This window comes from Microcoleus sp. PH2017_24_DOB_U_A (genome assembly GCF_020738205.1).
In the GTDB taxonomy this organism is placed as follows: Bacteria; Cyanobacteriota; Cyanobacteriia; order Cyanobacteriales; family Microcoleaceae; genus Microcoleus.
This window is the reverse complement of sequence record NZ_JAEQCT010000030.1, coordinates 1-51144: the sequence shown is the minus strand read 5'-3', so window position 1 is coordinate 51144 and position 51144 is coordinate 1. Positions and strand designations below refer to the sequence as shown.

The following is a 51144-nucleotide window of genomic DNA, read 5'->3' as shown; positions in this document are numbered from 1 at the left end:
GGCGTAAGCCAAGAACATCGGGAGCCGGATGCGGTGAAAATCGCACGTCCGGTTCTAACTGAGAGGGGCGGGGAATAATATCCCCCCTCGACTCAACCAATCTCAAATCTAAAATCTCAAATCTAAAATCCAAATGAGGAGGAGCAAGCCGTGACCGTAGTAACTGATGTATTGAGGCAATCTGTTGTGGTATTTTCTCAAAATTACCTACCGATGAGCCGTGTCAACATCAAACGGGCGATCGTACTTTTGGTAACAGGCAAGGCTGAACCTCTGGATTTTAGCATCGGCAATGGCTATCTAGTGCGATCGCCCAGCACCAGCATCCACGTACCCGAACAAATCCGCTTAACTTTTGGCAACAGGGAGCGTGTTTGGAAAGTACCACCGGTCAATCGCCGGGAAGTGTTGCGCCGAGATGCCCATGCTTGCCAATACTGTGGCAACAACAGGCATTTGACGCTGGATCACGTGATGCCTCGATCGAAGGGCGGGCCGCATACTTGGGACAACGTAGTGACGGCTTGCGAACGGTGCAACTCTCGTAAGGGCGACAGAACTCCCATAGAAGCTGGAATGTCTCTGCGAACCAAGCCGAAGGCTCCCATTCACCCCACTGTTGCTTTTGCCGAAATGTTTTGGCACGAATACCAAATTGGGGAATAGGGAATGGGGCATGGGGAATGGGGCATGGGGAATAGGGCATGGGGCATGGGGCATGGGTAATAGTTAGTGGTTTTTCTAATAACCAATTCCCTATTTGACCAATTCCCAATTCCCAATTCCCAATTCCCAATTCCCAATTCCCAATTCCCAATTCCCGATTCCCAATTCCCGATTCCCAATGCCCAATTCCCAATTCCCAATTTTCAATTTTCAATTCCAAATTTAAGGCTGTCAATATGCTGAAGTTGACTTACACTGAAACGGGCTTTAACCTAGAGCGTTTGGCTCAATCTCCCGAACAGTTAGTGGCGCTGCGAGTTGTGCTGGCTATGCGAGTTGGTCAAAGCATCAGCGTCGAACCGAGCACTGCGGCATTTTTGCTGCCCGCGAATTTGCCGGCGCTGTCTCTGTTGGAATCTGAGGCCCGCCGAGATGATACCGATTCGATCGCTCTTTGTGTTGCTGATGCTGATTTTGTCGAAGTGACCCTGCGCGGTACGTGGATTGGAGGGGCATCTGAAGGCGCTGATGGGGTGTTTGCGACGGTTTTGAGCGATCGGGCGGAGCGGTTGTTGCTCGGACTCTGGCTCGAAACTCAGGCTGCTGCCGAGGTTGTCGGGGAAGTCGGCGATTAAGATCCGATCGAGAAAGTTCGGCAGGGAGCATCTCGGCGCCAGCTTTGATAGCAGTGCTGTCCCCGCTCGCGAGTGATAAAATACGCGAGCGGGGACGCTCGCACTGCTGTAAAAAAAATGCTTTTTGCAATCAGATGCTTTCTCCATCCCCCACTCTCGTTAAGGCGTGTAAATGATGTTGAAGTAAATGCCATTATCTTGCAGGTTGTTGCCTTTATCGGTAATTCTCACCAAAGGAAAAGCATAATCTACACGCAAGTTCACCCGCCGTATCGGTTCCCAGATTACCCCCAAACCCATACCTGCTAAAAATGTCTGATTGGTTAATTTATTAGGATTATTGGGAGCGTTCCACACCGTACCCGCATCCAAAAAAGGAGCTAATTGAAGTTTGGGATTTCCCGAAGCATCCCGCTGCAAAGTAATCCGATCCTCGATCGACAGTCGGAAGCCGTTATCGCCAGAACGCACATTTTGGCGGTAGCCGCGCAGAGATTGCCCGCCGCCAATTACAAATTGCTGCGAAGGTAACAAACTATTAGCAGAAAGTTGTAAGTCTGACTGCAAAATTAATAAATGTTTATCATTTAATCGCTGTACTCGCTGCACTTGACCCAGCCAACTCAAAAATTGTCCGTCAGGGACAGAACCTTCATTTTGAGTAGCATCAAACAAGCTTGTGCCGATCGTAAATTGCGATCGCAAAGCCCAAGCACCCTGGGGATCCCGCCGAATGTAGTCCTGTCCCAGCTTGATCGCAGTCGTAGTCGTGACACCATTGGAGTCAGGGCCCGAGCCAAATGGAGTCGGTACACCGGCGACAAAAGTTCTGCCTTTCTGATAAGTAAGACCGGCAGATAGGGCAAATTCTTCGATCGGCGTTCTCCGCAGCGGCTGGCGGTAACTAACTTCAAATAAATGCGATTTTCCCGAAATGTCAAAAGCATCAAAAGGTTCTTGTACTATACTGTTGCGGTTCGGCGCTGTCCTCAATTGCAACGTGCCGTTCATCGCATTTAGCGGCAAGCGATAGCTGAAATCGAAGACATCTGAATCGCCGAGCGATCGATAATAAGCACCCGCAAGTTCATCGCCATTTCCTGTGAGATTGCGGTGCCGCAAACTAACACCCAATCTTTCAGAACCGACGCTGGGAGGCGAATAATTGTCAATGCTGAAACTAGATTGAAATGGATTAGCTTCCGTAACTCTGACGATCAGAATGCTCTCTCCTTCGTTATCCCCAGCCCGCAGGCTGGCTTCTACATTGTCAAATAAAGGATCGACTCGCAGCAGCCGGAGTTGGTTTTCTAATGAAGCTGTACTTAAAGGCATTCGGGCACCGAGTCGAATCCGGCTGCGGATGTAACTTGGATGCAATCTTTTAGCTCCTTCTACCTCAATTCGAGTCAGCTTGCCTTCGATAACTTGAATTTTGACTACCCCTGCGGTGATAGTTTGGGGCGGCAAGACGGCTCTCGAAGTGATGTAGCCACGATTGAGGTAAATTTCGGTAATTTTGTCGGCGATTTGTTTGAGCTGTTCTAGCGTGGTAGAACGGCCCTCTAACGGCTTGACTAAGGCATTAATTTCGTCTTGGCTTAAAATTGTGCTGCCAACTACTTGAATTTTCTGCACCTGAATTACCTGATTCGGGAGCGGCAGGGGAACTGGGGACGGGCGCTCCGGCGCAACTGGTTGCGGTATTTGAGGAGGTTCTGGGGAAGGCTGCGGGGCCGGTTGCAAAAATCGATCGCGATTTGGATCTGGCTGAGTCGGTGGCGGGGGCAGGTTTGGAGGGGTATTTTGTGGGTTTTGGGCTAAAACATTGCTATGTAGCTGGTTAGGGAATATCGGTTCGCTGTCAACTAGATTTTGTGCTTCGGGTTCCGGGTGGGCATCACAACCAGTTTCATTAATTGTGGAACAGCGATCGGCCTGGTTGTCAAGAGGGTTGTTTTCGGCAAAATCCGGCAGTTGATTGAAGTTAGTTGCAGTTTCATCCTGCTTGATTTCGAGTTTTTGCAGTGCTAATACTCCGTTGGCCGGATCTGCTAAGTTGTCAGCGGCGGCGGGCAACTGAGAAATATCGTCCGTTTGGGATATAGCTTGATGGGCATCAAAGCAAGCAATGGGGAGCGCAGTTAGAAGTGAAATCCCCAACCGAAATATTGCAATATTTGCTCTCGGGCGCATAATTAATATTTTTGTAAAATAATTTTGCTTGCTGCTTGACTATGCAAGTTTACCATTTAGTATTGGGCGCAATTTGAACATAAAATTTTCAATAGTCCGGCTTTCCAGAGACAAGGGGACTGGGAGCATCTCAATTTTGCTATCGAAGTCGATCGATCTTTTAGATTTTAGATTTTAGATTTTAGATTTGGGGGATTGGGGGATTTAGTCGCGAGGATCGGGACTCTAGTAGCATCTGAAGTGCAGTCGCTTCAATAAAAATGCCCAGTTGCAACCTCCCAGATCCTCCTAGCGAATCCTTATGCTGGTCAGCGCAAAAATTTTAATTTATTGAGGACGATCGACCAAAAAACCCGAGACAGGCAAAAATCATCTGTGGCGCTGCCAAATACCGCGCGCGATCGCCACGGGTTTTTGGTACTTGCTGCACAAGTCGAATTATTTTTTGGCGATGGGTGTTAACTGACTGGGGATTAATGGTTCTCGGGCAATTTTGCCGAGTTCGACTGCACTCAACACTTCTGACCACTCGAACGCTAAACTGGCATCGCTGGGAGACTCCACGCGCAATTGAGCTAGAGCTGCCAGGTACTCGTACCAGAGACCTTGTTTGCCGAAGATGCTCAGCTTGGCGCGACCCTCGGGCGATCGATCCAACTCTGTTTTCAAGGTTGGGGCCACTGCGATGCGGTTTATCCACCCCGAAACGAGAACCTCATCTCTATAGTTTTTTGGGTTGCATTTGATAGTAAAGTACCATTGATAGTTTTTGCCAACTTCCAGGGCTGGCGAGTTGCCGTCGGAGCCGAGGTTGATGCTAACGATACCAGGACGGCTCGTTACCATCCGAAAACTTTTTTTGTATACCGTTTTGTCGCTTTCGTCTGCTAACTCAAACTGAACTGTTTTGTCGATGGCTACGGGAACGTAGTAGAAAAATGTCGGCTTTGCTGATATTGTTTGCCCCATAGTTGATTGGGGAATCAAGGCAGTTAAGGCATTTGTGGCAGTGCATTCTAAGCCGCGGGTTCCTCCCCCTTCCCGTCTTCCGGGTACTCCCTGCTCCGGCGGTTGAAAGTTATTCCACGTGCCTCCCAATTGCTGGTTGTTCGGTCTGCTTCCAGTTAGTTCCGGGGGTTGAACTGTTTGCCAGTTGAGTGGTAGCTGCGGTTGTGAGGGGCGGCGGACATTGTTACCGGGGCTGTTGAGAGCAAGAGCTGGTATTAAACTACCAACGGCAACTCCCTCTAGAGACAGAATTAAGGAAAGAGCACCGATGTTTAGAGCAGACTTCCAAGCCATGACGAACCTGCCTTCTAATGAACCTAGGAACTTAAACACACGATTTTATTCTACCCAAGGTTTTGACTGATCTAGTAATCTGTTGTACTTAATTTATATCTTCCAACAGATACGATTAGTTTGGCCCTTCTGAGCAAGATGGAATTCTGTGTCGCGTTTTTCAGTGGTAGCTTGGTAGTTATACTTACTTGCCTGCACGACAGCAGGTTGGGTTGAGCTTGTCAAAGCCAATGTTCAGAAAGACTAATATTCCGGTTTTTTTACTGCGATCGCAGGCTAAAAAGCGTCTTTTCGTAAAAAAACCGGTTGATGCGTCAGTTCAGGATATCAGGAACCTCGGCAATTTTGCTGATGAGCCTAAAGCGATCGGCTACAAGTGAGCAAATTAAGTTTTCTGTACAATACAATAGCGGCAAAAAAATTTAGCATGAATCTCGATTCACCTGTTCTCTCGGACAAACAGCCTTCGGGGCTGCGGATGGTAAGACCGATCGGGGTCTTGGCGCTGCACGGCATTACTTTTTTAGGAAATAGGTTATTCGCGGTCGATCGCACCGAAGGGCTACTATTGGAGATCGATCGAGAAACTGACAACACTACTGTTTTGAATCCTCATCAAACGGCTAAGTTTGCAGGCGCAACCGGGCTGGCGATTTGGGAAGATACTCTCTGGTTTTCGCGAGATGAGGATATTTGTTGCTGTCCGGGCGCAATTCGGGATGGGGCAATCGCTGAACTCAAACCGGAACATTTTGTTTCCCTTTCTTATCCCGCTGACGGGATTGCAGTTTGGAAATCTACGCTGTATGTGACTTGCCAGAGATTGGGCTATATTCTGGTTTTTGATGTAAAAACTGGTCGGGAAATTACTCGGTTTTATGCTCCCGGTATTGGGATAGAAAATATCACTGTCCGGGATGAGGAACTCTGGGTTTGCGACAAGACTGAGCAAACTGTTTACTGTTTGGAACGGGCAACTGGGGAGATTAAATTTAGCGTTTTGACTCCCTTTGAATGGCCTTCGGGTTTGGCTTTTCACAAAGATTCCCAGACGGGCGAAGAGGTTCTGTATGTGGCTTATGCCGGGGATGAACTTTATATTCGGGACGATCCGAATTCGGAAGATCCTTTTCAGTTGACGAAGCGCGATCGCACTTTTGTTCACCCTTTATCTTTTCACTACAATGAAGCCGAACGCTTCGCTCTGTCAAATGGTTTTTTGATGGAAATGTCCTATGTGGAGGAACTTTCTCCCCTGGATGAGGTAGAAATCGATAATTTGGAGTGGCGGATTGCTTTACCTTCGGACACTCACCGACAAAAGGTCAGGAAAATTACGCCGATTGGGATGCCTTTTACTGAGGAAATTCAGGAAGGGGAACGGGTGGCGGTGTTTAAGTTCGATCGCCTCCAGAAGGGGGAACGGCGAGTTTTTGGCTGGAAGGCGTTGTTAGAAGTGCGATCGATTAAGTATCAGTTGTCACCTCGGAATGTAGAAAAGATACCGCAACTATCGCCGGAGTTTGCAGCGAAGTATTTGGTGGACAATGATAATTTGGCGATGGATACGGAGATTGTGCGATCGGCTGCGGTGGCCTCCATTGGCACAGAAACTAATATTCTGAGGAAGTTACTGAGCATTCGCAATTTTGTTTACGACCAACTTTCTTACGGGATTAGACCTCACATTGACACTCCCGATATTGTACTGCGTCGCGGCGTCGGTTCTTGCGGCGAGTATGTGGGGTTGTTGTTGGCTTTGGCAAGGTTGAACGGAATTGCTTGTCGCACAATTGGGCGTTATAAGTGTCCGGCTTTTGCTGACAGAAAAGGTTTGCCGCTGGAACCCGATTTCAATCACGTTTGGCTGGAGTTTTACATTCCAGGTTTTGGCTGGGTGCCGATGGAATCTAATCCTGATGACATTCAAGACAGAGGCCCTTATCCTTTGCGGTTTTTTATGGGTTTAGCTTGGTATCACGTGGAAATTGGCAAGGGAATTCGCTTCCAAAGTCTCACCAGCGGGGGTCTGCCTTTGAAGAAGGAGGATGTTTCCGTGGGAAGTCTGGCCATTAATCATGTCCGGTTTACAATTTTGGAAGAGTTGTTTTAAGGAAGAGTTGACTGTTGACTGTTGACTGTTGACTGTTGACTGTTGACTGTTGGCAGTTGGCAGTTGATAGTTGACAGAGGGAAGACTCGGAGTATCTCACTTTTGTAAAAAAGCAATTTCTTTACAGTGCGAGCGTCCCCGCTCGCGAGTGTTAGATAGATCGTAGATCGCGAGTTCTTGAAGTGGTCGCACTATAAAATCAAAACTGAGATGCTTCCGGGAAGATTTTTCTCATCTCCCCCTCTCGGACTCTCCAAGTCTCCCTCTCACCCAATTCAAAACACGTCCGGTACAATAACCGTTATCAGGTTTGTAGTGAGGACTTTAGTCCGCAGAGTTTGATGAAGATTTCCATTCCTTGCTACAAACTAATTTTATTGGGGTTGTGCGATCGCACATAATCTCAAGTCTAAATCTCAAGTATAAGGCAAGCAGGAGGGGTTGTGGAATTTTCGATTGCTAATTTGCTGGTTTTGGTAGCCTTTGTGCTGTTGCTGACAGTGACTGGCGGGGTCGCTTATTTGACAGCAGTTGAATGGCGCGATCGCAGGCGCTTAGATAACGCCAAGCGTAAAAAATAGTCGCTATTTGCTGTTGACAAATTGCATTTTTCATGATAGTAAACAAGGCAACCCAAATAGGTCGCCTTTAGAGGTTTGTAGTGAGGACTTTAGTCCGCAGAAATTGATGCGGACTGAAGTCCTCACTACAAACCTATTTGATTTAGTAGGATTCACGGGCGGGACACCCGCGCCACAATCAACACACTTGAAGTCATTGGTTATTGGTTGTTGGTTATTGGTTATTGGTTATTGGTTATTGGTTATTGGTTATTGGTTGTGCATTTAAATTGTATCTTTAGGGCGGGCAAGATGCCCGCCCCACAAAAGTTTAACTTTATTCGGACGTGCAATTTAAATGCCTCGGAGCTGATTTGTCCTATGTTTCTTGTTAGTTGTTCGTTCTAATAACCAATAACCAGTAACTCATGCCCTATGCCCTATGCCCTATGCCCCATGCCCTATGCCCTAGTCAATTATCCACGCGCGAATCAGTTCGTTTACCTCTTCTGGTACTTCGTCGTGGGGACAGTGACCGGCTTTGATAAAGTGTTCTGTCAACTGCGGATAATGTTCGCGGAATTTGGCGCTTCTGTTGGTAGAATTCATCCACGGATCGCCCTCTCCCCACAGCATTAGCAGCGGGCAATTTAATTGACTCAACAATACGTCGATTTTTTCACCTTGGGGTGTTCGGAAGACGGAGGCGAATACTTTGGGTGCACCCCGATCGCACGAGGGTTGGTAAATTTCTTCTACTAATTGGTCTGTGACGGCGCTTTGGTCGAGATAAACTTTTTGTAGGGTTTTCCGAATTGTCGATCGCCCTCGTACGTATTGGAACAGCAGAAAACTTGCCCAATCTTGCTGGAATAAGGTTTTAGCTACGGTAGATATGGCTTTTTGCAAGGGCGGGGCTTCGGGTGCGGGCTGAGGTTCGCTGAAGGGGCCGGCGCTGTTGATTAAGATGAGTCCGGTGGCTGATTCGGGACGCTGGGCTGCTACGCACAAGGCGGCGTAGCCTCCGAGGGAGTTCCCGGCTAGTACGGCGGGCCGGCCGATGACGTTGGTGATGAAGTCGTGGAGTTGGTCGCGCCAGAGCTCGCCGCTGTACTGGATTTCGGGTTTTGCCGATCGCCCGAATCCGATCAGGTCGATCGCCCACACTTCAAATTCTTTGCTCAGCCCGCTGATATTTTTGCGCCAGTGGTCTGTGGATGCTCCAAAACCGTGAATTAACAGCAGGGGAGGGCGTTCGAGATGTCGATCGCTCGACCGCACATAGTATACTGAATGGCCCCGCCATTGCCAGTATGTGCCTGGAATGGGGGTTGCAGTGATGGCTGGGGTTGTTTGCATAATGTAAAGAAATAAGTATTTACTTTAACTATTGTATCGTGAGGTTCAGATTTATAAAGTTTTGCCAACGCGCTGGGGTTTTGCCAGTAAGGGATACGTCAAGTTGGTCGAGTTGGGCTAGTTCGGGCGATCGCACTCATAATCAATAAGTTTTGTAACAAATATTGATTTGGTAAAGGTCGCAGCAGTCGGATTTTCAGTATTCGATCGGCATTTTGGAAATATATCTGGTTTCGACTGCAACACACCTAGGTAAGATCCTTGCGATCTTTGGTACAAGTAGGAGATCTAGGCGATCGGGCCCAAGCTGTGGTGGTGGGAGTCGATCCCCATTGGCTAGGAGTCAAGGGATCGACTTTTTTGGACGGATTTCCGATCTTTTCAAGGTGGGGATCGTTTGGTAAGCGAGCTGTTGACGGCTTGGGATGCAGCGGGTTCAGCTTCAGTGCCCTAGCAAAAGCCGACCTCAAAAATCAGGATGCGGGTAGAAGTTATAAGTAAAATTACTGGGAGTTCTTGGCAAAAGTTTCTGAGAATCGCAGAATATTTTGTGATGTTCTTTGCTTTTCTTAACGGCTTTGATACTCTAAGATAGAAATAGAGCTGCGCCGCTCAATTAATGAGTATTTTGAATACTAGGGAGCCAACTATGCAGGGTGTGAACTTTATCCACCTGAAAGTTAGGGAGTTTTCTGAGTGATTGCTATCTCACCCCGTCCGGTCGTCGGACGCAATTGGATTACGATTAGCTTCGCTTCTACCCTATACCTTTGTCCTATTTTGGATCTGCTCCTAGCAGAGATTCCGCATCACTGGCAAGCGGAATTACGGTTGGGGCTTCAAGAAGCTTTGGTAAATGCAGCTAAGCATGGAAACAAGTTAGACCCCAGTAAAACTGTTGGAGTCCGTTTTTCGATCGTCCAAAACGAATATTGGTGGGTGATATCAGACGAAGGTTGTGGCTTTAAAGCACCTTGCGGTTGCGACCTTTATACCGATACTTGCGACAGTCTCATAGCAGAGGATGTTGCAGATAATTCTGCATTCCCCCATGTTGAACAAGAATGTGGTAGGGGGCTGTTTATCCTTTACCAAATATTCGATCGGGTTGAGTGGAATTCTCAAGGCACAGAGTTACGGCTGTGCAAAGAACTTCCCAGTCGCTACCGGCTGCCTCGCTTGCGCTAGAACTGATATTTGGCGACGTTTTTCAGATCAGCTCGACCTGCATTTTTTTTCGTTTCCTCGCTGAACCGAGGATGGAGAATTTTGAGTATCAGGCTATTGATAGTAGATGATAATGCAAAATGTGAGTTTTGAGTGAGAAAAGTATAAATCTTTTTTAGCTCGCAATCGCGCTGCTCGATCGAGCAGCGCGATTCTTTGAGTTTTGGACTCTAGTCAAATATTTAACTCAAGAGTCAAAATTATTTGCCGTGAGTCGGGCACGGAGGTGCACAGATCGATCGATCCAGCCATCCTGCTGCTTGGTTTAAGCGCGGCAGAGCTTCTTCGGGCTGATTTTTCAGCAAAAAGACCAAAGCGGCCGCGGCTTGCTCTCCGGCCCGGGCGGAACGGTTGGCTTTGAGGCGGTGCCAATCTCTTTCGGAAATGGCGAGGCGGGCTGCGAGGGCTTGAGCCAGTTCTACTGTGCTCAGCTCGTTGAGGTTGACAGTTTGGGTTGTTTGTGTAGTTTCAAGCATAGATGGCAATTATAGCTATTTGGCTGCGGTTTCTGAATTGAAAAAATATACTGCATATAATAACAAGTTAATTGGGAATTGTTTTTTTCAGTATTGTCGGGTTTGCAGATCGAAATGCCTCAACAGCCGTCAGAGTTAAATCGGGAAGATTCAGAAAATGAGTTTGTGCAGGCGATCGCAGCAGTGGAGCGATCGCTCGCAGCAGTCAAAGAGCGTTACACTCAGATTCAGTGCGATCGCCAGCGCCAAGCCGAACTCGGCAACCGGCGAGAAGATGTCCGCCAGTCTCTGCGCCAAAACCCATTACCGCAACTCAAGAAAGAATTGCGGGAAATTGAACAAGAACTGGAAACGATCGAGTTAAATTTAGAAAGCAGCCTGTTTTCTTGGGGAAGCATAAAACAACCTTTTTGGCAAGCGGTTCGCTTTGGGGGACTCGGTATTTTGCTCGGTTGGATTTTGAAATCCTATGTCGGTTGAATTATGTTAGGAGTTATGATTTTTTTTACCGCAGAGGGCGCAGAGGGCGCAGAGGAAGAGAAAAGAGAGAATTATGGTGCAAAATATTAAATAAACAGGATTGGATATGACAAATCAACGAATTGCAGCAATTTTGCGCGCCGGCGAACCAGACGAAACTGTAACCATTCAAGGCTGGGTTCGTACTAAACGCGAGTTAAAAGAATTTGCCTTTGTCGAAGTCAACGATGGTTCGGCGATGGCTAACTTGCAAGTAGTCATTAATGCTGATTTGCCCGACTTTGAAAATATACTCAAACAAATCAATACAGGTGCATCTGTAGAAGTTTCAGGAGTGCTGGTGGCATCTCCCGCGAAGGGACAGCGAATTGAGTTGAAAGCTTCACAAGTACAAGTTTACGGCGAAGCAGACCCGCAAACTTATCCGCTCCAGAAAAAGCGCCATTCCTTGGAATTTTTGCGGACAATCGCCCATTTGCGGCCGCGCACAAACACCCACGGCGCTGTTTTTCGAGTCCGCAATGCTTGTTCGGCGGCGGTACACCAATTTTTTCAAGAGCGCGGTTTTTTGTGGGTTCACACTCCGATTTTGGCTGCTAGCGACTGCGAAGGTGCGGGGGAAATGTTCGCCGTTACTAACTTCGATTTAAAGAATGTGCCGCGTACTGATTCGCAAGAAGTTGATTATGCGAAAGACTTTTTTGGGAAGCGCGCCTATTTAACAGTTAGCGGCCAGTTGGAAGCGGAAGTTATGGCAATGGCTTTCGGTAATGTTTACACTTTTGGCCCGACTTTCCGAGCGGAGAATTCCAATACTTCGCGGCATTTAGCTGAGTTTTGGATGATTGAACCGGAGATGGCTTTCTGCGATTTGCAGGGTAATATGGATTTGGCTGAGGCGTTTTTAAAGTACATTTTTAACTTTGTTTTGGAGCATTGTCCGGAGGATATGGAGTTTTTCAACGAGCGGATTGATAAGACTGTTTTGGCGACTGCTGAAAATATTATTAACAATCAGTTTGAGCGAATTACTTACACGGAGGCGATCGCACTTTTGGAAAAAGCTGACAAAAAGTTTGATTTTCCGGTAAGCTGGGGCTTAGATTTGCAATCGGAACACGAGCGCTATTTGGCTGAGGACTTGTTTAAAAAGCCGACTATTGTCAGCGATTATCCCGTCGGGATTAAAGCATTTTATATGCGCTTAAATGAGGACGAGAAAACGGTGCGAGCGATGGATGTTTTGGCTCCGAATATTGGGGAAATTATCGGCGGTTCGCAGCGGGAAGAACGGCTCGATGTGTTGGAGCGGCGCATGGACGCGCAGGGTATGAATAAGGAGGAGTTGTGGTGGTATTTGGATTTGCGCCGCTACGGTACTGTACCTCACGCTGGCTTTGGTTTGGGGTTTGAACGGTTGGTGCAGTTTATGACTGGGATGGGGAATATTCGGGATGTAATTCCGTTTCCGAGAGCACCTTTGACTATTGATTTTTAGATGCAGACGGCGGTTGAAACCGCGCCTACAAAAACAAAGTCCGCCTCCGCGGACTGAAGACAATAACATAATCTTCACAGCGCGTTATTTAACCCCTCTGAGCTCGGGTTTGGTCTGTATAGACGCGGTTTCAACCGCGAGCGTCTTCTTTTCCCATCTCAAATCTAAAATCTAACATGGTATAGGCTCATGGTTCTTCAAATTCCGTCGAGTTCCAAAGCACCAACTGTCACCTGGGAAGCCCTACCAGCCGACTTTATTTTACCGGACGATCCTGTGGAAAATATTCAACAACCGCCCCTTGCTGCCTCTCTCACCGATGCTCTGGGGGCCGCCGGACTTATTGGACTCGCCCTAATTGGTTCCAATTTTGGACTGGTAGCGACTATCAATCAGAAAACTGTAGTTAAAGCACCCGATTGGTTTTACGTGCCACAAGTGCATCCAGTTGCTGAGGGGACGATTCGCCGCAGCTACACGCCGAATCTGGAGGGTGCGCCGATATCGGTGGTGATGGAGTTTTTGTCTAATGAAGATTACGGCGAATTGTCTGTGCGATCGACTCCTCCCTACGGCAAGCTCTACTTCTACGAGCAGATTCTGCAAGTGCCTACCTATGTTACCTACGACCCCTACGAGCCCAAGCTGGAAGTGCGCTATCTGCAAAATGGGCGCTATGAAAAGCAGGCTGCTGATGCACAGGGACGGGTGCGGATTCCAGAGTTAGATTTATGGCTGGGGATTTGGCGGGGGGAACGTTTGGGACAAACTATGAATTGGCTGCGCTGGTGGGATGAAGCTGGAAATTTGCTGCTGTGGAGTTCGGAACAGGCCCAACAGGAACGCCTGCTGGCCCAACAGGAACGCCAGCGGGCGGAGGTATTGGCGGCAAAGTTGCGGGAGTTGGGTGTCGATCCCGATCGGCTGACATGAATCGGGCGATCGGGCCGCTACTCAATCCAAATTGACCCTACGGCGCTTCAAACCCAGCCTTACTGCTTGAATGCGATCGGGTTCAAATTGGTATTATAGCAATCCTTGCAGGAGTCGTAAAATTTTTACCCCTCCCCAACCCTCCTCGAACCCGCGGGGAGGGAGTAAGAAATTCACAAATGATTTAGGATTGCTATATAGCCCGATCGCCTACCGACTCAGTATTAATTATAGTAGCTAGATCGGGGGAAAGAAAGAGATCGGGAAATAGTAAAGTTTCTAAATAGTGAAACTTTATTCCATAAAGTTTTTTAATTTCTTGGATTTGTCCAAGAATCTGCTCCTTGTTGATACTCTGATTGCTTTTGATTCCCACAATCATTATATTCTTACTCGTATGTTCAGCCGCTATAAACTCAAAAACCTTGGTTTTGTAGCCAGACAATTCAAGTAAAAGCGCTCTTAATCCATCAGTCACTATTTCCGATTGCCTCTCTAGCAAAATGCCAGACTTCAGCAGATCCTTCAAAACCATATTCGGATGAATTTGTTTCCTAACTTGCTTGTGACAGCATGGTGCTAGGATAATCAAAGAAGAATCAGATTGTATCCCTTTATAAATTGCATCATCTGTTGCAGTATCACACGCATGAAGTGCGATGGTTATGTCTGATTTTTCTGCGCTATAGTTACTGATATTGCCTTGTTTGAAATGTAAATTTTTAAACTCAACTGATTGGGCGACAGAGTTACAAAAATCCACTAAATGGATTCTGCTTTCTATACCAATAACTGATGCTTCTTTGTCTAAAATATTGTTCAGAAAATCATAGATTGCGAATGTTAAGTATCCTTTGCCTGAACCCATGTCAACTACAGAGATATGACTTTTCGCTGCCAATCCTGATGATTCAATTAAGCTATTTATAATTTCTACAAACTTATTTATCTGTCTAAACTTATCTTCCATTGTTTTTACGATATTACCTTGACTGTTGGTAATACCTAATGCTGTGAGATATAAATTGTTTTCTGATTGAATATACCGTTTTTTATTGCGATCGTGTTCCTGCGGAACCGTATCAACAGGATTGGTGAAAGTAGGCTTAATAAATTTAAGTTTTGGTTTTTTATCTTTGCCATATTCAAGTTGGACATCCTGCGTCAGCGAGAATAATCTAATACTCATAAATTCACTTCCCGTCAGGGTTTTGATTAAATTTATTCCCTCTGCAATTAGGTAATTTTTTACTATTTCCTTAGTTTTGTAGCTATAGGTAAAAGAAAGTTTTATGCTGGATTTTAATTGTACGCTTCTCACAATGATTTTAGTTAAGCCGTCTTCTTTTCCTCGATATTTTCCTAAAGTTAATCTGATAAATTCTTGATTTTCTATACTAGAACCTAGAATTAACTCGAATTGCTCTTGCGTGTTGATATTCATTATATTATTTAGTAGCGGTAGCGTGCGTTGCCATCGAAAATTTACAAATTAGATCCACAATCTCGCAGTGACGCACCACACAATAGTCTGGTGCGTCACACGAATCATCGATTAGAACTCTTGCAAAAATCCAACGCACCCCACCCCAACCCTCCCCTTATTAAGGGGAGGGAGCAAGATTATTCTTGTTTCCCCCCCGCGGGAGGGGGGACTAAGGGGGGTAAATTTGACTTTTGCAAGAGGTATATTAAGTCGCCGACGGAATGGTGATATCAACAGATTGCACTTTTACAGAAGTTCCTAAGCTCGATAACGGCGGTTGAATTCCCGCAGTATTTCCCACTACTAATGTTACCAAATTCTCCGGTTTCAAGTAAGTCTTAGCTACACGCTGCACGTCGGCAATTGTGGCTGCTTCGACGCTGCGGCGGTACCGAAAAATGAAATCTTCGGGATAACCGTAGTATTCGTAGCGCATTAGTCGCGACAATGTTTGACTGGGATTTTCAAATTTGAAGATGAAAGAATTGAGGGTGGAATCTTTAGCAAAAGCTAATTCTTCGGCGGTAATTGGTTCGGTGCGGATTCGATCGATCTCAGCGCGGATTGCTTTGATAAACGGTACTGTCGCGTCCGATCGCGTTTGGCCTCCAGCCACAAACGTCCCTGGATAGTCAAATCTCGGACTCCAAGCCGCGTAAACACTGTAGGCTAAGCCTTGGCGCGATCGCACATTATTGAACAAACGCCCGCCAAAACCGTTCATAACCCCATTCATCACGTCCAAAGCACCGTAATCTGGGCTGTTCAACATCCCGCCCAAATGCCCCATCTGCACGTAACTTTGACTCAATTGCGGTTGATTTACCAAAAATATGCCGCCTTGATTCGCCGGCGTTACCGCTGGTAGCGCAGGCATTTCTGCACTTTTAGTCGGTACCCAGTTGCCGAATTTTTGCTCCACGAGCGATCGCATTTTAGCCGTATCAAAATCGCCAGAAATACCCAAAATCATATTCTTCGGGTGGAAATACTTCTGGTAGAAACCCACCAAATCGTCGCGGGAAATATTGGCAATAGTCTTGTATTCTGCTGTGCGCGCGTAGGGACTGCGATCGCCATAAATCAACTTTTGAAACTCGCGGCCCGTAATATCGTTAGGATCGTCGTTGCGACGGGCGATGCCACCTTGCTCTTGATTCTTAGCTAAATCCAACTTTTCCTTAGCAAAAATTGGCTCCCGAATCACTTCAGCAAACAAGTCAAATACAGGTTCCACATCTTCAGCTAAAGCACTAAAATTAGCGTTCCCAGAAGCAACATCAATCCCCGTTTCTACAGAAGCTGCCCGCTGTTCTAGCAACTGATTTAATTCATCAGCCGTATGGCGACTCGTGCCACCAGTTCGCATCACTTCTCCCGTCAAACCTCCCAATCCAATTTTATCAGCAGGTTCAAAACGATCGCCCGTGCGAAATAGCGCCGTTCCCCCAACTAACGGGAGTTCTCTATCTTCCATCAGATACACGCGGATGCCATTTTTTAGCTCGAACCGAGTGTATTTAGGCAGTTTGATTTCTGGCACCGACGGGAATTTTAATTCATCGTAGTGCTTCGGCCCAGCCGCTAGGGAAGGTAACAAATTAAACGTGCCAAGTGAAACAGTAAAAAAGCAAAGTGCCAGCAGAAATAACTTCACTTTTTTCAGTCTCAATCTAGTCCTTTTCATTATTGCTCCTAATTTTCATCTATTGACCATTGGACGAGGCAGAGCCTCGGGATATGCGTTCCCAGGCAGAGCATGGAAACCAGTAAATCTCGCTTTTGTCCGAGGCCAGATCCCCCTAAATCCCCCTTAAAAAGGGGGACTTTGAGAATACTCCTGTCCCCCCCCCTTCTTAAGGGGGGCTAGGGGGGATCTAGACCTAATCGCCAGACAGAATATCGGCACTAGGTTTCAGCTTAAGTTGACACCAATGCCCTCTTCCTTCTTCCTTCTTCCCTCTTCCTTCTTCCCTCTTCTTACAGCGACAAAAGCTTGCCAATCGTGCGATTTTCCGGGCGGAAAGTTGCCTTGGCTACTCGCTGAATGTCAGCGGGAGCAACAGCAGCGATCGCATCCAATTGCTTAAACAGATTTTTCCACGAACCAGTTTTCACTTGATAGTCCAGCAGCGAAAATGCCATGCCCATATTAGAATTGAGCGATCGCAATAAACCAGCCCTCGCCTGAGTCTTCACCCGTTCCAACTCCAAAGCAGACACCGGATCAGTTTTTAGGCGATCGATTTCCTTACTCAAAGCCACCGCCACCTCATCAACCGTCTTACCCGGAGCAGTTTGAGCGTAAAACAGCATCAAATTCGGGTACTTTTCCCCCGGATAACCGCTAAAACCTTGAGCAGCTAGCGCCAATTGCTGTTGTTCAACCAAAGACTTATAAAGCCGAGAAGTGCGGCCGCTGCTGAGTAAAGAACCAATGATTTCATAAACCGCATTGTCAGGATGATTCATCGCCGGCCTGTGGTATCCTTCCAAATACCAAGGTTGAGTTTTTAACTTCAGCGTCACTTCCTTCGTTTGTGTTTGCGGAGGCTCCACAATTTGCAATTCAGGAGGTGCTGGTTTCGCCTTGTAGCGGCCGAAATAAATTTGAGCAAGACGCTTCACCTCCGCAGCTTTAACGTCTCCTACCACCGCCACAGTCAGCTTGCTGGGGATATAGTGACTATCGAAAAAATTCTGCACCTGGCTGCGGGTGAGGTTCTTAATATCTTCAGTGTAGCCAATCACCGGGCGACGGTAAGGATGAACAGAGAAAGCTTTGTCAGCAAAAACTTCGACCATTTGCCCGATCGCCGAATTCTCAGTTCGCAGCCTCCGTTCTTCTAAAATTACCTGTTTTTCCTTGTAAAATTCCCGAAAAACAGGCTCTAAAAAACGCTCGGATTCTAGCGACATCCACAGCTCTAACTTGTTAGCGGGGAGACTGTAAAAATACATAGTCGAGTCGATAGAAGTAGCGGCATTTAGTCCAACTCCGCCTGCTTGTTCGACAATTTTACCGAATTCATTGCGCTTGACAAATTGCAAAGCTTCGGATTCAACCTTGTCAAATTCTGCTTTGAATTTGGCGATTTCTTCAGTTTTGCCGATCGCCTTCGCTGCTTGCATTTGCTCGAAGAGTTTATCTTGTTTTTCTAGCAGCGGCTTTTCGGCTTTGTAGTCGGTTGTGCCGATTTTGGGCGTACCTTTAAAAGCTAAATGTTCCAGGTAGTGGGCGACTCCAGTTTGACCCTCTGGTTCGTTGGCGCCTCCCACGTCGGCGTGAATCAGAAACGATGCTACCGGGGATCTGGGCCTTTCGAGCACCACGAATGTCATGCCATTGTCGAGCTTAAATTCGGTGACTTGCTTGATTACGCGATCGAGCGACGGTTGCACAGACACTAATTGCGAGCCGCTAGCGGGGTTCTCGCGAGCGAGGGCGATTTCGGGGGAAATTCCCCACCACAGCAGCACAGCGGCGAGTAGGGAGGCAATGAATCGAGTTTTGGGTTTGGGCGATTCCCTAAGGGATCGCTTCGCCGCGCGTGGTTTTTGGAACTGCGGGATCATTCGATTTTAGATTTTAGATTTTAGATTTTGGATTGTCAAACCTGAGGTTTGTGCCGAATACAAGAGATTCTTGTTTAAGGATAAAGATTTTTTGAGGCATAAGCGATCTGTTGCGCCACAGATGTTAGGCTGATACAGCAAATCTCAAAAAGGGTCATTCGATTTTAGATTTTAGATTTTGGATTTTGGATTGTCAAACGGCAAGAAGTTTATGCCGAATAACAAGAGATGCTTTTTAAGCATAAAGATTTTTGGGGGCATAAGCGATCTGTTGCGCCACTTCCAGTTTAAGATTAAAGTCGCGCACTACTTAAAACTTAACATTATTTCGCCCGCCCGCCCCAAACCCGCAGTTCCAAGTGCATGAACCTAATCAAACGTAAAATACGGCTCGCTTAAAAGCTTGCTGTGTATGTCTTCCTCCTTCTTCCTTCTTTCTTCTTCCTTCTTCCTTCTACTTAAATCGCCAATTACCCATTCCAAAGCCATGCGAATTTTTAATCAGTCTCCTCCTTCAGAAACAGAAACCAAGAAACGAATTTTACAAGCAGCTCAGCGGTTATTTGCCCGCAGCGGATACGACGGTACGACAACTCGGGATTTAGCAGCGGCGGCGGGGGTGGCGGAGGGTACGCTATTTCGGCATTTTGATAATAAAAAAGCGATTTTGGTTGAGGTGGCGACGGAAGGATGGGTGGAGTTGCTGACAGATTTGCTGACGGAATTGAGCGAGATGGGTAGTTACAAAGCAGTGGCTCAAGTGATGCGGAGGCGGATGCTAAATATCCGCGAGAATAGCGATATGATGCGGGTATGTTTTTTGGAGGCGCAGTTTCATCCCGATTTGCGCGACAAAATTCAGTTGGAAGTCATCGGAAAAATGAGTATTGTGGCTGAGGCTTTTTTTGAAACGGCGATGGAAAAAGGAGTTTATCGGAAGATGAATCCAAAAATTGTCGCTCAAGTATTTTTGGGAATGTTTGCCGTCGCCGGTTTCAGTCAGAATACAATTATGGAGCCGAATGCTTCCCCGCAGGAAATGCAGGAAATGGCGGAAGGATTGGCAGAGATTTTTCTGAATGGGGTTTTAGTTAAGGATTAGTCAGTTGGCAGTGGTTAGTTGTTAGTGGTTAGTGGTTAGTGGTTAGTGGTTAGTTGTCAGTTGTCAGTTGTCAGTTGTCAGTTGTCATTAGCGCGATCGTCCCCGCTCGCGAACGTCATTAGCGCGATCGTCCCCGCTCGCGAACGTTATTAGCGCGATCGTCCCCGCTCGCGAACGTCATTAATCATTGGTCATTAGTAGTTCGGTTTTTTTCCTTCTTTATTCTTCCACGCATTTGTTAAATCCGTCGAGCGAATCCTTTGCCTAACTTTCTTCTACCTTATGGAAAAAATCTTAGACTATTCTATTAGGCCGCTAACGCAGGAAGACGAGCCTTTTTTGTGGCAAATGCTGTACGAAGCGGCGCACATGGCAGAAGAAGGTGAATCAACGGTGGAAGCTGTTGTGAATCATCCTTTAATTGCGAAATATGTCAAGCATTGGGGACGTGCAGGCGATATGGGCTTCCTAGCAATTGAATTGAACAGCAGCCAGCCAGTAGGAGCGGCGTGGCTGCGTTTATTTCCAGGGGATGACAAGGGATTTGGCTGGATTGACGATACTATCCCGGAATTGGCGATCGCGGTTCTTCCAGAATACACAAATCAGGGTGTAGGAACTCAATTGCTGGCTCATTTGTTGCCAGCAGCCAAAGCATCTTATCCAGCGGTATCCCTGAGTGTCAGAAGCTCAAATCGGGCCCTGAATTTGTACGAGCGATCGGGATTTAAAGTAATTGAGGGAAGCGAGATAATTAACCGCACAGCCGGGACATCATTGACTATGAAAATAGATTTTGATTGAGTAAATTATTACTCATCGTTAAACTCGTACATTTGCCGTGCCCAATTATCCCGATTTTCCTGCCATTCATCAATAAATGCTTCCCAAGTTGTATTGCTTTCTAGTTCCAGCAATAAACTTGATACTTCTTCAAGAGTCGATGCTGCTTGACATTCTTCTACCCAACTTTCCCGGCGCCGTTTCCATTGATTTTGCACCGCTTCCCACTCGATGTCTGATTCCAATTCAACTAGAAATTTTGCTAACTGTGACGGATCGACTGCTGCTTGCACGTCGCTCACCCAACTGTCGCGACGTTCTTTCCATTCTTGCGTCACTGCTTCCCATGCGAGGTTGCTTTCAAACTCTAACAGTAATTGGTTCAGTTCTACCATATTAAATGTTTAATTGTTTGCAGTTTGTGCTAAGGTGATTATACAAAAAAAATCAACAAAGAGTGTTAAAAAAATTTTAAGATTGCAGTGTCAGTGAAACTACGGAATATATATCAATACGGTTAACTTAAGAGATGACAACAGGGAAAACTCATGAAAAATATACATTGCGATTGCTTCGTTCCTCGCAATGACCATCTTAAGTGAACCGTATTGGAATATATATAATTGCATAATGAGCGATGAATTTAGGTTAGATAGGCTAGATATTCCCAGGAGTTGGAATCGCGGGACAGGCGACTGGACGGGAGTGGCGGCTGCGATGCAGAGAGGGGAAACTGTAGAAGTAATTCAAGAAGTTGGTTCGACTTTGTGGCGAAACAGTCTGCCGGAAAAACATTGTTTGTATTGGGATGGGGAAAATATATCACCTATCAAAGGGCGAATTTGGATTAGTTTTACTCAGAGAAGATTTGCGCCGGAATCTGTTTTGCCGAAGGTTCAGTGGCATCCGAGAGTGTTGTGGGTAGGGATAGGTTGCAAGGCCCGAACTTCGCGAGAATTAATCGAAACTGCGATTCAAAGTGTCTGTCGCAGTTATCATTTAGCGGAAAGTGCGATCGCAGGTATTGCTACAATAGACACTAAAGCAGGCGAAATCGGCTTGCTGGAACTTTGTCGATCGCGAAATTGGCCGTTAAAAACCTTTGCGGCTGATGTTTTAAGTTCCGTTGAAGTCCCCAATCCTTCAGATGTTGCAGCGAAAGAAGTCGGAACGCCCAGCGTAGCAGAAGCCAGTGCACTTTGCGCGATCGAACCAACAGATTACACAATTATCAGCAACAGGCAAGATGCCTGTTCCACAATTATTAGCAACAGGCAAGATGCCTGTTCCACAAAGAGTGAATATTCTGCTTGTGGGGTGGGCATCCTGCCCGCCCATAACAGGCTTTTAGTGCCAAAAAAAATATTTTCCACTAAAAATCCCCTCCCTTTACAAGGGGGGGTTAGGGGGGGTTCTGCGGTAACTGTAGCCGTTGCAGTTTGCCCGATCGACTATCCAGGATAATATCTTACTGCTCGACACCGGTATTCACAAATCGGCCAATCAGCCCAGAAACCAACGACAACACAATTGAACCGAACAAAGCAGGCCAAAAACCGTTAATCGCAAAACCGATACTGAAAGCACCAGCCAACCACGAAGCCAAGGAAAGCGAAATCGCATTCACCACAAACAAAAACAAACCTAAAGTCAGAATGCTGAAAGGCAGCGTCAGCAATGTAATAATCGGCCTGACAACCGCGTTTACAAATCCGATAACTACAGCAGCCAGCATCGCCGCCGGAAAGCTCGTCACCGCAATACCTGGTACAATGTTAGCGGTAATCACCAGCGAAACGGCCGCTACTATCCAAGTTAAGAAAAAACTTAGCATATCTTTTTTTCATCTCCATCACTATTAATTAAGATTGTAGCTGTTTAGGCGATCGACCAAAGTTCGGGATACACTACCAAATACCCACCTTGCGACCACATCAGATTTATGAAACTCCGGCAACTAGCAGCATTCCTATTGGCGCTAACCATCTTCATCCTGCCGCGCGCAGCCCAAGCTCAATCTAAATATTACCCACCGCCGCTGTCCTTTAGCAATGCCGAACTGACCAGACGCGATTTTTCTGGCCAAACACTGCGCGCCGCTGAGTTTTCTAACGCTAATATGGACTTAACTAATTTTTCTAATGCCGATTTGCGGGGAGCAATCATGAGCGCTTCGGTGATGACTCAGGCGAATTTACACGGCGCAAATTTAACTAATGCCATGATAGATCAAATTAAATTTACTAAGGCTGATTTAAGCGATGCCATTTTAGTCGAAACAATTTTGTTGCGTTCTACTTTTGATGAAGCTGATATTACTGGTGCTGATTTTACTGATGCAATTATGGATGGCGCACAAGTTAAAGAATTGTGCAGTAAAGCCAGCGGAATTAATTCTCAAACTGGGATTTCCACTCGCGATTCCTTGGGATGTCGTTGATTTATTTTATAATCCCATTATTTCAATTTGTGGAACAGAAGGTACGTAGTTGGGCTTTAGCCCTGTTTAATATATACGCCTAAAGAGGGCTGAAGCCCAACTACGTACCTATTTTTATACAGAAGGTACGTTGTTGGGCTTTAGCCCTGTTTAATATATACGCCTAAAGAGGGCTGAAGCCCAACTACGTACCTATTTTTATGATAATAAAACCACTCTGGGGAAAGCTTGTTCCGGGCGGGCTAGAAGCCCTCCCCACAAGTAATAAACAGACAAAATTAATGTGATTGTGGAACAGGCAGGAAAGCCTGTTCCTGACAGCTCAAAACAGATTTATTAAGGCTTGGCTTTTTTCTGAGCAGCCTGATAATGTTCAGTCATCAACTGATTAACTTCTGGATTGTAAATCCGCAGATAATTCCAGTAATTCTCAAACACCGATTTCACATATCCTTTCGTTTCAGGAAACGGAATCTTTTCCGCAAAAGCATCCGGATCGCTAAAACTAAACCTCTTCAACCAATCTGCTACCGCATTCGGCCCTGCATTGTAACTCGCCACAGCTAACATCGAATTATTCTTGTACTCGTCGTGAGTATGATCCAAATACCAAGTTCCGAGTTTAATATTGTCGTCCACATTCTCCAGTGAATACTTTTTGAGGTTAATTTTTGCTGCTACCCAAGTAGCCGTTTCAGGCATTACCTGCATTAAACCAGTGGCGCCAACTGCTGATTTAATTCCGGGCATAAACCGCGATTCTTGCCGGATTAATGCTGTCACTAAAACAGGATTTATTTTCCGTTCTTGCGACCATTTCGTAATGTTTTCTAAGTACGGAAAAGGATAAAGGGCTTGCCAATAAGCTGGCTGCTGTCTGAGTGCTTGGTATTGGGTTCTATCATCGGGTTTGTCGCGCTGGCGCAAACTCCCCACCATCCACAAACCGTCTAAATTGTCTCCGACTCCAATTCGCATTAAACCGTCGGTAAACTGTTCGGCTATAGTTGGTTCGACGCGGTTGGTAAATTCTATTTGCCACAACGTCCAAGCATCTCTATCTTGACCTAATTGATACAGTTCTTTTAATGCAGGAGATCCGGCGGTTGGTTCGGGGCGCTGAGGCTGTTGCACTACCTTGGGAGATAAGTCTCGGACTGTGGTAAAGTCGCCTACTGGCCAGCCGAGAAATACTGCCGATCGCCATGCGAAATATGATTCTGGATAGCGTACAATGGTGTACTCAAAGGATGTCTTGGCATCCTGTTCGCGGCCGAGTTGCTTTGCCCATTTGCCGACCCAAAATGCTGCTTCTGGTGCTTGTTCGCTGTCGGGATTATGGGTGGTTAATTCCCTCGCCCACTGCCAAGCTGATTTTAAATCTCCGCCTTTGGCATACTGTTGGGCGATCGCCCAACGCAATTCGGCTGCTGTATCAGAATTGTTGTATTTTGTCAATAGCAACTTGCGGGTTTGTGAGGCGGATTCACCGCTACCTGCTTTGTCGAGAAGTTTGGATTTATCTAGCAAAGCTTCGGGGGCACGATCGGGGAATTTGCCGATCGCGCGATCGAGATACACGATCGCATCCTTGGGCTCGCTCAGCCGTGACAGCCGGATTAAACCCATACCAGTATCTTCGTCATTGGGGAAATCCCGCACTAATTCTTGATAGGCAATTCTCGATTCCGGGATTTTACCGTCTAGCCACAAACCGCGAGCTTTGCGGTAAACATTTTTGGCGGTGCGGGGAGCTTTTCCGTAAGCAATCGCTCCTTTGCCGTAATCCTGTTTTTCCCAATAGCCAAAGGCAATTTCTTCCCAATCTTCGGGTTTCAAAGTGGCGCTGTTTTGCTGCGCCAGTTGTTCTAATAATGTACCGTAATCTTTGACATAATGACCGTGCTTTGCTACTAGCAGCATTAACTCGGGCTGATTGGGATTTTCTTTTAACTTCTTCCGGGCTATTTCTACACTGCGCGGATGTGCGGGAAATTCAGTAATTGCTTGCTTCCAATATTCTGGTTTCGACTTGCCTATAACATATAATGCTTCGGCAGATACTGGATCGCTAGAATAGTTTTTAAGCAGTTCTTCCCAAGCTTTTTGTGCTTTGCCTTTGTCGCCGCTCAATTCGTAAGCTTGCGCGCGTTTGAGGGCAATTTGAGCAGCTAAAACTGGATATTCTTGCTCTAAATTTTCCAGTAATTTTAATGCTTTGGTGGCATTTCCTTGCTGGATTAAATCGCTGGCAAGTAAGTAGCGGGCGCGGCTTTGAGGGGAGATTTGCTGCTTGTCGTTTGAATTCTCAGATCGATCGCCCGCGAGTTCGACTAATTTTGCCGATCGCTCATTGGGTGACAGCGATACCAACATTTTGACTTCAGAGGCGGAATTCGCTGCATCCCGAGGCCGCTGAGCCTTCTGGAAGGGGCCGACACCCATCCATTTCGCCGCACCAACCACAGAGGCGATCGCCATTATGCAAACTGAAACGCCAATTAAAACAGAAACTCGGGTTTTTCGTCGCTTTAGCATGGGAAAATTTAAGAAAATAACAATAGAAAATCGATCGCCAGCGGACTTGGCTGATATCGTACCAGAATTTATTTAGATGTGTAGCGGAGAATTTAGGCGATAGATTTATTTACTCGATCGAAGGAAAAACGACAAACCAGCAAGGACAAAGTACAATCAAAAATCTAAAATCTAAACTGTAAATCAAAACATGGAATTTCTAGTCACCGATACGCTCCCCTCTGCTTGGACGGGAGATGCCCTGGCAATTGGTCTATTTGAGGACGCTCTCTCGATCGCCGGCGACTTGGCACAATTAGATGAAAAGCTTGCAGGCACGTTGAAAGAGCTGCTAATGGAAGTAGATTTTAAGGGCAAAGCGGGCCAGAGTGCGATCGCCCGTGTCGGCGGCAATAGTCCGATTCGCAAAATTGCGATCGTCGGTTTGGGGAAAGCCGCAGACTTAAAATTAGAAACCGTGCGGCAAGCTGCGGGCGCGTGCGCCAAGTTAGCCAAAAAGGAGAAATGCAAAACCCTCGGAATTAGCCTTCCGGTGTGGCAAAGTGCGCCGGATGTTACAGCAAGTGCGATCGCCGAAGGTGTGGAACTCTCGCTGAATCAAGACAACCGTTTCAAATCGGAACCCGACGAGAAAAGCCCGCAAGTAGAACAAATTCATTTACTCGGTTTCGCCGGTACCGAAAGTGCGATCGCCCGCGCCCGCCAAATCACTGCCGGAGTTATTTTAGCACGGGAATTAGTCGCAGCACCTGCCAATTATGTCACCCCGATTACCATGGCCGAAACCGCTCAAAGTCTAGCAGCAGAATGCGGTTTAGAATTAGAAATATTAGAGCAAGAAGATTGCGAAAAACTAGGCATGGGAGCCTTTCTCGGCGTTGCCAAAGCATCCGACTTGCCGCCGAAATTCATCCACCTGACTTACAAACCCGCAGGCACACCCCGCCGCAAAATTGCGATCGTCGGCAAAGGATTAACCTTTGATTCCGGCGGTTTGAACATCAAAGGTGTCGGCAGCGGTATTGAAATGATGAAAATAGATATGGGCGGTGCCGCTGCTACCTTGGGAGCCGCAAAGGCGATCGGACACATCAAACCAGATGTCGAAGTTCACTTTATCAGTGCCGTCACCGAAAACATGATCAGCGGCCACGCCATGCGCCCTGGAGACATCCTTACAGCTTCCAACGGCAAAACAATTGAAGTCAACAATACCGACGCCGAAGGTCGTTTAACCCTCGCTGATGCTTTGGTATTTGCTGATAAGTTGGGAGTTGACGTAATTGTCGATTTAGCCACTCTCACTGGCGCCTGCGTCATTGCTTTGGGCGAAGATATCGCCGGTTTGTGGAGTCCTCAAGATAGTGTCGCAGCCGAAATAGTCGCGGCTTCTGAATTGGCAGGTGAAAAGTTTTGGCGAATGCCGATGGAAGAGAAGTATTTTGATGGCTTGAAGGCTTTGCACGCTGACATGAAAAATACAGGGCCTCGTTACGGCGGTTCGATTACGGCGGCGCTATTTTTGAAGCAGTTTGTTAAGGACACTCCTTGGGCACATTTAGATATTGCTGGCCCAGTTTGGAGCGACAAGGAAAACGGTTATAACGGCGCTGGAGCAACTGGTTTTGGAGTTCGGACTCTGGTGCATTTGGTGCTTGGTGGTGCTTAATTAACTGTGGATTGGCTAGCGCAAAAATAGAGATTTTTGCTGCTGGCAATCTGGGTCATAGCAATCCTAAATCATTTGTGAATTTGTAACTCCCTCCCCGCAATTTCGGGGAGGAAGTCAGGGCCGTTTGGTTGTCGTCTTAGGTACGTAGTTGCGCTTCAGCGCTCTTCATAATCTCAGCAAAAAGCGCTATTATTTATTATCATCTTAGGTACGTAGTTGCGCTTCAGCGCTCTTAACAATCCCAGCAAAAAGCGCTATTATTTATTATCATCCTAGGTACGTAGTTGCGCTTCAGCGCTCTTAACAATCCCAGCAAAAAGTGCTATTATTTATTATCATCCTAGGTACGTAGTTGCGCTTCAGCGCTCTTAACAATCCCAGCAAAAAGCGCTATTATTGATTATCATCCTAGGTACGTAGTTGCGCTTCAGCGCTCTTCATGATCTAAACAAAAAGCGCTAAGTTCGCAACTACGTATTTGCGTTCATCTCATTTAGGCAAGGGCGAAGCATTTCGGTACATAATTTATAGCCTTTCTCAAAAAGATGAGGTATAACTGACAGCTCATATAACTACTAAACTCACAGGGCTAAAGCCCAACAACATACCTTATCTTTCTGAAAACCGCTATATCGAAAATTATTCTAGAAGCACCAGGGATCGGAAACACTGCGCGCGATTATTTTTACTCCCAGAAACTTCAGTCAGCTTACAGGAACTACCAATTGCCTTTTTCCCCATTACCACCCTTTGATATCGTTTCCGGTTGCATCGGTATTGTTTAAACCGTCAACTGTCAACTATCACAGGGCAACTGTCAACTGTCAACTGTCAGCCGAAGCTATACAGTTTTGACATTCCATGCAAAAATAGCTGTTTCATAAAAAATGAAAAAAGTATATAATTATGTAAACATTTTTCAGCCACCGAAATCAAATAATTATATTTGATGGATTTGGATTGCTGCAAATAACTTTTTTCTTGAAATTTATGCAAGAATTATTAACATTTTTTTATGCAACACTGCCTGCATCTTCCGCACTTGGCTGCGACGGGCTGGCCCAGTTGCGACTGTACGCTGTTTTTGACTCGCTGACGGCAGTCGCTTATTGCTCTCTGGCGCTATCTTTGGTTTATTTTACCCGCCAAAGTTCTCACAGCAAGATTGGAGGGCTATTTGCTGTCGGTTTTTTGGGCTGCGGCGCTGCTCAATTAACGCAAGTTTGGACGCTTTGGCATTCCATTGATTGGCTGTCGGTAGATCTCAAAGCTGCAAGTGGTGTGATTTCTTTGCTCTTAGCCGGATTTGCGATCGCCCTGATGCCGAAAGCATTTACCGAATCTGACTTAAATCTCACAGAAGATATTCCACAACAGCCGTTAAAACAGCTAGCAGAAAATCAGCAGCAAGATGATACACAGACAGCAGAATTGGCAAAACCACCGACAGATGATATTGTCGATCGCACTTTAACTCTCAGTTCGTTAAGCGAACTGTTACAAAAAGAAATTGCCGATCGCCACCGGATTGAGGAAAAGTTGCAATTGGCTCAATTTGCGCTCGACCGATCGGCAGATGCGGTATTCTGGATGGGAGCGGACGGTAAATTTTTGTACGTCAACGACGCCGCTTGCTGTTCATTGGGATATTCTGCCACAGAATTGCTCGATCTAACTGTGCACGACATCAATCCCGATTTTCCTGAAACTGCTTGGAATTTGCACTGGAAAGTCTTAAAAAGGTGCGGTTCCGTTAATATTGAAGTTCACCACAGCACTAAATACGGTCGCATTTTTCCAGTAGAAATTACGATCGACCATTGGCAATTTAACGGTAAAGAATATCAGTGCGCCTTTGCTCGCGACATTAGCGATCGCAAGCGGATTGAGGCAGCTTTGCGGGAAAGGGAACAAGAATTTAGATCGTTAGTTTCCAATATTCCCGGTGCAGTTTACCGTTGCAGTGCTGCGGGGCGATCGAGCTTAACTTTTATCAGCAGCGGCATAGAAGCTATTTCCGGCTATCCGGCAGATAACTTTATGCAAAAACCCGTGCAAGCTTTTTCTAGTATAGTTCATGGCGATGACGTGGGGCAGATCGATAAAATTGTCGATCGGGCGATTAAGACAAGACAACCTTACGCGATCGAATATCGCCTGATTCACAGCAACGGAAACGTGCGGTGGGTTGCAGAAAAAGGTCAAGCTATTTTCAACCCAGACGGTCAAATTTCATCCCTCAACGGCGCCATTTTTGACGTGACAGAGCGCAAAGCAGCGGAGGATGCTTTGCGACTCTCCGAGGCGATCGCCAACAACAGAGCCCAGCAGCTAGAAATAGCTCTCAAAGAACTCCGAGAAACTCAAGCTCACCTAATTCATACCGAAAAAATGTCAAGTCTCGGTCAAATGGTAGCAGGAGTCGCCCACGAAATCAACAATCCCGTGAGTTTTATCTACGGCAATATTTCCTACGCCAGCCAATATATGAGAGACTTATTGCAGCTTGTGGAACTGTACCAAACACACTATCCTCAACCACAAGTAGAAGTTCAAGAATATATTGAAAACATAGATTTAGAATTCCTGAAAGAAGACTTATTAAAAATATTCTCTTCGATGAAAATGGGAGCAGATCGCATTCGCGAAATAGTTCTGAGTTTGCGAAACTTCTCGCGTTTAGACGACTCGGTAAAGCAGCCTGCCAATCTTCATGAAGGCATAGACAACACACTGCTAATTTTGCACAACAAACTGCGAGCTAGATCCGAATATCCCGAAATTAAAGTCATCAAAGATTACGGGAAAGTACCCTTAATTGAATGTTATCCAGGTCAGCTAAATCAGGTATTTATGAATCTGCTTAGCAACAGTATTGACGCCTTGGAAGATGCTTGGAAGCAAAAAAAGCGTTCCTCTCCTAGGGCTTCGCTAACGGGTAGTGGCAACTGGAAACCAACTATTAGCATTCACACAGAAGCCCTTAACGAAAATATTATTTGCATCCGGATTGCCGATAATGCGATCGGCATGACAGAAGACGTGCGCCACCAATTATTTGATCCGTTTTTCACCACAAAACCGATGGGGAAAGGCACCGGTTTGGGCTTAGCCATCAGTTACCGAATTGTGGTGGAAAAACACGGCGGAACCTTGATCTGCCATTCGGTTTTGGGCGAAGGGACGGAATTTGCGATCGAGCTTCCATTATAAACTAGCTATAGATAATTTTACTTGCAAGTTGGCAACTCGATCGCCAACTCCGTCCCCTCTCCGGGTGTCGAAAAACACCGCAACTTCCCCCGATGATTTTCCGTGACAATTTGATAGCTAGTTGCTAGCCCCATCCCCGTACCTTTACCCACCGGTTTAGTCGTAAAAAAGGGATTAAATATTTTTTCTTGAACTTCGGGAGTTATCCCGCAACCGTTATCATGAATCGAGATCGACACGCGATTGTCAGCAGCGAACGAAGTGGCGATCGCGATCCGACCAATATAATTTAATTTGGCGCTGGGTTCTAGGCTTTCTCGCCTTTGTTCGATCGCATCGATCGCATTCACCAGCAAATTCATAAATACCTGATTTAACAAACCGCCATAACATTCAACCAGAGGTACTTCACCATAATATTTGGCGACATGAATTTCTGGTTTTCCCGCCCTACCGTTCAAGCGATTTTGTAAAATCACTAAGGTACTTTCGAGATTCTCGTGAATATCTGTGCTTTTTAAATCCGCTTCGTCCAACCGCGAAAAAGTCCGCAGCGACTTAACAATATCGCTGATGCGCGCGGCTCCAGTTTTCATCGATTTCAACAGCTTATAAAAATCATTTTCTAGATACTCAAGCTCGATATCTTCGATAAAATCGGCAATCGCCTGGGGCGGAATCGGATAATGCTCTCGGTAAAGATGAATTAGTTGAATTAACTCGCTCGTACAATCGGTAGCAGGTTGAATATTGCCATAAATAAAACTGACTGGATTGTTAATTTCATGGGCAATTCCGGCGACTAATTGACCCAAACTAGACATTTTTTCCGCTTGAATTAACTGAGTTTGGGTATCCTGCAACTTTTTCAGGGTTGCTTCTAATTCTTCAGTTTGCAGCCGCAGTTGAATTTCTGATTGACGCACTGCTGCTTCCGCCTGCATCCGTTCCATTTCCGCAGCCGCACGGGTGGCAAATATTCTCAAGATAGCTGACTGCATTTCTAGATATTTCACCATCGGCTCAGTATCCATCACTACGAGCAATCCCCAACAATTTCCAGCGGCATCTACAATCGGTACACCCGCATAACTTTGGGCTTGGAGACTTGCTAAATTATCATCTTTGGGGAACCAGCAGTGCAAGAGATTGGGATACCGACATATCTCGGTACACCGCTCGACATTTTGACAGGGTGTCTCGGATAGATGGTAAGTAAAATTATCCCCAAATTCATCTCCCGCCCAAAATGCTAGAGTTGTGGCGATCGTTTTTTCAGAGTCACCAAATTCAGCAATCAAAGCATAGCGAACTTCTAGTGCCTTGGCGAGATATTGAACGCAGCTTTTGAAGAATGCTGCGCCGGTTTTTGCCGCCGTACCTTCGACTACTAAGCGGAGAGCTTGCTGTTGGCGTTTGCGATCGGTGATATCTCTGGCGACAAACACCACTTGCTCTTGAGACATGGGAGAAATCCTGGCATCAAACCAGACTGAGCGATCGCCAATTGGTAATGAGTATTCCAACTGCGTCACGCATTGATTGGCGATCGCTTCTTGAATCGACTCTAGGAAAAAATCTGCTGATTCTTTGGGTAAAACTTCGTGAAGAGTTTTACCTAAAATTTGAGCGGTAGGTTTGTACAACAAGGGAGCCGAGCTGGGAGATATTTTGAGATAGCGTCCCTCTGCATCGAGCACCATAATCACATCCTGCATGGCGTTAAATAGTGCGATTAATTCTGCTTGAGAGGCAGCTAACTCTAATTCTGCGGTTTTGCGATCGCTGATATCGCAATGAGTGCCGATAAACCGCATCGGTTCAGATTCTTCGTCCCATTCCACCACCTGACCCCGGTCTAAAATCCACTTGTAAGAACCGTCTTTGCAGCGCAGGCGGTGTTCGTTGCGACAGGTAGAAGTTTCGCCGCGAAAATGTTTGGCAAAATCTATATAGCATTGAGCTTTATCCTCTGGATGTACCCGACCGTCCCACTCTGCTAAATCATTCACAATTTCGTGTTCTGCATAGCCCAGCATCGCTTTCCACTGCCTGGAAAAGATGACTTCATTGGTTTTGAGGTTCCAATCCCAAGTGCCATCTCCCGCTCCTTCTATAGCCAACTGCCAGCGGCTGTTACTTTCTTCTAAAGCGATTTGTGCTTGTTTTTGAGGGTGGATGTAACGCGCTATTCCCAAACAGGCAACGAATTCTCCAGCGTCATTTACGATCGCGGATACATTGGCAGAGTGCCAGTAATAGTTGCCATCTCGATGCAAAACTCGGTACTCAGATCCCCGCAGTTTCTCACCTTGCAAAGAGCGATCGAGAGTATTTTTACAAATTGGTAAATCTTCTGGATAAACCCAATTAGCAAAACTCTCATGTAACATTTCTGCTGCTTCATATCCCATGATTTCTTTTAATTGGGGACTGACATAGCTGAAGGTGCTATCGGGATTGACGATATAAACCATATCGTTGAGATTTTCCACGATCGTGCGGAATCTGTTTTCACTGGTTTTGATGGCAATTTCTGCGGCTTTGCTCTCGGTATTGTCCCGAACATAGCCATGCCAAATAGTGCTGCCATCGGGTTGTCGCTGCGGTGTAGAATCGCCGCGCAACCACCGCAACCGCCCGTCGGGAAAACACAGCCGGTATTCGCAACACCAAGGTATCTGATGTTGGGCAGAATCGAGAATCGATTGATAAACGCGATCGAAATCTTCAGGATGGAGGTGATTGAAAATACAAGTCGCATCTTGTTGCACTTGTTCTCGGGTAACGCCGTAAATCTCTTCCAGTCTGCCGCTGGCATAGGGAAAATGGAAACCACCATCAATATCCATGCGAAACTGATAAATAACGCCCGGGATGTGGCGGGCAATTTGCTCTAAAATACCAGTATCTGTGGGACTGATGGGACTCTCCGGTGCGATACCTGCTTCCCGAAGTTGAGCTTGGGTTTGGGCGAGTTGGCGGGTAAGTTCTTCGACTTGTGTTTCGGCTTGTTTGCGCCCTGTAACATCTCGCATGACTAACAAGTAGCGGTGAGGCCAAAAGTTGAGCGTTATTGCATATTCGACGGTGCGAATCTCTGCATCAGCCCGCACTAACTCAAATTCACCCTGCACTTTTTCCGGTTTCTGGCATTCTTCCCACACCTGTTGAAAATTCCAGCTTGGTTTTGCAAACTCCCAGATCCAGCGCCCGAGGAGTTGTTCTCTTTTTAGTCCAAGCAATTCGCAGGCGGCGGGGTTGACATTGAGGTATCGCCCTTTGTTATCGGCGATCGCGATCGCATCTAGAGCAGTTTCCCAAATAGTCCGCAATTTCCTCTCTCTGAAACAAATCAAAGTGCGATCGTCTGCTGCTGATGGGGGATTGATTTCTCGATCGCCGTCTAAAAATTCAGACATAAATTATTGAATCAAGTGTAAAATAATACATAGTATTTGCGTAATATCGCCAACCAACTTACGAGTTACTCTATTTCTACTAATTCTCAAAACTCACAGAACAATAAGGTTCCTCGTACCGGAACACCCTTAAATCCTGAAAAAAAGTGACAATCTCGCCTCGACGCACCTGAGACAATAGTTAGGCAAACACAGCCAAAACTTGTAACTGTTGCCAGACAAAAAGAGCATAGAAATCATTTTCTATACTAATTATACAGAAATTTTCAGCATTCTTATAAGTAGATTCACTTAAATTCGCGGGCGAAAACAAAAAGTTTTATGTTTTTTTGATTAATAAATCAGAACCCTGACGCTCAGAAATCGATATTTGTCAACAGCAAAGACACGCAAATATCCGCAGATCGGATTAATTTTAAATCTGGGGAGATTTGGGTGTCTTTACTTGGATTTGCGGTGTTATGCTGCTTTATTCGCCGTAATGGCCACCAGCAACCTTACCCCGAAATACTACGTAGTTGTAGATGTTGTAGAAAATCATGATCGGGATCAGAAAGCCGATGAACACAATCATAAATACCAGGGCGCTGGGTGCCGCCGCCGCTTGGTAAATCGTGAGTTGTGTCGGAATAATGTAGGGAAAAACAATCAATCCCAAACCGATGAAACTGAGCAAGAAAATCATAATCGTCCAGACAAACGGCGTGCGTTCTTGTTTTTGTTCCAGGCTTCTGAGCAAGAGTCCAACCAGCAGCAATCCCAGCACGGGAATCGCCGCAAAAACATAAACTAGCGGTTTATCGAACAATCTTGCTCTGGTACTTTCATAAAAAACCGGAGTGGCGATGGTAATCAAAATTGCTCCGATTAATGTTGTCACCGCCGCAATTTTAGCGGTGCGGTAGTGATTTGTTTGCAATTCCCCATCGGTTTTCATAATCAGATAGGTGGAACCGATCAACACGTAGCCTTGAACCAGTGTCAAAGCCACCAAGATCGATCGCCAATCCAGCCAATCCCAAGTAGTCCCCACAAAGTGACCCGCTTCATCCACCGCAATGCCTTCAAGCACCGCGCCGAGGGCAAATCCTTGAGCTAAAGCTGCCAAAAAACTGCCCGCACCGAAAGCATAATTCCAAAACAACTTGCGGTTAGAATGCTCGCGAAATTCAAAGGCTACAGCCCGAAATATTAAACCGAAAAGCATCATGCAAATCGGTATGTACAAGGCAGTTAAAATTGTGCCGTAAGCCAAAGGAAATGCACCAAATAAAGCGCCTCCCATTAAAACCAGCCATGTTTCGTTAGCATCCCAAACATTGCCCAGACTGGTCATTAAAATGCCTCGGCGCTCGTCATCAGAAGCAGTCAAAGATAATATTCCCACCCCTAAGTCAAAGCCATCTAGCATGACATAGAGCAAAAGAAATAAACCCAAAATGATGAACCAGACTTGCGGGAGAAAATGCTCCAAAGCTTGCATAAAATCTCCTATTGTTGTGCTTCTACAGGGCGTTGATCGGGAATGTGTTCTGCGAGTTCAGTTTCGATCGCAGGTTGATTGCCTAAACCAGGTACTGACAGATTTAAATTAGGGCCTTTGCGGATAATGCGGCTGCCAAAATACAAGGCGCAAACAAACAAAAAGCTGTAAATAATCGCAAAGAAACTCAGAGAAGTTAAAACATTGCTAGCGGGGATATTTGATACGCCGTCAGCCGTGCGAATTTGCCCGTATAAAACCCAGGGCTGTCTGCCTACACAGCGCACAATCCAACCCGATTCTACAGCGATATATCCCAGGGGTGCTGCTAAGATCCAAGCGCGCATCAACCAAGGTTGACTGCTAATATTTTCAGCGGAAAGTTTGCCTCGCATCCACTGAATTGTGCTGAACAGCATCAATCCTACAAAGAAGAATCCAATCCCGGACATGATGCGGAAACAATAGTAGATTAAACCTACCATCCGGGGTCGATCTTCTGGTTTCCACTCTTTTAAACCGAGGACTGGTTCGGAAAGTTTTTGTTTGAATTCTAGAACGTATCCTAAGCCATTGGGAATTTTAATTTCCCAGTCATTTTTTTGGGCTTTTTCATTAGGCAAAGCTAGCAAAGTCCAATCGGCTGATTCTCCGGCTGCTGAGGTTTCCCATTTAGCTTCGATCGCTGCTAATTTTGTCGGCTGATAGTGATAGACTTGTTCGGCGCTCAAATGTCCGATGAATATCTGCAAAGGTGCAACTGCGATCGCCGTCGCTATGGCAATCTTTAAAGATTTGGAAAAGAAGGCTTCGTTGCGCTTATTTAGAATGTACCAAGCGCTAATTCCACCAATTACAAACAGGGAAGTTTCTAACGTCGCAAAAAACATATGTAGAATGCTGTTTAATGCGAAGGGGTTCATAATTGCTTGAAAGTAATCGGTGACAACAAACTTGCCATTGACCATTTCTCCGCCTGCTGGAGTTTGCAGCCAAGAGTTAGCGACTAAAATCCATACAGTGGATAGGTTTGCGCCGAAGGCTACCATGATGGTAGCGAAATAATGGACGATCGGGTGAACGCGCCCCCAACCGAATAGCATAATTCCTAAAAAGCCAGCTTCTAGCATAAATGCCATTGAAGCTTCAAACCCTAAAATGCTGCCAAAAAAGTCACCCACGGCTTCGGAAAATGGTGCCCAATTCGTCCCAAATTGAAACTCCATGGGAATGCCGGAAGCTACACCAATACCGAAGTTGAGAACGTATAGTTTCGACCAAAAACGAGCGTGGTGGTAATAGTCAGGATTGCGAGTTTTCAGCCACATTCCCTCAACAATTACCAGATAAATTCCCATTCCCGTTGTCAAAACTGGCCACAGCATATGGAATATGGCGGTTAGCGCAAATTGCATCCGCGATAGCGCCACGGTATTAGATAAGATATCCATGTTTGTGTCCTTTGGTCAGTTCAACAGAGATTAGTTTGCACAATTTTTAGAATTGACATTAACTACAATGTAATGTAAAAATTCGTGACATTTTGTATGGTTGGCAATTTTTAAGGTTTTATACAGATTTGATTTGTGTTTTTTAATACGTTTATCGGTTGTTTTTATTGGAAAATAGGTACATTTGAATTTATGGTTGGGTGGGCGGGTTTACCAGATTATTGGTTTTGGGCGATTATTTCGGTGAACCAGCCCTTACAAGATTGATATTTGTTGATGCGGGGATACGATTTTAGTACATTTGAATTTATGGTTGGGTGGGGGCGGGTTTTTGAGATTGTTTGTTTTGGGCGGTTATTTCGGTGAACCCGCCCCTACAATATTGATGTTTTTTAGGGGATAGGATATTAGCGAACGGTGACTGTATGACTGAGTTGGGTGGGCGGGTTTTTGAGATTGTTTGTTTTGGGCGGTTATTTCGGTGAACCCGCCCCTACAATATTGATGTTTGTTGAGGGGAATATTATATTATCTAACTGTGACTGTATAACTGAGTTGAAAGGGTTTAAATTTAGCTGCGGCTTTGGGTTTTCCGCTGAGTTTTAACTCGTAGATTCCTGCCTTGGGAAATACAATTTCTGCTCCGGGAATGCCTTGGTAGCGCTCGGCAGATACGGCTTTCAAAGGCGGTTCAATCAGCGGTTTATCCCCCTGTTTGTGATTTTTTGGATAAACCGCTAGCTGGCAGTTGCACTGCTCTAAGGGGATAATTTGACCGCCCCTGCGAGTCAGTGCAAACCACACTTTTGCAGTTTCTCCGGCGCGGGGATTGTGGTTTGGTTCGAGGTGAAAGGTAGCGGCGACATCTCCCGAGATTTCGACTTCGTGGGCGATCGCAGTTGTGTTTAGCTGCGGTATGGGAAATATTCCGGCTTGTACTAGCAATCCCAAGAAGACTAACAATCCTAAACTTTTACTTTTCTTTGACAGGTGCAACATAGAAATTATCCAGTGATAAAATTGACCAAAATAAGCGCGATCGCACTAACAAAACTAACACCGCAACCGCGGCTAAGACGGCTGTCACCAGTCGATCGTACAACTTCCATTCAAAACCGCCGAGATAGTGGGAGCCGATGAGGGCTGCGTGAAGGGCGCACAGCAAAAAAGCGGGTACTGTTAGCAAATGAATTTGCCGCCACCGCTTCCCTAAATAATTTTGAAGCCGATCGCAACTTGTCACCGCTGCGGGTATCATCAACAGCAGTCCCAGCATTCCCAATGCCATCCCTAATTGATGCTGCGGCAGCATAAAAGATACAGCGTCAAAATTCCATTGCAGCGTATGATCTAGCATATGAAACGTGTGGGCAAGGGCGATCGCAAACCCTCCGACACCCAAAGCCCGACGGTAGCGCAACAGTGGCGGCAAAAACTTGCTGAGCGGACGCGCAATCAGTGCTAGCATCAAGCATATTAGGGCTGCGTGGCCTGTCAGATCGACCATTTCATCGGTTCGCAACAGAGTAATGATGCCGATCGCCAGTGTCACCCAACCACCTGCGCGAAACAGTTTACTGCGTTTGTGGGCGCTGAATCTGCCAACAAAAAATCCCACTCCCAGCATAGTTGGCAAGGTACCCGCTCCAAAAGCAAACATCGTTGCCGCACCCAAAATTGGGTTTCCGGTTTCCGCTGCTTTGATTTGCGCTGCATACAGGAAACCGCAGGGAATTAAACCCCAAAGCAAACCCAAAGCCAATGGTATCCACCAGTTGTTTTGAGTTGAAATCTTGGTCATTGCACTGCTGATGCGATCGTGCTTCACTGGATGCAGCAATGGCAAACGCGGCAGCAAATCTGGTTTAATTTGTACCAATCCAAACCAAATTAGCATTGTACCGGTGATAATGGCGATCGCCCGCCGCCACCCGCTACCGATACCTGCCATTTGCCCGCCTGCAATCAATACCGAACCCACTCCGCCAATTGCAGCGCCAACTAAAGCATAAGCCACAATTCTTCCCACATTTAATAGCAGGTGAAAGCGGAAGGAAGCTAATTTATCTTTGTCGGTACTTGACAGGGAAAACGCCACTGTCAGCGGGCCGCACATTCCGGCGCAGTGTCCGAAACTGCCGAGAAATCCTAAAGTTGCAATTAGCAGGATGTCTAGCATTTTGAGTCAGGGGATTTTAGATTTTACATTTTAGATTGGTTTTTACTGCTTATGTCATGTCTGGTCAATTACCCGCGATCTGGTTTGTAGTGAGGACTTTAGTCCTTGATTCCTAAGGACTAAAGTCCTCACTACAAACCCTTTTGATTGTGGTCAACTCTCAACTGTTTTGAATGCCGATCGCCAAAATCCCCAAAATTTTATCAACTTCATTCAAAAAATACTCTAATAAATCTATTTTAACTGATTGCCCTTCCAGTATCAAAAACTTCCAAATTTCTCCCGTTGTCACCACTCCATAAATCTTTGATACCTGATTTCCCTCGCGCTCATTAAACAGTTGCGCTGCATACATTTCGGCCACGTACTGACCCAACCCAGCATTAATATTTTCCTTTTTTGCCTCAACGATTAAAATCGCAGGTGCGCTTAGAATCAAAAGTTCTACCGATCGGCTAATCAGAAAATCGCAACTCCCGTTTAATCCCAAGTCGCTATCAACCGTAAAATCGACACCCGAAAACAAACTAATGCGATCGGGAAACAGTCTGGTGAACTACCCAACACCCATCTGAGCACAGATAGGGTGTAGGCTTCCCAATTCATTGGGGATTGCCTCGGTCTTCATGGCTTTTTTACGTCCTGATAACTTTGGTCTTACATCCCCTCCAAGGGCAGAAGAGCTAGTTCCTAACTCCAAAAGTCGCAAACCTTCATTTTTAATATTGATTGCAGCATTAATATCTCTATCATGCTGTTTCTGGCAGTGAGGACAATCTACAAACCTTACGCCCAATGAATCATAGCCTTTCTGTAGCATCGGGATTGGTAGTAGAGTCTCGCTACAAAGTTGAGAAGATGGGAAAAAACGTCCTATTTCTTGGTAGGTATGACCAAATTTCTCAGCTTTGTACTTGAGCATGGTTTGAAACATCCCCCATCCTTGGTCTGATATCGATTTTGCCAAGTTGGGATTTTTTACCATGTTCTTAACTGCCAAATCTTCTACACAAATAACTTGGTTTTCGTAGGCTATTTTGCGAGATAGCTTGTGTAGAAAGTCTTCACGAATTCTAGCTATTTTGCTAGAAACTTTGGCTAATATTCGTCTAGCTTTACGACGTTTATTAGAAGTTTTATCTGTCTTTTTAGCTAATTTTTTCTGTTTGCATTTTTTATTATTTTCTAGTTTGGCTAATTGCTTTTTAGGTAGGTCATATTTTGAGCCTTCGGAAGTTATAGCAAAGTGCTTCAATCCTAAGTCAACGCCGATAGCTTCCCTAATTGCAACTACCGGATTGTCATTTTGGTTAAAAAGAATAGATGCGTAGTACCTGCCGTCTGCATTTCTCGATATTGTTACAGTCGTGAATTTAGCATCAGGTAGTTGTTTGTGAAACACAGTTTTCATTAACCCCAGATTACCGGGAAACTTAATAACAGAATCCTCTGGCATCAGTTTGATATTTTGGGGATATTGAATTGATTCCTTACCATGTTTAGATTTAAAGTTAGGGAATTTAGCACGACCCTCAAAGAAATTGACAAACGCACTTGAAAGATTGAATGTTACTCGTTGTAAAACTTGGCTATAAGCTAGTCCCAACCATTCAAATTCTTTTTTTAGTCCCGGAAGCAACTTATCCATAGCTGCTTTAGAAAGCCCCTTGCCTGTTTCTTTGTACGCGGTGGTTGTTGCATTAAGCATATGATTCCACAACCATCTAGTATTGCCAAAACATTGAGCTAGATATGATTCTTGCTTGCCTGTAGGATAAATTCTCATCTTAACTGCTCTATACATGGTATCGACCTTACCGTGTTTACATATTCATAGTAACACATTTTTGATGATTGTTTCACCAAAAACAGAATATTTTGCTCGTTTCGTCGTCGTAGTCTTCCCGGTTTTCGCTGCGCTCAAATGTGGTCAGACTACACTCCTCAACTCACGCGCAATTCATCTCGACACTGACAAACGTACAGGTACAGTGTGAGCCTTCTTGCTGTTCGAGGTAAGTTCCAGCAAAATCGGCGCAATAATCATTTCTGAGCGCGATTTTTCCGTATTGCTCGCCAGAGCAAAAGGAACATTATAAGCTAAAGTTTCTGTTAAATAATTGCTGCATTTTAAATCAGGTACGGCCGAAAACAAATCTTGTCTGGGCGAAATCGTTAAATTTAAAGATTTTTTGACACTTGCCAAACTAAAATCGCTGTAAGCCATACCTTTTGCCCTTAATTTTTTACTTTCTTAGGACTTCTACCCCATCTGACTGACGCAAGCTACCCCGCGATCGAGGGTGCATCTTAATTTGGCAAGGGCGAAGCATTTCGGCACATAATTTATGAACCAGAACCAGAGATTGACTGCCGAAATGCTTCGCCCCTACGAATATATTTGCAAAAATCAGATGCACCCGCGATCGATCGACGGTTTGATTCGGGTACCATAACTGTCAACTGTCAACTGTCAACTGTTATAACTACTTTTGTTCTGGATGCGCCGCCGCCGGCGATGTCGCTCCCATTTGATTAATAGCAGCAATTAGCTGATAAAGCCGCCCCGCATCCCGCTGGTTGAAATGCAAAACTAGGCGCGGTAAAGCGAAGGTTTCATCTGTGGCTTCGGCGGGCAGAGCTTGACTTTTTTCAATTTTACCGTCTACCAAAATATCGCTAAAATTAGTATTTAGCCGATCGACATTCTCGTCAGAAAGTTGAGACTTCAAGCGAATTACCAGTTTTCCGTCCACGTAACGGCAGGAATGATAAACCAGATAAAAACTCGCGATCGCCTCACAAGCGACATTTATATCGTCTGTAATCGTGTACAGGCTGCGATCGTCCGCTGAAATCAAACCCCGACCCCGCAATTGTTTTTGTACAAAATAATTCCAATCGTGCCAATAATCGCCTCCGGGTCGATCGAGCAAAACCAAAGGGGCCGGCCCAAACTTGCCAGTTTGAGTCAAAGTCAGACACTCAAAAGCCTCATCCAGAGTGCCGAAACCGCCGGGAAACAAAGCCAAAGCATCGCTTTCCCGGAGAAAGAATAACTTGCGGGTGAAAAAATATTTAAAATTGAGCAACTTGGAGTCGCCCGCAATGACAGGATTAGAACTCTGCTCGAAAGGTAACTGAATGTTCAGCCCAAAAGAACGTTCCGCAGTCGCCCCCTCATTCCCTGCCTGCATAATCCCCCCACCGCCACCAGTAATCACCATAAATCCCTGCTGGGCGATCGCCCGTGCAAACTCTCTGGCTAGCAAATATTCCGCCGATGTCGGCGACACCCTCGCCGAACCAAAAATCACAATTTTGCGAACGTGGCGGTAAGGATAAAACATGGAAAAAGCTCTCTCCATATCTCGCAGGGACGCCGCCATAATCTTCCAATCGAGGCGATCGAGTTCCTCTCCAGCCATTTGCACGATCGTCGAGAGCGATCGTTCGATCCACTCAGAGTGCTTTAACATTGGCAGGCGATCGATTAAGTCGATCGCATCAGCTTGGAGGGACTCAAAACCTTGACCAGAAGGAATCATGAATTTTTCCGAAACGGTAACAATTTGTTGGTAGAAAAAATTAAGGGGCAAGCCAAATTTAGAAGCTAATAGCCACCAGCAAATAGCGCTGCTAGCAACTAATAACTTTTCCAGTAGCTTTACCCCGGTTTTGAAGATAGTTAGCTTTCGCGGCCCAAAAAAACAGCCCGAAACCTCTGGCAGTTTGGTTAAATGTACTTTTCCAGAGTGTTGGCCAGAGTAGTTTTCGGAACTGCCCCAACCACCATATCAACCCGCTGACCGCCCTTAAATATCATCAGCGTCGGAATGCTGCGGATACCGTATTGGCTTGCCACATTAGGATTCTCATCGGTATTAACTTTTACTACCTTCACCTGCCCTTCATATTGCTGGGCAATTTCGTCTACGACGGGCGCCACCATCCGACAGGGCCCGCACCAGGGAGCCCAAAAATCCACTAGAACTGGAACTTCGCTATCGAGCACTTCCTGCTTAAAGGTAGAGTCGGTTACTTGCGCGGCTGCTGACATCCCTAGCCATCCTTGTAAATACTATTTCTCGGATAACAAGTTTAGCAAAAAGTGTCACCACTTGCGTCAGTCGATTTTACGATTTTAGATTTTAGATTTTAGATTTACTTGCAGCATTGAATCTGGGAGCGTGAACTTCGATCGAATATTTTGAGTTCTCCACTCCTGGCGCCCGGGGCTGGTATCCGTTTTTGGGTAGGGAGCGACGACTTTAAGAGAAGGCTTCAGAAGGAATTCGAGAAATGGAAGTTATAAAAAGGCATTCGGCCGCAAAAAATTCTCTGTAACTCCCCCTCCCCCTCTCCCCCTCTCCCCCTTTCCCCCTCTCTCCCTCCCCCACTCTCCGGATCGAACAGCCTTAACCCCGTACCTACTGAGTAAAGGGGAGCGCTTGGGGTCAAAAAGGAACCGCCCGAACAGTAGTCCGGGCGGAGTGTGGTGTGAGGAGTGAACGGAAACATGCGTCTCCGCTTCTTATATTGTGACACCTCCTTCTCGATAATTCCACAACATTCTGTAAATTTCGAGACGATCGCACAAATTTTGTCAAGGTATCCTGGTATTCGATCGGTAAATCTACTTGCCCATGCCCAACTGCTGAGCTTTTTGATAAACTTTACCCTCAGTCAGCAGAGAAGGAGCAATCACCACTTCCACTTGCTGCATCTCCTTAATATCCTTAGCGCCCAGAGTGCCCATGCTAGTTTTCAGAGCTCCGAGCAAGTTGTGCGTACCGTCATCGAGCAGGGCTGGGCCCCGCAAAATTTGCTCCACAGTCCCAGTAGTCCCCACGCGAATCCGAGTGCCTCGCGGCAAAACCGGGCTGGGAGTCGCCATCCCCCAGTGAAAGCCCCGGCCCGGAGCTTCGGCGGCCCTAGCAAAGGGCGAACCAATCATTACTCCATCGGCGCCGCAGGCAATGCACTTGCAGATATCGCCCCCGGTAATTAAACCGCCGTCAGCAATCACCGACACGTATTTGCCAGTTTCGCGATAGTAGTCGTCCCGGGCGGCGGCGCAGTCTGCTACCGCTGTCGCTTGGGGAACGCCGACACCCAATACCCCCCTAGATGTGCAAGCAGCCCCCGGCCCTATGCCCACGAGAATGCCTGCGGCGCCAGTTTTCATTAAATTCAGGGCGACTTCGTAGGTGACGCAGTTGCCCAAAATTACGGGTATTGGCATCTCTTGACAGAATTGGGTCAAGTCCAAAGATGCGATCGACTCTGGGGAAAGAAAAGCAGTCGAGACTACAGTAGCCTGCACAAAAAATATATCGGCTCCCGCTGCGGCAACTGTTAAGCCGTATTTGCTCGCAGCGGCCGGTGTACCGCTGACGGCGGCAATCCCTCCTCCAGCTTTAATTTCTTTAATTCTGAGCTCGATTAATTCTGGCTTGATGGGTTCGGCATAGAGTTGCTGCATCAGGGACACAAATTCGTGGTTCCCAACAGAAGCGATGCGCTCTAAAATGGGTTGGGGGTCGGCATAGCGGGTTTGAATTCCTTCTAGGTTGAGCACGCCCATTGCTCCCAATTCCGACAGCAAAATAGCCATGCGGACATCGACTACTCCGTCCATGGCGCTGGCGATGATCGGGATTTCTCGATCGATCCCGCCAATCTGCCACTTAGTATCTGCCAAACTCGGATCGAGGGTACGCTGTCCCGGTACGAGCGCGATTTCATCTATGCCGTAAGCTCTGCGAGCGCTTTTGCCCCGCCCAATTTCAATATTCACGCTGTTTCACTTCCACAATGTATTTAAATTAGACTAACAAAAAGTTCGCCGACCTGTGGGTAACGATCGCGCGGCTGTGTTTAAAATAATCTCGTCACTAAATTCTGATTTTATGAAATCCAAGGAGATACTTTTCCTCAGCAACGGCCACGGGGAAGATGCGATTAACTGTCAAATTGTCAATGCTTTGAGAACATCTGCGCCAGATATTCAGGTTTCAGCGATGCCCATTGTCGGTGACGGGGCTGCTTACAGTCGATCGACAGTACCAATTATCGGGCCCACCAGTCCCATGCCATCTGGGGGAGTTTTTTACATGAATCCCCTATTTTTCCTCAAAGATTTGAGGGCGGGGCTAATTCGTTTGACTTTGCAGCAAGTGAAAGCTGCTTCGGCGCATTCGCAGCAATGCGATTTGGTAGTAACGACTGGGGATATTGTCGCGGCGGGGTTCGCCCATGCCACAGGCCGCCCGTATATAATTTTTCTGTCGGCTCATTCTACTTATTACGAAGGGCTAGCCGATTTGGGTTTCCTCTTGAATTATTTGCTTTCCTCCGAGCAATGTCTGGCTATTTTCACTAGGGATGCTTTGACTGCTGCGGACTTAAACCAACAGGGTTTCGAGAAAGCCATATTTGTCGGCAATCCTGTCATGGACAACCTCAATGCTATAGGCAAAGATTTGCAGTTAAAGCCCGGAGTTCGGACGATCGCCCTTCTGCCCGGTTCGCGGCTCCCCGAAGCCAACGACAACCTAGTTTTGCTGCTAAAATTGGTCAAAGAAATTGCCGCCAACTCTACCTTACCAGTGCAGTTTCGAGCAGCCTTAGTTCCAAGTTTAATGCTGGAATTAGATAATATTGCAGCGCGCTCCGGATGGCTGCACCGAGAAGGAAAGTTAGTTTGTCAAGAAATCAAACAGCATGGTAGCGAAAAAGCAGCAACAGTTGAAGTAATTTGCTACTCAGATGCTTTCGCCGACATTTTGCAGCAGTCTAATTTAGTAATTGGGATGACCGGAACTGCGATCGAACAAGCCGTAGGCTTAGGAAAACCAGTAATTACCATCCCCGGTAACGGTCCGTCATTTACCTATCGGTTTGCCGAGGCTCAAAATCGGCTTTTAGGTGATTCAGTGCAAGTTATTGGCAAAGAACCAGCAAATCCTGAGATTATCAAAGAAGCTGCCGCTTCACTCGATCGCACTTTGCAAGACAAAAAATATTTAGAGACTTGCGTAAAAAATGGCTTAGAAAGAATGGGGCGATCGGGCGGTAGCAGCCAAATTGCCGATCGCTTAACCAAATATCTTTCTGATTAATTGGAGTATACTGCTTAAACAATTGAGAGTTAGCAGTTGGCAGGAAAGCAGTTGACAGCGAGGTTTTAAACAGTTAATACTCAACGCCTGTAATTCTTAAAAAGCTAAATTTAGTTAGGAGAGGGATGGGCTTCTCGCATCCCCTGTTGTTATCAGAAAGAATTGGTTGAAAGCCCCAAGCCCGCTCAGGAGAAATTTTAAAAAGACGATTCATTACTCCAATCCTCTTCCTTCCAGGTAGAGGTCGCCCTCAACTGTCAACTGAAAAGTCTTGCCCAATGTTCCCAATTGAATCGATAGAGTTCATATTGCCAGCGTTCGTGAAACTCTGCTACAGAAATATGCAATGCTTGGTTGATGAGTTCCTTTTTCCGATATAATACAATACCGTTTACTTAACGCTTTTTAGGAATTTAATCTGACGATTTTCCTGGCAATACAAACATTTTTTGCAAGTCAGATTCTTCCTAAGTCAACCGTATTGCGATATAATATCCATTTGGCAGTTTGAAATCTATCCCAATCAATTTGCCAAATTGCTAATCTTGCCGTATCTTTTTGGCGATTGCTATGAATTGGTTCCCATGCGATAGATTCCCAATCGTTGAGTTGTACTGAGTAATGCAAGATATTGGGGTTGTGAATGTCGCGATGATAAAGTAATTTCCCGAAATCTGGATGATGGAAATTATTGTTGATTAAATTGTGAATATAATTTGACATGATTTTCTGATTTATTTGCTCTTACTATTATAGATATTTTTAAGTAAAGCACAGGCGATCGATGGCTAATGACTAATTACCAATTACCCACGATCGAATGTACCTCATGTTACTGAGAAAAGTGATAGTCATACCATTGGGGGATAATAACTCATCCGATTGGGTGAGGCGGAGTCGAGAGTTTGTGGCTGTATTATTAAACGGTTATTTTCAGGGAATCTATCGATGAAGTTGAAAGCTCTGTTCACTGGTTTAGTTGGTCTGACAGTTTTAGGAAGCGGTTTGTTGGCAGTGGAATCTGCGATCGCCCAACCAGCCTCTGTTTTTTGGCCGCTGATTGACGACATTCGCCGCCAATTGCCGAAAGGCTTGAAAATGCGACTGCCTGCCTCTATCCCCGCTACTCCGATACAGCTTTATCCTTTCATTGAGTCCGATGGTAAAGTATTTAAAGTTAATATCGGAATTAAGCCAGACTGCGCTAAATCTGCTAATGCTTCGTCTTGCACTGTCGGAGTATTCGCTGTGGTTTCACCCGCTAATTCTAAAAATTGGCCTGGGCAAGATAAGGATATTTCGCCAGTTAATTTGAGTGGTGGAATTCGTGGCTACTATTTAGCAAAAGGTGGTGGCAGAACTATTTCTTGGGAACAGGAAGGACTCAGATATGCCGTAGCGGTATCGGCGAGTGCAGTGTCTCAACAGCAGTTGCTGGATCTTGTTAATTCGATGGTGAGTCAACCGGCGATCGCCAGTATTCAATAATCGCACAAATCTAAAATTCTGAATTGCTCAACAATCTGACTATTTTTTGGGCATCGTTCAATTCGCCGACTATTCGCCGCACGGGTTTCGGCCAGATTTTAATTAAAGTGGGAGTTGCTGAAATCTGATCTGCTTCTGCTTGTTCGGGATGTTTTAACACATCGATTACTTTCAAAGTGTAGGGGCGATCGAGACATTGCTCTAGGAATTGGTATAAAGTTTTGAGGGTGCGTTCGGTGCTGGGGTTGCTCCCGGAAACAAACAGCCGCAAAACGTACCCTTGGGTTGGTGGCGGTGGGGTGAGTCCTGTTGGTTTGGTTCGCGGGAACAGCGGAGATTGTCGAAAGTGGGAGGGAGGCGCGATCGCAGAATTGTGAGAGTCCGATCGCCCAACGTCGATCGGATATCGTACAACTAAGTCGTGATTTTCCCAAAGTTCGGGGAATTGTTCGTGATAAGTGGCGATCGCCATTGGTTCGCAGATTTCGTCGCTGCGGGCTTCCCAAACCAAGTCGCCCGTGCCAAAAATGGCATTTAGCAGCGTTTGATGTCGCAGCACCGGGGGGTATGCCTCGGCTGCCACCCGCAACTGTCGATCGGTGCGATCGCGCCAGCAGTCAACGGTTGCCGTGTAGCAAGGTATCAGAAAATGGGGCGGTTCCGACAAACCGAGTATCTGCTGTAGGGCTACGCACAACTGCAAGTGCCACTGAGTTTGCTTGCGGGAGTCTATAGAATAGATTAAGTCTCCCCCTGGTGTAAACAGTGCAATGCCTTTAAAAAATTCTGGTAAAATCGGGCGATCGACTTTCATAAAAATAATACGGGATGCGGGAAACGAGCGCGTCTTTAGACCTGAGAGGAAAGCGACGCGAGGGACTTCAGTCCCCGTGTTCTTGAAAATGTGGTATAATTTGAATTGTGAGTAAGAACAAAAACATCTACGTGTTGAAACATCCTAGTATCGGAGAAATCCCTGCAACTTAGTACACAAGAGTGAGAGGTAACACAAAAAGAGCGGTGGGATGGCAGGATGTTGAGCGTACCGTGTCTTGGCTTAGCGATGGATTCTGAAAGCATTGGAAATAACAATCATTAGCTAGTAACTATCGCTTGACGATTGGTGACTAGGTAGACGGCGTTTGACGGCCGTAACGAGATTAGATTTAGGTAATACACGCTTGTCTAATTCTGTCAGTAGAATCTCAGTGGCGTTGACTCCCTGAGAGTGTCAATGAAGTACCAATAGACTTGCATTGCATAAATCTTTGATTGATAGATATAGCCTTTCTCTAAAAGGTTCGCGGACCAATTTTGCCAGGAAAAGCTTGACACTGTAACGGTTGCAGCATACCTCGGCATACCTCATCTTTCGATCGAAAGGCTATAAACCGCAGATGCAACGCAGATCAACGCAGATCATTTCAAGACTTGAGAGCGATTTTTGCAATCTTTTGTAATAACAGTTAACTATTAATTAATAACAGTTAACTGTTAACACTTAACACTCGACCTTTAGACTCGACCTCGGAGCATCTGGGCCATTTCGTTCGGGAACGGTGAGTTTTCTACAGCCAGTTCTTCAGTAATTCTACCTTCTTGATAAAGGCCGTAGAGCGACTTATTCATCGTCGTCATGCCTTCATAAGTATCTTTGATCATGATTTGATTGATTTCCTCATTCTGCCCCTTCAGAATGTATTCCTTAACCACGTCGGTATTGATCATAACGTCGTGGAAAGCAGCCCGCTTGCCGTCTGTGGTTTTGCACAGCAGTTGAGCAATAATCGCCACTAGGGATTCGGAAATTGAAACCCGTATGGCCTCCTGTTCTTCCGCCCCGAACATATCCAGAATCCGGTTCAGGGTTTTAACTGCACTGTTGGTGTGCAGGGTTCCCGCAACTAAGTGACCTGTCTGAGAGGCTTTGAGGGCGATTTCCACCGTTTCTCTGTCCCGAATTTCTCCTACTAGCAGCATATCCGGGTCTTGCCGCAGAGCGCCTTTGAGAGCGCTCATAAACTTGAGGGTGTGTCTGCCGACTTCCCGGTGCTTGATCAAGGATTTTTTGCTTTCGTGTACGAATTCTACCGGGTCTTCGATCGTGATGATGTTGTAGGCTTTATTTTTGTTGATGTAGTCGATCATGGCGGCCAAGGTGGTAGATTTGCCCGATCCTGTGGGGCCCGTCACCAAAATCAGCCCTTTGTGGTAGCCACATATTTTCTTAAAGACTTGCGGCAGGTTCAATTCCTCCATTGTCAATATTTTGGCAGGAATTAGCCGCAGCACCATCGCCGGGCCGGCCAAGGAGTCCATGCAACTGATCCGAATGCGGACGAAGCCGAAATCGAAAGCGCCGTCAAAGTCTAGGGTTTTTTGGAAAATTTCAATTTCTTCATCGCTCATGCACTCGCGCAGCCAGCCAAAAAACGTATCTAAATCCGACGGTGGATAGCCGATGTCGGCTATCTCGCCCCGGTTTCGGAAGCGCGGGAATTCGTTGACTCCGAGGTGAAGATCGGATACTCCTTCTTCTTTGGCTCGCATTACCAACTCTTTCAAAGTCGGAATTTTGCTGTTGCTGGAATTTTTAGGTGTGGCGAAGGATTGGGGCGCGGGTGCCGGTGGCTGTGTGGCGGCGGGTGGTGGGGGTGCTGGTGCTGGTGGCGGTGCTGGTGGCATTCCTGCTGCTCTGGGAATGCCTGGAGCTGGAGGGCGGGGCAGCCCGGGCGGTGGGGGAGCTCCGGGTACGGGCGGACGAGGAGCTGGCGGATGCTGTTGTGTCATATGCGCTACTTTGAATTTGGTGAGAAGGCTGACTCGAACAGTTGACACTCAAGGCGCGTAAACGCACTGAGATTCTTTAGAAGGAGATATCCACCGTTGGACATTGCTCGAACCGCTACTCGTAGAGCCGCTTAGTCGAACTCTACCGCAGCGCGACAGGGGGTGCCAATTCCCACTATTCTCTCCGCTATTTCTAGCATTGAGGCTACTTTGATTTGTTGTGAGTGATTCACTCGCCCCAGAGTCTTTACTTGCAAAGGCTAGAGGTAGGGTATCATTGGATACCAGTTTAACCATTTCGGTTAAACGTCTTTTAACTACAACGTCCAATTGCTAGGAGTTTCACCTTACTTTAGAGGTCAACGTGTGTGTGTCTATTTTAACACACTTCCCACATATAAAGCCGTCCTGTAAGGCTTGCCCTGAGCTTGCCGAAGGAACGGGGGTTGCACCCACAATTTCTGATGATTTGTGGAAGTTGGACAATGCCGATCGCCCGAAGAGGGTTTCTTGCACAAAAGCTTAACTGTTCAGATCAGTTTATCTCAAGAGGGGGTCGCAGCAAGGAAATATTCTGCTGTTTGCACGCGGGCGATCGCTCTGGGCCTACAATCGAATATGGATTTTCGACATTTTTGAATATTTTTTTAAAGGGAAAGACTTTTTCTTAAAAAACAGTATTATAAAACTTTATTAAGTTTGTAAGCAGTAGTAAGCAATAGTAGTATCATATAGTCAAAATGGTCAACTGAGAGAATTATTGCGATCGTCAAAAAATGGAGAGTCTGAATGCAACTAGCAGAGAGGCACATCATTAAATCCACCGAGAATCGTTTTGTTGAAATTGATGAACTAGCCTTTAAATCCAAAAATTTGTACAACGCGGCTAACTACCTTATCCGTCAAAGTTTTGTCTATGGATGGGGTTATATCAATTACAACGAAATGAACC

The 51144-nt window shown here is 46.1% G+C and carries 43 protein-coding genes and 1 pseudogene; 20 read left to right on the top strand and 24 right to left on the bottom strand.

The window, feature by feature from the left end; genetic code table 11:
* The first annotated feature begins 150 nt into the window (after positions 1 to 150).
* Together JGK07_RS08270 and JGK07_RS08265 are read left to right on the top strand one after the other, a co-directional pair.
* A complete protein-coding gene (locus JGK07_RS08270) occupies positions 151 to 666 on the top strand; it encodes an HNH endonuclease (RefSeq protein ID WP_293241602.1) in 516 nt (171 codons plus the stop codon).
* A 236-nt stretch (positions 667 to 902) separates the two neighbouring features.
* Entirely contained in the window at positions 903 to 1301 is a 399-nt protein-coding gene (locus JGK07_RS08265; protein ID WP_293181580.1) for an alr0857 family protein, read from the top strand.
* Between the two features lie 159 nt (positions 1302 to 1460).
* Here the strand turns inward: JGK07_RS08265 and JGK07_RS08260 are convergent, their stop codons facing one another.
* A complete protein-coding gene (locus tag JGK07_RS08260) occupies positions 1461 to 3464 on the bottom strand; it encodes a ShlB/FhaC/HecB family hemolysin secretion/activation protein (RefSeq protein ID WP_293241599.1) in 2004 nt (667 codons plus the stop codon).
* A gap of 471 nt (positions 3465 to 3935) precedes the next feature.
* The gene (locus JGK07_RS08255; RefSeq protein ID WP_293196753.1) at positions 3936 to 4799 is read right to left on the bottom strand and encodes a DUF928 domain-containing protein; all 864 of its coding nucleotides are present in this window, start codon (positions 4797 to 4799) and stop codon (positions 3936 to 3938) included.
* Positions 4800 to 5029: 230 nt separating this feature from the next.
* Between JGK07_RS08255 and JGK07_RS08250 the strand changes: the two genes are divergently transcribed.
* The 3 genes from JGK07_RS08250 to JGK07_RS08240 all read left to right on the top strand — a co-directional run bounded on the left by JGK07_RS08250 (position 5030) and on the right by JGK07_RS08240 (position 7493).
* A complete protein-coding gene (locus tag JGK07_RS08250; protein WP_293181571.1) occupies positions 5030 to 5179 on the top strand; it encodes a hypothetical protein in 150 nt (49 codons plus the stop codon).
* A gap of 47 nt (positions 5180 to 5226) precedes the next feature.
* Positions 5227 to 6912, top strand: coding sequence for a transglutaminase domain-containing protein (locus JGK07_RS08245; protein ID WP_293196752.1), 1686 nt, complete (start codon positions 5227 to 5229; stop codon positions 6910 to 6912).
* A gap of 443 nt (positions 6913 to 7355) precedes the next feature.
* Entirely contained in the window at positions 7356 to 7493 is a 138-nt protein-coding gene (locus JGK07_RS08240) for a hypothetical protein (protein ID WP_293147539.1), read from the top strand.
* A gap of 447 nt (positions 7494 to 7940) precedes the next feature.
* Here the strand turns inward: JGK07_RS08240 and JGK07_RS08235 are convergent, their stop codons facing one another.
* Positions 7941 to 8831, bottom strand: coding sequence for an alpha/beta fold hydrolase (locus tag JGK07_RS08235; RefSeq protein ID WP_293181566.1), 891 nt, complete (start codon positions 8829 to 8831; stop codon positions 7941 to 7943).
* Positions 8832 to 9092: 261 nt separating this feature from the next.
* Between JGK07_RS08235 and JGK07_RS08230 the strand changes: the two genes are divergently transcribed.
* The gene (locus JGK07_RS08230; RefSeq protein WP_293181563.1) at positions 9093 to 9332 is read left to right on the top strand and encodes a hypothetical protein; all 240 of its coding nucleotides are present in this window, start codon (positions 9093 to 9095) and stop codon (positions 9330 to 9332) included.
* Between the two features lie 195 nt (positions 9333 to 9527).
* Positions 9528 to 10019: an anti-sigma regulatory factor gene (locus JGK07_RS08225; protein WP_293205209.1), complete on the top strand. Its 492-nt coding sequence runs from the start codon at positions 9528 to 9530 to the stop codon at positions 10017 to 10019.
* A 239-nt stretch (positions 10020 to 10258) separates the two neighbouring features.
* Here the strand turns inward: JGK07_RS08225 and JGK07_RS08220 are convergent, their stop codons facing one another.
* Positions 10259 to 10534: a DUF6439 family protein gene (locus JGK07_RS08220; RefSeq protein WP_293181557.1), complete on the bottom strand. Its 276-nt coding sequence runs from the start codon at positions 10532 to 10534 to the stop codon at positions 10259 to 10261.
* A gap of 114 nt (positions 10535 to 10648) precedes the next feature.
* On the opposite strand from JGK07_RS08220, the gene JGK07_RS08215 reads away from it, so the two are divergent.
* The 3 genes from JGK07_RS08215 (at position 10649) to JGK07_RS08205 (ending at position 13445) form a co-directional block, all read left to right on the top strand.
* Positions 10649 to 11014, top strand: coding sequence for a DUF2203 domain-containing protein (locus tag JGK07_RS08215; protein WP_293181554.1), 366 nt, complete (start codon positions 10649 to 10651; stop codon positions 11012 to 11014).
* Positions 11015 to 11120: 106 nt separating this feature from the next.
* Positions 11121 to 12512, top strand: coding sequence for an asparagine--tRNA ligase (gene asnS / locus JGK07_RS08210; RefSeq protein ID WP_293190183.1), 1392 nt, complete (start codon positions 11121 to 11123; stop codon positions 12510 to 12512).
* A 189-nt stretch (positions 12513 to 12701) separates the two neighbouring features.
* Positions 12702 to 13445 carry a Uma2 family endonuclease gene (locus tag JGK07_RS08205; RefSeq protein ID WP_293190181.1) on the top strand — a complete coding sequence of 248 codons (744 nt, stop codon included), beginning with the start codon at positions 12702 to 12704 and terminating at the stop codon, positions 13443 to 13445.
* A gap of 193 nt (positions 13446 to 13638) precedes the next feature.
* Here the strand turns inward: JGK07_RS08205 and JGK07_RS08200 are convergent, their stop codons facing one another.
* The 3 genes from JGK07_RS08200 to JGK07_RS08190 form a co-directional block, all read right to left on the bottom strand.
* On the bottom strand, positions 13639 to 14889 hold the full coding sequence (locus JGK07_RS08200; protein ID WP_293190179.1) for an SAM-dependent methyltransferase: 1251 nt from the start codon (positions 14887 to 14889) through the stop codon (positions 13639 to 13641).
* A gap of 247 nt (positions 14890 to 15136) precedes the next feature.
* Complete coding sequence (locus JGK07_RS08195; RefSeq protein ID WP_293181536.1) at positions 15137 to 16618, bottom strand: pitrilysin family protein; 1482 nt, start codon at positions 16616 to 16618, stop codon at positions 15137 to 15139.
* A gap of 293 nt (positions 16619 to 16911) precedes the next feature.
* Positions 16912 to 18507 (bottom strand): pitrilysin family protein, encoded by a 1596-nt coding sequence (locus JGK07_RS08190; RefSeq protein WP_293181533.1) that lies wholly within the window; start codon positions 18505 to 18507, stop codon positions 16912 to 16914.
* A gap of 487 nt (positions 18508 to 18994) precedes the next feature.
* Here JGK07_RS08190 and JGK07_RS08185 point away from each other — a divergent pair, with 487 nt between their 5' ends.
* Together JGK07_RS08185 and JGK07_RS08180 are read left to right on the top strand one after the other, a co-directional pair.
* Positions 18995 to 19609 (top strand): TetR/AcrR family transcriptional regulator, encoded by a 615-nt coding sequence (locus JGK07_RS08185; protein WP_293181530.1) that lies wholly within the window; start codon positions 18995 to 18997, stop codon positions 19607 to 19609.
* A 282-nt stretch (positions 19610 to 19891) separates the two neighbouring features.
* Positions 19892 to 20413: a GNAT family N-acetyltransferase gene (locus tag JGK07_RS08180; protein ID WP_293181527.1), complete on the top strand. Its 522-nt coding sequence runs from the start codon at positions 19892 to 19894 to the stop codon at positions 20411 to 20413.
* Between the two features lie 8 nt (positions 20414 to 20421).
* Here the strand turns inward: JGK07_RS08180 and JGK07_RS08175 are convergent, their stop codons facing one another.
* Complete coding sequence (locus JGK07_RS08175) at positions 20422 to 20787, bottom strand: hypothetical protein (RefSeq protein ID WP_293181524.1); 366 nt, start codon at positions 20785 to 20787, stop codon at positions 20422 to 20424.
* A gap of 235 nt (positions 20788 to 21022) precedes the next feature.
* Between JGK07_RS08175 and JGK07_RS08170 the strand changes: the two genes are divergently transcribed.
* The gene (locus JGK07_RS08170; RefSeq protein WP_293223958.1) at positions 21023 to 21856 is read left to right on the top strand and encodes a cobalamin biosynthesis protein; all 834 of its coding nucleotides are present in this window, start codon (positions 21023 to 21025) and stop codon (positions 21854 to 21856) included.
* 4 nt (positions 21857 to 21860) lie between these two features.
* On the opposite strand, the gene JGK07_RS08165 is transcribed toward JGK07_RS08170, so the two are convergent.
* A complete protein-coding gene (locus tag JGK07_RS08165) occupies positions 21861 to 22226 on the bottom strand; it encodes a phage holin family protein (protein WP_293205199.1) in 366 nt (121 codons plus the stop codon).
* Between the two features lie 108 nt (positions 22227 to 22334).
* Here JGK07_RS08165 and JGK07_RS08160 point away from each other — a divergent pair, with 108 nt between their 5' ends.
* Complete coding sequence (locus tag JGK07_RS08160; RefSeq protein WP_293181516.1) at positions 22335 to 22832, top strand: pentapeptide repeat-containing protein; 498 nt, start codon at positions 22335 to 22337, stop codon at positions 22830 to 22832.
* Between the two features lie 336 nt (positions 22833 to 23168).
* Here JGK07_RS08160 and JGK07_RS08155 read toward each other — a convergent pair whose 3' ends face one another.
* Positions 23169 to 25370 (bottom strand): transglycosylase SLT domain-containing protein, encoded by a 2202-nt coding sequence (locus JGK07_RS08155; RefSeq protein ID WP_293223956.1) that lies wholly within the window; start codon positions 25368 to 25370, stop codon positions 23169 to 23171.
* Between the two features lie 190 nt (positions 25371 to 25560).
* Between JGK07_RS08155 and JGK07_RS08150 the strand changes: the two genes are divergently transcribed.
* Together JGK07_RS08150 and JGK07_RS08145 are read left to right on the top strand one after the other, a co-directional pair.
* Positions 25561 to 27039: a leucyl aminopeptidase gene (locus tag JGK07_RS08150; protein WP_293181510.1), complete on the top strand. Its 1479-nt coding sequence runs from the start codon at positions 25561 to 25563 to the stop codon at positions 27037 to 27039.
* A 993-nt stretch (positions 27040 to 28032) separates the two neighbouring features.
* A complete protein-coding gene (locus tag JGK07_RS08145) occupies positions 28033 to 30255 on the top strand; it encodes a PAS domain S-box protein (RefSeq protein WP_293223954.1) in 2223 nt (740 codons plus the stop codon).
* 17 nt (positions 30256 to 30272) lie between these two features.
* Here the strand turns inward: JGK07_RS08145 and JGK07_RS08140 are convergent, their stop codons facing one another.
* The 11 genes from JGK07_RS08140 to JGK07_RS08090 form a co-directional block, all read right to left on the bottom strand.
* On the bottom strand, positions 30273 to 33677 hold the full coding sequence (locus tag JGK07_RS08140) for a PAS domain S-box protein (protein ID WP_293241595.1): 3405 nt from the start codon (positions 33675 to 33677) through the stop codon (positions 30273 to 30275).
* Between the two features lie 469 nt (positions 33678 to 34146).
* Complete coding sequence (gene cydB, locus JGK07_RS08135; protein WP_293181501.1) at positions 34147 to 35160, bottom strand: cytochrome d ubiquinol oxidase subunit II; 1014 nt, start codon at positions 35158 to 35160, stop codon at positions 34147 to 34149.
* 8 nt (positions 35161 to 35168) lie between these two features.
* Positions 35169 to 36611 (bottom strand): cytochrome ubiquinol oxidase subunit I, encoded by a 1443-nt coding sequence (locus JGK07_RS08130; RefSeq protein ID WP_293181498.1) that lies wholly within the window; start codon positions 36609 to 36611, stop codon positions 35169 to 35171.
* Between the two features lie 528 nt (positions 36612 to 37139).
* Positions 37140 to 37610, bottom strand: a complete 471-nt coding sequence (locus JGK07_RS08125) for a hypothetical protein (RefSeq protein WP_293205188.1) — start codon at positions 37608 to 37610, stop codon at positions 37140 to 37142.
* Complete coding sequence (locus JGK07_RS08120; RefSeq protein WP_293223950.1) at positions 37585 to 38790, bottom strand: sulfite exporter TauE/SafE family protein; 1206 nt, start codon at positions 38788 to 38790, stop codon at positions 37585 to 37587. Before JGK07_RS08120 ends, JGK07_RS08125 begins: the two co-directional genes overlap by 26 nt.
* Before the next feature lie 160 nt (positions 38791 to 38950).
* Positions 38951 to 39316 carry a hypothetical protein gene (locus JGK07_RS08115; RefSeq protein ID WP_293201243.1) on the bottom strand — a complete coding sequence of 122 codons (366 nt, stop codon included), beginning with the start codon at positions 39314 to 39316 and terminating at the stop codon, positions 38951 to 38953.
* Positions 39317 to 39346: 30 nt separating this feature from the next.
* Positions 39347 to 40594, bottom strand: a complete 1248-nt coding sequence (locus JGK07_RS08110; RefSeq protein ID WP_293198765.1) for a transposase — start codon at positions 40592 to 40594, stop codon at positions 39347 to 39349.
* Positions 40595 to 40750: 156 nt separating this feature from the next.
* Positions 40751 to 41017 (bottom strand): hypothetical protein, encoded by a 267-nt coding sequence (locus tag JGK07_RS08105; RefSeq protein ID WP_293181486.1) that lies wholly within the window; start codon positions 41015 to 41017, stop codon positions 40751 to 40753.
* A gap of 259 nt (positions 41018 to 41276) precedes the next feature.
* Positions 41277 to 42338 carry an LOG family protein gene (locus JGK07_RS08100; RefSeq protein ID WP_293181483.1) on the bottom strand — a complete coding sequence of 354 codons (1062 nt, stop codon included), beginning with the start codon at positions 42336 to 42338 and terminating at the stop codon, positions 41277 to 41279.
* Positions 42339 to 42526: 188 nt separating this feature from the next.
* A complete protein-coding gene (gene trxA / locus JGK07_RS08095) occupies positions 42527 to 42850 on the bottom strand; it encodes a thioredoxin (RefSeq protein ID WP_006631199.1) in 324 nt (107 codons plus the stop codon).
* Between the two features lie 576 nt (positions 42851 to 43426).
* On the bottom strand, positions 43427 to 44590 hold the full coding sequence (locus JGK07_RS08090) for a GuaB3 family IMP dehydrogenase-related protein (protein ID WP_293192814.1): 1164 nt from the start codon (positions 44588 to 44590) through the stop codon (positions 43427 to 43429).
* A gap of 112 nt (positions 44591 to 44702) precedes the next feature.
* Here JGK07_RS08090 and JGK07_RS08085 point away from each other — a divergent pair, with 112 nt between their 5' ends.
* Entirely contained in the window at positions 44703 to 45914 is a 1212-nt protein-coding gene (locus JGK07_RS08085) for a lipid-A-disaccharide synthase-related protein (RefSeq protein ID WP_293198767.1), read from the top strand.
* A gap of 456 nt (positions 45915 to 46370) precedes the next feature.
* Here the strand turns inward: JGK07_RS08085 and JGK07_RS08080 are convergent, their stop codons facing one another.
* Positions 46371 to 46637 (bottom strand): hypothetical protein, encoded by a 267-nt coding sequence (locus JGK07_RS08080; RefSeq protein WP_293181474.1) that lies wholly within the window; start codon positions 46635 to 46637, stop codon positions 46371 to 46373.
* Positions 46638 to 46862: 225 nt separating this feature from the next.
* Here JGK07_RS08080 and JGK07_RS08075 point away from each other — a divergent pair, with 225 nt between their 5' ends.
* Entirely contained in the window at positions 46863 to 47402 is a 540-nt protein-coding gene (locus tag JGK07_RS08075) for a hypothetical protein (RefSeq protein ID WP_293181471.1), read from the top strand.
* Between the two features lie 10 nt (positions 47403 to 47412).
* On the opposite strand, the gene JGK07_RS08070 is transcribed toward JGK07_RS08075, so the two are convergent.
* Together JGK07_RS08070 and JGK07_RS08065 are read right to left on the bottom strand one after the other, a co-directional pair.
* Complete coding sequence (locus tag JGK07_RS08070; RefSeq protein ID WP_293181468.1) at positions 47413 to 48216, bottom strand: circadian clock KaiB family protein; 804 nt, start codon at positions 48214 to 48216, stop codon at positions 47413 to 47415.
* Positions 48217 to 48917: 701 nt separating this feature from the next.
* On the bottom strand, positions 48918 to 49952 hold the full coding sequence (locus tag JGK07_RS08065; RefSeq protein WP_293181465.1) for a type IV pilus twitching motility protein PilT: 1035 nt from the start codon (positions 49950 to 49952) through the stop codon (positions 48918 to 48920).
* On the opposite strand from JGK07_RS08065, the gene JGK07_RS08060 reads away from it, so the two are divergent.
* Complete coding sequence (locus tag JGK07_RS08060; RefSeq protein ID WP_293181462.1) at positions 49942 to 50253, top strand: hypothetical protein; 312 nt, start codon at positions 49942 to 49944, stop codon at positions 50251 to 50253. The two genes, JGK07_RS08065 and JGK07_RS08060, sit on opposite strands and share 11 nt — an antisense overlap.
* Before the next feature lie 728 nt (positions 50254 to 50981).
* Positions 50982 to 51144 (top strand): annotated as a pseudogene (locus JGK07_RS33130) (RNA-guided endonuclease TnpB family protein); the annotation flags it as partial.

Coding starts and splice junctions, on each gene's coding strand:
- trxA (WP_006631199.1), bottom strand. CDS start 42,850: ATGTCAGCAGCCGCGCAAGTAACCGACTCTACCTTTAAGCAGGAAGTG.
- JGK07_RS08250 (WP_293181571.1), top strand. CDS start 5,030: ATGTTCAGAAAGACTAATATTCCGGTTTTTTTACTGCGATCGCAGGCT.
- JGK07_RS08235 (WP_293181566.1), bottom strand. CDS start 8,831: ATGCAAACAACCCCAGCCATCACTGCAACCCCCATTCCAGGCACATAC.
- JGK07_RS08125 (WP_293205188.1), bottom strand. CDS start 37,610: ATGTTGCACCTGTCAAAGAAAAGTAAAAGTTTAGGATTGTTAGTCTTC.
- JGK07_RS08155 (WP_293223956.1), bottom strand. CDS start 25,370: ATGCTAAAGCGACGAAAAACCCGAGTTTCTGTTTTAATTGGCGTTTCA.
- JGK07_RS08265 (WP_293181580.1), top strand. CDS start 903: ATGCTGAAGTTGACTTACACTGAAACGGGCTTTAACCTAGAGCGTTTG.
- JGK07_RS08170 (WP_293223958.1), top strand. CDS start 21,023: ATGAGCGATGAATTTAGGTTAGATAGGCTAGATATTCCCAGGAGTTGG.
- JGK07_RS08070 (WP_293181468.1), bottom strand. CDS start 48,216: ATGAAAGTCGATCGCCCGATTTTACCAGAATTTTTTAAAGGCATTGCA.
- JGK07_RS08205 (WP_293190181.1), top strand. CDS start 12,702: ATGGTTCTTCAAATTCCGTCGAGTTCCAAAGCACCAACTGTCACCTGG.
- JGK07_RS08120 (WP_293223950.1), bottom strand. CDS start 38,790: ATGCTAGACATCCTGCTAATTGCAACTTTAGGATTTCTCGGCAGTTTC.
- JGK07_RS08180 (WP_293181527.1), top strand. CDS start 19,892: ATGGAAAAAATCTTAGACTATTCTATTAGGCCGCTAACGCAGGAAGAC.
- JGK07_RS08245 (WP_293196752.1), top strand. CDS start 5,227: ATGAATCTCGATTCACCTGTTCTCTCGGACAAACAGCCTTCGGGGCTG.
- JGK07_RS08255 (WP_293196753.1), bottom strand. CDS start 4,799: ATGGCTTGGAAGTCTGCTCTAAACATCGGTGCTCTTTCCTTAATTCTG.
- JGK07_RS08200 (WP_293190179.1), bottom strand. CDS start 14,889: ATGAATATCAACACGCAAGAGCAATTCGAGTTAATTCTAGGTTCTAGT.
- JGK07_RS08110 (WP_293198765.1), bottom strand. CDS start 40,594: ATGTATAGAGCAGTTAAGATGAGAATTTATCCTACAGGCAAGCAAGAA.
- JGK07_RS08075 (WP_293181471.1), top strand. CDS start 46,863: ATGAAGTTGAAAGCTCTGTTCACTGGTTTAGTTGGTCTGACAGTTTTA.
- JGK07_RS08185 (WP_293181530.1), top strand. CDS start 18,995: ATGCGAATTTTTAATCAGTCTCCTCCTTCAGAAACAGAAACCAAGAAA.
- JGK07_RS08080 (WP_293181474.1), bottom strand. CDS start 46,637: ATGTCAAATTATATTCACAATTTAATCAACAATAATTTCCATCATCCA.
- JGK07_RS08190 (WP_293181533.1), bottom strand. CDS start 18,507: ATGATCCCGCAGTTCCAAAAACCACGCGCGGCGAAGCGATCCCTTAGG.
- JGK07_RS08195 (WP_293181536.1), bottom strand. CDS start 16,618: ATGAAAAGGACTAGATTGAGACTGAAAAAAGTGAAGTTATTTCTGCTG.
- asnS (WP_293190183.1), top strand. CDS start 11,121: ATGACAAATCAACGAATTGCAGCAATTTTGCGCGCCGGCGAACCAGAC.
- JGK07_RS08160 (WP_293181516.1), top strand. CDS start 22,335: ATGAAACTCCGGCAACTAGCAGCATTCCTATTGGCGCTAACCATCTTC.
- JGK07_RS08215 (WP_293181554.1), top strand. CDS start 10,649: ATGCCTCAACAGCCGTCAGAGTTAAATCGGGAAGATTCAGAAAATGAG.
- JGK07_RS08065 (WP_293181465.1), bottom strand. CDS start 49,952: ATGCGAGCCAAAGAAGAAGGAGTATCCGATCTTCACCTCGGAGTCAAC.
- cydB (WP_293181501.1), bottom strand. CDS start 35,160: ATGCAAGCTTTGGAGCATTTTCTCCCGCAAGTCTGGTTCATCATTTTG.
- JGK07_RS08105 (WP_293181486.1), bottom strand. CDS start 41,017: ATGGCTTACAGCGATTTTAGTTTGGCAAGTGTCAAAAAATCTTTAAAT.
- JGK07_RS08220 (WP_293181557.1), bottom strand. CDS start 10,534: ATGCTTGAAACTACACAAACAACCCAAACTGTCAACCTCAACGAGCTG.
- JGK07_RS08130 (WP_293181498.1), bottom strand. CDS start 36,611: ATGGATATCTTATCTAATACCGTGGCGCTATCGCGGATGCAATTTGCG.
- JGK07_RS08165 (WP_293205199.1), bottom strand. CDS start 22,226: ATGCTAAGTTTTTTCTTAACTTGGATAGTAGCGGCCGTTTCGCTGGTG.
- JGK07_RS08175 (WP_293181524.1), bottom strand. CDS start 20,787: ATGGTAGAACTGAACCAATTACTGTTAGAGTTTGAAAGCAACCTCGCA.
- JGK07_RS08140 (WP_293241595.1), bottom strand. CDS start 33,677: ATGTCTGAATTTTTAGACGGCGATCGAGAAATCAATCCCCCATCAGCA.
- JGK07_RS08150 (WP_293181510.1), top strand. CDS start 25,561: ATGGAATTTCTAGTCACCGATACGCTCCCCTCTGCTTGGACGGGAGAT.
- JGK07_RS08145 (WP_293223954.1), top strand. CDS start 28,033: ATGCAAGAATTATTAACATTTTTTTATGCAACACTGCCTGCATCTTCC.
- JGK07_RS08100 (WP_293181483.1), bottom strand. CDS start 42,338: ATGATTCCTTCTGGTCAAGGTTTTGAGTCCCTCCAAGCTGATGCGATC.
- JGK07_RS08085 (WP_293198767.1), top strand. CDS start 44,703: ATGAAATCCAAGGAGATACTTTTCCTCAGCAACGGCCACGGGGAAGAT.